Below are 57671 nucleotides of genomic sequence, written 5' to 3' on the forward strand. Positions count from 1 at the left end.
CCATGGATGAGCTTGGTCGCACCCGACGAGGTGCCGGAGGCGAAATCATTCATCTCGGCAAGCGCGACCGTATAACCACGGCCAACCGCATCGCGCGCAATGCCGCAGCCGTTGATCCCGCCCCCAATGACGAAAATATCGTTGATACGATCGCTCACACCCAATCTCCAAACCGTCGCCCAAATCAGGGCACTGCGAGTTCCGGTACCGGGGAGGCACCGGACGTTCTGTATCGCCCCCGAAGCCTCATGCAATCGCAATTCCGCCGCTGCCGCAGCAGCGGTTCATTACTTTGTCAGACCGACTATCGTGCACGTTACGGCGGCAAATTACGACGCGATTGAGACAATGATGTAAAGGGTGAAATCAGCGGCCAAGCGCCGCAACTGCGGCCTGTCGGACGGACGGGTGGCCCAGTCAGGCTGAAGAAAACGAAGGGCTGCCCGCATGTTGCGACGCGGTTGCCCTTCACGCCGACACGCGGCTTGGTTTGGCGATCATCGCGACCGCGCCCGATCCGGTCGCACGCACCGTCGATCGTCGGAAATACCTAGTCCCACTTCGGGCCCCAGTCTGGATCGACGACGCGATGATTGCGGTCGATGGTCTCGATATGGGAGATTTCCTTAGGTGAAAGCCTTATCGAGCTTGCCTTGAAGTTCGAGCGGATGCGCTCCGGCCGGCCCGATGTCGGGATGGTGCAATAGCCCTTGGCGAGTTCGAAGGCGATCGCCACTTGTTCCGGCGTCGCGTCGTGTTTTTCACCGATTGCGCGCAGCACCGGCTCGTCGGAAAGAATGCCACGGGCGATCGGCAGGTAGCAGGTGACGAGAATTTCCTTTTCCCGGCAGTAGTTTGCGAGCTTCTTGTTTTGCAGGACCGGGTTAAGTTCAAACTGGTTGTTGGCGATCCTGCCCTTGCCGAGCAGCGCTTCCGTCTCCTCCAGCAGGGCAATCGTGAAGTTCGAAACGCCGATCAGTTTCGTCAGGCCGCGGGCCTGCGCCTCGGCGATCTGAGTGATGTAGACTTCGAGCGGAATGCGGCCATTGGGCGATGGCCAGTGGATCAACGTCAGATCCACCTGATCGACTTTGAGCGCCTCCAGGCTCTTTTCCAGAGAAGGGACCAGTGCGCCAGGACCGAAATTATCGGTCGAAATTTTCGTCGTCAGAAAAACCTCGTCCCGGTTCAGGCCAGAGCGGCGCAGCGCTTCGCCGACTTCGAATTCGGTGTCATAGGTTTGCGCGGTATCGAGATGCCGGTAGCCGGTTTCGAGCGCGCAGAGGATCGCATCGATACCCTCCTTGCCGTTCCGCCCAAACGTGCCAAATCCCATCAAAGGAATAACATCATGTTTTTCCAAATCTATTTCCTCCAATTCGCCTCACTCCTCCAGCGGGCTCACGGAGCTTTGCAATAGGTTGAGGCTGTGTCCAGCGAAAAACGCCGACAGAATTTCGGGCAAATCCTGACGGCGGTTTAGAGAAAATACTGACGTGAATTTGGATCCTGATACAGCAGCTGGCCGAGGTCGGCTACTGTATCATCCTCGCGGTTTGGGCGGTCCGGAACACAAAATCATCTTAGAAAGCTTGGGCAAGCCGGCGCAATGGCGTCGCGCTTTCGGCAGCGGCTTCGACGAAATCGAGGCCGATATCGAGAACCGGGGCGCTGTGCGTGAGCCAGCCGACCGAGATCAGGTCGACGCCCGAGGCGGCAATGGCCGATGCGGTTGCCGGCGTCACGCGGCCGGAGGCTTCGGTGATGGCGCGACCGGCGACGATGCCAACGGCCTCGCGCAACTGATCGGGCGTCATATTGTCAAGGAGGACGGCATCGATCCCTTCGCCCATGGCCTCGTGCAACTGGTCGAGCGTGTCGACCTCGACTTCGATCTTGACCATATGGCCCACACCGGCCTTGGCGCGGCGGATTGCTTCTGCCACGCCACCGGCAATGGCGACGTGATTGTCCTTGATCAGCACCGCATCATTGAGCGCAAATCGGTGGTTCATACCGCCACCGGCCCGCACGGCATATTTTTCCAGCGCCCGAAGGCCGGGTGTCGTCTTGCGGGTGCAGACGACGGAGGCTTTCGTGTTGCGGATCGCCTCGACGATGCCAGATGTCACGGTGGCGATGCCCGAGAGATGACCGAGGAAATTCAGCGCCGTGCGCTCGGCCGTCAGAAGCCCGCGCGACGGGCCTTCGATGGTGGCGATCACGCTGCCCGGCTCTACAGCTGCACCGTCAGGCAGATGCCGCCTCATCGTGATGGCGGGATCGATGAGCTGGAAGGCAAGGTCTGCGGCGTCGAGACCAGCAATCACGCCCGGCTGGCGGGCGGCCATGACGACCGTCGAGCGATGCTCTTCCGGGATGACCGCTGCCGAGGTGATATCGCCGGCAAGGCCGAGATCCTCGGCAAGGGCGGCACGCACCAGCGGCTCGACAATGACGCGCGGAAGGGAAGCGAGGTTCATCTCAGGCACTCCTTGCAAGGGGATGGGAAGCGGTCGCCCGGGCAATCTCCAGGGCACTAGCCAGTGTCATCTTCCGTCGCACGACTTCGGCCCGCTTCAGCGGGAAATCGGTGCGGGCGTGCGCTCCGCGTGATTCCGCCCGAAGGCTGGCGAAGACGGCAATCAACAGCGCAACGATCGCCGGATCGGAAGACGGTCCATCGACTTCCACGAGCGGCAGCAGGCTTGCGACGGCGCCATGGATGGCGCCCGCATTGCGCAGCACGCCGAGATGGCGCGAGACGATCGGTCGGACGGGCGAAGGATCGGCCGCCGCCGGCAGCGTCCCTACGGATTCGGATATCGAGGGTTTTGCGTCTGGGGTCGCAAGAATGTCACGTGCTGCACGCATTCCCATGACGGCGGCTTCCAGCAGCGAATTGCTGGCGAGCCGGTTTGCGCCGTGCAGGCCGGTGGAGGCCGCCTCGCCGGCAACCCAGAGACCTGCAATGGAACTGCGGCCGGCAGCATCGGTCGCTACCCCGCCCATGTGATAATGGACGGCGGGGCGCACCGGGATCAGCTGACGCGAGGCATCGAGACCGGCTTCCCGGCACAGAGCGTCGATGACCGGAAAACGCGTGGCGAAACGATCGCCAAGAGCCGCGCGCGCGTCGAGGAACACCCTGCCGCCACGCGCCAGTTCGGCGGTGATGGCGCGGGCCACCACATCGCGCGGTGCCAATTCAGCGCCCGGCACGCCGGCCATGAAACGGTCGCAGCCCTCATTGACCAGTACTGCACCCTCCCCGCGGACGGCTTCGCTCACCAGCGCCAGTGGTCGGCGGCGGGAATCAAGAGCAGTCGGGTGGAACTGCACGAATTCCATGTCGGCAAGTTCGGCTCCGGCGCGCGCCGCAAGCATGATGCCCTGCCCGAAATTGCCGGTCGGATTGGTCGTCGCCTCATAGAGCCCGCCGATGCCGCCGGTCGCCAGCACGATCCGCCGCGTCGGAAGGATGACGGCGCCATTCTCGCTGGCGCAGACGAGGCCGTTGACACCGCTCTCATCCGTCAGGATACGGCGAGCCTCCAGCCCTTCGAGCACGGTGATGGAGGGTGTCGCGGTAACGGCTGCGACCAGTGCACGGACGATCGCCGCACCCGAGCCGTCGCCTTGCGCATGCACGATGCGGCGGCGGCTATGGGCGGCCTCAAGCCCCAGCGAAAAGCTGCCATCCGGCGTCTTGTCGAAGCGGACCCCTGCTCGCTCCAGCGCCGCGATCGCGGCCGGCGCCTCGGCGACGATACCGGCAGCGATGACGGGATCGCAAAGCCCGTCGCCGGCGGCGAGCGTATCGGCCAGATGCAGGTCGGCGCTGTCATCGGCGCCGAGACTGGCGGCAATGCCGCCCTGCGCCCAGGCGCTCGACGTTTCGGCGCCGAGGCCAGCGCGGGTGACGATGACAACGGGCTCGGGCGCAAGCGTCAGCGCAGTCATCAGTCCCGCAAGGCCGCTGCCGACGATGACGGTGCGGCCGATTAGTTGGTCAGCAATCTCGCTCATATTGCCAGCATCCTCTCGACAGCCCGGCGGGCAGCGACCGCGACTGCGGGATCGACGGTCACTTCGTGGCGGTTTTCTTCCAGTGCCGCGCGGATATTGGAAAGCGTGATGCGCTTCATGTGCGGGCAGAGATTGCAGGGGCGGATGAATTCGACATCGGGATGATGCACGGCGACATTATCGCTCATCGAGCATTCGGTGAGCAGCACGACGCGGGCCGGCTTCTTCTGACCGACATAATCCGACATGACGGCGGTGGAGCCGGCGAAGTCAGCCTCAGCAACGACATCCGGCGGGCATTCGGGATGGGCAAGCACCGTCACGCCGGGATGGTTTTCCCGCAGCTGGCGCACATCTTCGGCAGTAAAGAGCTCATGCACCTCGCAATGGCCATGCCAGGCGATAATCTCGACATTGGTTTCCTTGGCGACATTCTGAGCAAGATACTCGTCCGGGATCATTAGCACCCTGGGAACGCCGAGGGATTTAACCACCTGTTTGGCATTGCCCGAGGTGCAGCAGATATCGGAGGCGGCTTTGACGGCAGCCGACGTGTTGACATAGGTGATGATGGGCACGCCGGGATGAGCCTGGCGCAGCAGCGCGACATCCTCGGGCGTGATTGAGTCCGCCAGCGAACAGCCAGCACCCATGTCGGGGATCAGCACCGTCTTTTCCGGGTTCAGGAGCTTTGCCGTCTCGGCCATGAAATGCACGCCGGCCAGCACGATCACGTCGGCATCGACCTCGATGGCTTTTCGCGCCAGAGCCAGGCTGTCGCCGACGATATCGGCCACGCCATGGAAGATTTCCGGCGTCTGATAGTTATGTGCCAGGATGACGGCGTTGCGCTTGCGCTTCAACTCGAGGATCGCATCGACATCGTCCTGGAACATCATCCATTCGGCTTTGGGAATGACGCGGCTGACGCGATCATACAGGGAAGACGCGGATACAAGGTGGTTCATGGCCGGCTCCATCAATTATGCTCGATTTGAGCATATCCTGCGCACAGAGATATTCTCACTATGAGCATATGTCAATTGCGGGAGAGCGGTAATTTCGTTCCGGCGAGCGCGCGCTCTTCGAGAATGGTCTGGCGGAAGCGGAACAGCTTGGCCGGCCGGCCGCCGGTCTCGCTCGTCGCCTCGCCGGTTTCCTCCACCAGTTCCTGCTGTTCGATCAGACGGCGGAAGTTCTGCTTGTGCAGCGTCAGGCCGGCCAGAGCTTCGACGGCCCGTTGCAATTGCAGGAGCGTGAAGCTTTCGGGCATAAGTTCGAAGACGACCGGGCGGTATTTGATCTTGGCGCGAAGCCTTGCAATGCCGGTCGCGAGAATCCGTCGGTGGTCTGCAAACATCGGTCGGCCGAGATTGTCGTTCCTGCCGCAGCCGGCTTCCGTTACGAGGCCCGCCTCATAGAGCAGTTCGTAACGCTGCAATGTCAGGTCTTCGTTCCAGCCGCCGCCGTCGAGCCCGAAAGTGAAATCGGCGCGGCGGTGGCGATATTCGCGCCTGGTGGGATCGGCGTCGGCCCACAGGCGCAACCGTGCGATCAGTTCATCCATGATGGCTGGCCGCCCGTCGCGATGGTCTTCCCAGGGGAAATATTCATACCAGCCGTGCCAGCCCGGCCGGCCGGCGCCCGTCTGTTCGTAAACGAGGCCGAGATAGCTGATCGAGATGGTGCGCCCGCCCTGGATATCGTTGTTCCGGTCGCGGTCGGCAAATGTGTAGAGCTGCTCGAGAAAGCCGACGGGATGGGCGGTCTGTTCCTGGATCCATTCGCGCAGGCCCGATTGCAGCGTGCGATGGCCCATTTCGAAGGGGCCGGACGGAAGCGCATCGCCACTCTGGATCGTCATGACACGCGGTTCGTCACCCGTCACCGCGACGAGAACCGCGATCAATTCCGCATGTGCAAAGCCTATCGTCACCAGAGCCTGAGAATCTGTTCCTGATGGCTCTATTCTCTGACACAGGGCACAACCGATGCCAATGGCGGGTTCCTCTTCTCCCCAGCGACCGAGGGGCCTTCTACCCCTCCGCTTCCAGCCGATGTAGGAAATTGCGCAACTCGGCTTCGTCGATACCGACAAGATGACGCTTTTCCGGATAGGTTCCCGAGCGGATATCCTCGACAAATTCGCTGAAGGCCGCGATGCGCTCGCGCTGTAGCCGGTCATATTCGGCTGCGAAGTTGCGATAGATCTTGGCGTGGCGCGGCGTGTGGTCTCTGGTCGTGCCGAGCACGTCGTCGGCGAAGAGATATTGCGCATCGCAGCCGCGTCCGGCGCCCATGGAGATCATCAGTATCGAGGTCCGGTTGGAAATCGCTGCTGCGACATCGCCAGGAACGACCTCGATCTCGGCCGCGAAGGCGCCGGCATCCTGAAGCGCTTTCGTCTGGCGCCAGACATCGAAGGCGCTGGCAGCCGTCTTGCCGACGGCGCGAAAGCCGCCGGTCCAGGTTGCCTTGGAGGGGATCAGTCCAACATGGCCGCAGACGGGAATGCCCTCGTCGCGCATGCGTCGGATCGTCTGCAGGCTTGCGGCGCAATAGACGGCGTCGCCACCCGCCTTCAGCGCCTTGAAGGCCTCGCGTATATAGTCCTCGGCCGAGACATGGTCGCCATATTCGAGACCGGGAATGGCAAAGGGTGTGGGGGCCGCCTCGCGAAAGACTGGTCCCAGCAGGGCCGGCGGCACGGAGACCAGGTCGATGCCGGCTTTTTCCGCCGCTTCCGCCTCATCGAGCGAGGTGACGCGCAGCATTGTGAGCTGCCGTTTTCCCTTGAGCGCCAGGATGTCGGCGACCGTGGCGCGATTATGTTTTTTCATCGCAATATCCTTTGGGCCAGTATTCGTTAGGTCGGTATTCGGGGAAGCGAATCAGGCGGCGAGAAGCGTTTTCAGCTTGACGTTGTTGGCAGTCAGCGCAGCCGGATCGGGATGGGCGCGTGCGGCAATCAGCATTTCCGCCAGACGAATGTCGCGGGCGACCGCATTGCCAAGGCCGATGCCGCTTGCGGCAATCAGCCGGCCCTCGCCATCAAGATGGAAAAGGATGAAGGCGCCCTCGCCGAGATCGCGACGCAGGTGGGCGACCGCGCCATCGGCAAGCCCTGTTATCTGCAACGTCATCTCATATTGATCCGACCAGAACCACGGCACGGCGGACACCGGCTCATCGGCACCGAGCATGTTGGCGGCGGCAAGCGTGCCCTGCTCCTGCGCATTGCGCCAGGATTCCAGCCGCACGCGCCGGCCGGCGTAGATTGCCAGCGGAAAGGAGCAGCAGTCACCGGCAGCGAATATATCGGCGGCGGACGTGCGAAGCCGGTCATCGACGGCAATGCCATTGTCGATAACAAGTCCGGCCGCTTCGGCAAGCTCGGTATTCGGCCGGGCGCCGATGCCGACAAGCGCAAGGTCGGCCTCGATCATCTCGTCGTTAGAAAGCCGGATGACGGCCTTGCCGTCCCGCTCCGTGAGGGATTCGATGGAAACACCGCAGCGCAGATCGACACCCTCGGCGCGGTGGCGTTCAGCGACAAGATGGGCGACATCCTCGGGAACGCCGCGTTTCAGCACCCGCTCCAGCCCTTCGATGAGAACGACATCGGCGCCGAGCTGACGCGCGGTCGCCGCGACCTCCAGGCCGATGAAGCCGCCGCCGATGACGGCAAGCCGCTTGCCGGGCTGAAGCACGGCGCGCAGCGTTACCGCATCATGATGCGTGCGCAGGAGGCGGATATGGCTGCTCTCACCGGGCGCATTGGGAAAAGCGCGGGCGCTGGCGCCCGTCGCAAGCAGCAGCCGGTCGTACGCAAGGTGGCTTCCGTCTGACAGGGTGACGGTATGGGCCGCGGCATCGAGGCCGATTGCCGTCACACCGGTCAGCAGGCGGATGCTGCCGGCCTCATAGGTTTCCCGCGCGGCGATGAATTTCGGATCGACATTGCCGGCAAGGCCGGCTTTGGAGAGCGGCGGGCGCTCATAGGGGGCGTGCGGCTCGGAACCGACGAGCGTGATCTCACCGTCAAATCCCTTTTCCCGCAGCGCGAAGGCGGCGCGTGCCCCGCATTCCCCTGCCCCTAGGATGACAAAATGGGCCATGGCATCTAAACCGAAATGAAGACAGCACCGTCTTCGATCTTTACGGGATAAGTTTGCAGGTTGACGCAGACGGGAGCCCCCTTGGCTTCGCCGGTCTTGTAGTTGAAGCGGCCATTATGTTTCGGACATTCGATGATCTCGTCCATGACGAGCCCATCGGCTAGGTGGATGTGCTCGTGGGTGCAGAGCCCGTCAGTGGCGAAGAACTCGTCGTCCGGGCTGCGATAGACTGCGAAGGTCCGTCCGCCATGGTCGAAGCGGATGACGTCTTCCTCGTCGATCTCGTCAGTTGCACAAACCTGGATCCAATTTTCGCTCATGTTTTCCTCCCATGAACTCGTGTCTTATTGCGCGGCCGGTGCCAGTTCGTTGTGGAATTCTTCCCGGTAGGGCCGCGCCGTCGCGGGAAGTTCCCGCTTCAGGAAATAATCCTCATTGCGAAGCTGGCGCAGAAAGGCCGGGATCATTTCCCGGTAGCCGGACCAGATCGACGGATTGGGCGCCGGCAGGTCGTGCTTGATCATCGCATGCAGTTTCGGCAGCGCATGGTAGGGCACCATCGGGAACATGTGATGCTCGACGTGGTAGTTCATGTTCCAATAGATGAAGCGGCTGATCGGGTTCATGTAGACCGTGCGGCTGTTCAGCCGGTGGTCGATGACATTGTCTGCTAGCCCGCCATGCTGCAGCAGGCCGGTCAGCACATGATGCCAGGCGCCATAAAGGCGCGGCAGACCGATCAGTATCAGCGGCAGGATCGAGCCCAGGTAAAACGCAAGCGCAATGGTGACGACGTAGATCGCAAGCCAGATACGGGCAATGCGGATCGCCTTCGGCTGTTCCATCTCCGGGATGAAGGTCTTTTCCGCAGCACTGATGACGCCGCAAGCATTTCGGATCATATCGATGACTGCATGCCAGGCATCGAGTATACCGAAGAAATTCAGGATCAGCCGTAAGAGATCCGGCGGGCGCATGACGGCGATCTCAGGGTCGCGGCCGACGATGACGGTGTCGGTATGGTGGCGGGCATGGCTCCAGCGCCAGGTCACCGGATTACGCATGATCATGAAGCAGGCGATCTGGTAGACGACATCGTTCATCCAGCGCGTCTTGAAGGCGGTGCCGTGACCGCATTCGTGCCAGCGGCTGTCGGAGGCCGAGCCGTAGAGCACGCCATAGGCCAGGAAGAAGGGCACGGCGATCCAGGAGCCCCAGAAGAAAATGCCGAGCGCGGCAAAGACCACCATACTGCCGAGCCAGAGCGCGGTGTCACGGATCGCCTGGTCGTCGGAGCGCTGCATCAGCGCCTTCATTTCCTTGCGGGCAATATCGGTGTGATACCATTGCGCGGCTGCAAGGCCGGTTTCCACCGCCGTGCGTCCGCTCTCTCCCAGGAGGCTGTAATCGCGCTTGCCTGCCATGTCTTCCTCCCTGTCAGCTCTTGACCCAGAGAATAGGTTGACTTCGCAAAGCGCTCAATGCAGGCTTGATATATTCTATCAAAAGCCATCATAAGTGGCTTTCATTCGTGATTGAAAACTATCAGGAACAACCATGCGCCGCCCGACCATCTCCGATCTCGCCCAGGCTTCCGGCGTTAGCGTCGCGACTGTCGACCGTGTGCTGAACGGCCGCCACCGGGTACGTGAGGAAACGGCGCGCCGTGTCTATGATGCGGCCCAGTCGATCGGCTATCATGCGGTCGGTCTGATCCGCCAGCGCGTCTTCGAGGATCTGCCGCAACATCGCCTGGCCTTCCTGTTGCAGAAGCCGACGCAGCCCTTTTATCAGGCCTTCGCGCGTGAGATTGAAACCGCCGCCCGCAATGTCACGACTGCGCGGATCCAGACGCAGGTGGAATATCCATCCGCAGCGACACCCGCCGCCATCATCGAAAAGATCAAGCTGCTCGGCGCCCGAAACCAGGCGGTCGCGCTTGTCGGGCCGGATTATCCGGCCGTGACGGCAGCGGTCGAGGAATTGAAGGCGCGCGGCGTTCCGGTCTTCTCGCTGCTCTCGGATCTCGCGACCGGGGTGCGGGACGCCTATATCGGCGTCAACAACCGCAAGGTCGGTCGCACCGCCGCCTGGATGATCGCCAAAGCCGCCCGCCGGCCTGGCAAGGTCGCCTGTTTTGTCGGCAGTCACCGTTTTCATGGCCACGAGCTTCGCGAAATGGGCTTCCGCTCTTACTTTCGCGAGGAGGCGCCGGATTTCGAGGTGGTCGAAACGCTGATCAATCTGGAAACGCCTGAAATCACCCATGAGGCGACACTGACGCTTCTGCAGAAACATCCCGATCTCGTCGGCCTCTATGTCTGCGGCGGCGGCATGGAAGGAGCGATTTCGGCATTTCGCGAAGAAGGGATCGGCGGCCGCATCGTGCTTGTCGTCAACGAGCTCACCGCCGACAGCAAGGCCGGCCTTGCCGACGGCATCGTCACCATGGCGATCGGCACGCCGCTGCCGGCGCTGTGCAAGGAGGTGGTCTCGCTGATGACGGGCGCACTGGAAAATGGCGAGATCGCCATTCCCGGCCAGTCCTTCCTGCCCTTCGAGATTTTTCTGCCGGAGAATATCTAAAAATGATGGAATTCTATCATTCGCCCGGAAAATCTAGCAGCGATGATAGAGTTTGATAGTGTCCAGCCGATGGATTGGGCGGCGAATTCCAGTAGAGATTGGATTAGTCATTCATAATGCTTCTCACGCATGAGGGGCGAGGAGGAGATTTCGCATGGCATCCATCCGTTTCGCGCTGAACCATATGGCGGCACCTTCGCTGTCGATCGAGGATTTCTTTGCGCTTGCCGCCTCGCTCGGCATTGACGCGGTGGAGATCCGTAATGATCTCTCGGCCAATGCCATTCTCGATGGTACAAAGCCTGAAGCCATCAAGACGGCCGCCGACCGCCACGGCGTCGCGATCATCTCGATCAACGCGCTGCAGCGCTTCAACGAATGGAATGCGACGCGCGAGCGGGAAGCCCGCGAGTTGATCGATTATGCAAGGGCTGTCGGGTCGCAGGCGCTGGTACTGGTTCCCAAGAATGACGGTACGGGTCGCGTCGACGGCGAGCGCCAGGCCAATCTGCGCCAGTCGTTGACGGCACTCCGCCCCATGCTCGATGCCGCCGGCATTGTTGGCCTCGTCGAGCCGCTCGGCTTCGAAATCTGCTCGCTGCGCTCTAAGGCGGAAGCAGCCGATGTGATCGAGACACTCGGTGCGCAGCCGACCTTCCGGCTGGTGCACGACACGTTCCACCATCACCTCGCCGGCGAAACGCCCTTCTTCCCGCATCTGACCGGGCTCGTGCATATTTCCGGCGTCAGCGATCCTGCCGTTTCCGTCTCGGACATGCGCGATCCGCACCGTATTCTCGTCGATGCCGATGACCGGCTCGGTAATGCCGGCCAGATCCGCGCTTTGCTGCAGGCAAGCTACAAGGGCCCCTTCTCCTTCGAGCCCTTCGCATCCGAAGTCCATGTGCTGAAGGACCCCGGCGCCGCCTTGAAGGCGAGCATGGATTATATCGTCGCGAAGGTTTGAGAAGCCTATTCGCGTCCGCGGAAACGGCGCTGATAGGCGGGGTCGTAGAGCGAGCTTTCGCGGAAATCCTCTGATCCAAGCGAGCGGCCGACGAAGATGATGGCCGTGCGCTCGATCGGCTCGGCTGCCACCTTCGCCTCGATATCGGCAAGCGTGCCGCGCAGGATACGCTCGTCCGGCCAGCTGGCTTTCACCACGATGGCGACAGGGCAATCGGCGCCGTAAAGAGGCGTCAGTTCCGTCACGACCTCAGCCAGCGCATGGATGGCGAGATGGATTGCCAGCGTCGCCCCCGTCGCGCCGAATTTTTCGAGCGTTTCCTCATTCGGCATCGGCGAGGCGCGGCCGGAGACACGCGTCAGTACGAGGCTTTGCGCCACGGCCGGGATCGTCAATTCGCGGCCGAGAGCCGAGGCCGCCGCCGCAAAGGCTGGAACGCCCGGCGTCATCGTATAGGCGATGCCGTGTTTCTCCAGCCGGCGAATCTGCTCGGCGACCGCGCTCCAGACGGAGAGATCGCCCGAATGCAGTCGCGCCACGTCCTGTCCGGCATTGGCGGCATCAAGAAATTCGGCCTCGATCTCGTCAAGCGACAGCGGCGCGGTATCGACGATGCGCGCGCCCGGCGGGCAATATTGCAGGAGCTCGGGCGAGACGATGGAGCCGGCATAGAGGCAGACCGGGCATTTGCCGATCAGGTCGCGTCCGCGCACCGTGATGAGATCCGCTGCACCCGGGCCGGCGCCGATGAAATGAACCACCATTCTTCTATTCCTTGATCCAGCGCCACTGCGTGACGGGCATGGCCGGCCGCCAGCCGCTCATGCCGCCGACGGGGGCGGCGCGCGCGATTTCGATTTTCGTCAGGAAGCCGCCATGTGCCGCATATTCGGCCAAGAGCATCGCTTCCATTTCCAGCGTGACGGCATTGGCAACGAGCCGCCCTCCCCGCTTCAATGCTTTGATCGCCGCATCCATGATACCGGCCTCGCTGCCGCCGCCGCCGATGAAGATCGCGTCCGGTGCCGGAAGGCCGGCGAGTGCGGCGGGTGCGGTGCCTTCGACAAGGGCAAGCTGCGGCACGCCGAAGCTTGCGGCATTGCGGGCAATGCGGGCAGCCCGTTCCGGCGCCTGCTCGATGGCGATTGCTTTGAGCGACGGATCGGCCAGCATCCATTCGATGCCAACAGATCCGGAGCCGGCGCCGATATCCCAGAGAAGTTCGCCATGGCGCGGCGACAGCGCCGAGATCGTGACCGCGCGGATCTCCCGCTTGGTGATCTGTCCGTCATGTTCGAAGAGATCGTCGTCGAGACCCGGAGCATAGGGCAGGATGCGTGCCCCCGGCCCGGCCGCAATTTCGAGAGCGCAGACATTCAGTGGGTCGATCGTGTCGAGATCGAAGCCCGAGGCTGTCGCGCTGCGGATGCGCTCGCGTTCGCCGCCGAGGGCTTCCAGAACCGTCAGGTATGTTTCGGCAAAGCCGTTGGCGACAAGCAGTTCGGCCAGCGCCTGCGGCCCCTTCTCGTCCGAGGTCAGCGCCAGAATATGTCTGCCGGCATGCAGGTGCGGTCGGATGAGATCGAGCGGGCGTCCATGCAGCGATACGCAGGCCGTCTCTTGCAGCGGCCAGCCAAGCTGGGCCGCAGCCAGGCTGAATGCGGAGGGTGCGGGGATGGTGCGCATCTCGTGCGCCGCGATACGGCGCGACAGCGTCGCCCCGACGCCATAGAGGAAAGGATCGCCTGAAGCGAGCACAACGACGGGCATGCCGCGCCGAGCCTCGATCGCCTCGACCGATTTCTCGAACGGGCTCTGCCAGGCGAGACGCTCGCCAGTAATCAGTGTATCGGCAAGTTCAAGATGGCGCGCACCGCCGAAGACGGCGGGTGCGGCAGCAATCAGGCGCTTTGCCTCCTCGCCGAGCCCGTCTGGACCATCTTCGCCGATGCCGATAAGAGTGAGCCAGCGCGGGCCGGAGGGGGAAGTGTCAGACATGGAGAAGACCCGTATCCTGATCCTCGGCGGAACCAGCGAAGCGCGCAGGCTCGCCGAAGAACTTGCCACGCGGGAAGAGTTCGACATTCTCCTGTCGCTGGCGGGCCGCACGCAGGCTCCCGCCCAGCAACCGGTTCCCGTCCGCATCGGCGGCTTCGGTGGTGCGGAGGGGCTTGCGAACTTCCTGACGGGAGGAGGCTATCACCTGCTGGTCGATGCCACCCATCCCTTCGCCGAACGCATTTCGGCCAATGCCGCCATTGCTGCTCAACGCAGCGGTATCCGCGCGCTCGCGCTCGTTCGCCCTGAATGGGTGCCCGAACCGGGCGATCACTGGCATATCGTTGCGGATATTCCGGCGGCGATTGCGGCCCTTGGCCCCGCCCAGCGCCGCGTCTTTCTGGCGACCGGCCGTCAGGGCGCCCATCACGCCGAGGTCGCCCCACAGCATTTCTATCTGGTGCGCAGCGTCGATCCCGTCGATCCGCCACTTGCCCTTGCCGATGTCGACTATGTCCTCGACCGTGGCCCCTTCACGCTTGAAAGCGAAATCGACCTGATGCAACAGCACAATATCGACGCTGTCATCACCAAGAACAGCGGCGGCACGGCGGCCTATGCCAAGATCGAGGCCGCCCGCCTGCTCGGTATCAAGGTTGTCGTGATCGCCCGCGCGCCCGCTGCCATCATGACGTCGGTCGAAACGGTGGAAGCGGCGCTCGAAGCGATCGATCATCTCGTCTCCCCGGCCATGAAGCGCGGCGTATAGATCAGATCCGGCTGCCCTTCACGGGCAATCACCCGGGTCTCGGGTGAACCGATGATCACGCAGGTCGCCATGTCGGCAATGGCGGCATCGGCTCTTTCAAGCGGCTGCACGGTAATCCGCTCGTCGGGCCGTCCGGCCGCGCGGCCGAAGATGACGGGCGTGGTGGCCGGCAGATGCCGGCGCAGCAGTTCGAAGGCCTTGCCGAGCTGCCAGGGGCGCGCCTTGCTGATCGGATTATAGAGGGCAATGACGAAACCGGCTTGTGCCGCAAGCGCCAGACGGTTCTCGATGATGGCCCAGGGCTTCAGATTATCCGATAGCGACAGCGCGCAGAAATCATGCCCGAGTGGTGCACCGACGCGCGCGGCAACCGCCAGCATGGCGGTGATGCCGGGCAGAACGGTGAGATCGACGCCGCGCCATTCCGCCGGCCCCTTGTCGATCGCTTCGCAGACGGCAGCGGCCATCGCAAAGACGCCGGGGTCGCCGCCCGAGACGATGCAGACATTCGCACCCCTGGTGGCGAGCGTCAGAGCAGCCCCCGCCCGGTCCAGCTCCTCGCGATTGTCGGAAGCATGGCGGATCTGGTCGGTGCGCAGCGTCAGGCGGTCAAGATAGGGTCCGTAGCCGAAGAATTCAGTGGCCGTTTCAACGGCGGCCAGTGCTTCCGGGGTCATCTGCTCCGGATTGCCGGGACCGGTGCCGATCACGAATAGCTGCCCGCTCATCGGCGGGCCTCCCAGCCGGGCACCAGCACCAGCGAAAAATAGGGCGCATCGCCCTCGCCCCGTTCGGCAAGCTTGACCATTGCGGCATTTGCCATGGTGCCGCGTTCGACATAGAGCGCGTCGCCAAGACGTCCGGCCGCCTTCAGTGCGCGGCGGATCTTCGGCAGGTTGCGGCCCACTTTCATGATGACGGCAGCCTCGGTATCGGCGAGGCGGCGGGTGAGCTCTTGCTCGGCCATCGTGCCCGGCAGGACGGAGAGCACGTCGTCGCCCTGGACGATCGGCATGCCCGCCAGCGACCAGCAACCGGACATGGCGCTGATGCCGGGAATGACTTCAGTCGGATAGCGCTGCGACAGCCGCACATGCAGATGCATATAGGAGCCATAGAAGAGCGGATCGCCTTCGCTGAGGACGGCGACCGTGCGACCTGCCTCGAGATGAAGGGCAACGGCATCGGCGGATGTATTGTAGAAATCGGTGATGCGGCTCTGGTAGAGCGGATCGTCTTTGTCGAGCTCGGTCGTGACAGGATAATAGAGCGGCAGCAGCTCAATGCCGGGCTTCAGCAGATGTTCGACGATTGCCTTACCATTGCCGCTTCTGCCCTGCTTGGCGAAATAGGCAATCACGTCGGCACCGTCGATGGCGCGCACGGCCTTGACGGTCAGGAGCTCTGGATCGCCGGGTCCGGTGCCGACGCCGATCAGACGGCCGCTCATAGGCCGGGCCTCGAAAGCGCATTGATGGCGGCTGCCGTCATGGCGCTGCCGCCGAGCCGGCCGCGCACGATGGCATAGGGAACGCCATAGGAATTTTCCGCAAGCGCATCCTTGGATTCGGCAGCCCCGACAAAGCCGACCGGCATGCCGATGATCGCCGCCGGCTTCGGTGCGCCGTCGCGCAGAAGTTCGAGAAGATGGAAGAGGGCCGTCGGCGCATTGCCGATGGCAACCACGCTGCCGGCGAGCCGGTCGAGCCAGAGATGCATGGCGGCGGCCGAGCGGGTATTGCCGGTCTGATGGGCAAGCTCATGGGTGCGCGGATCGTGCAGGGTGCAAATCACTTCATTTCCGGCCGGCAGTCGGGCCCGCGTCACGCCATGCGACACCATCTCCGCATCGCAGAAGATCGGGGCGCCATCTTGCAATGCGATGCGCGCGGCATGGACGAAATCGGGTGAAAAGACGAAGTTCTGTGCGGCTTCGACCAACCCGCAGGCATGGATCATGCGGACAGCAATATCCGCTTCCTCTGGCGAAAAACGCGAGAGATCGGCTTCGCTGCGAATGATTGCGAAAGAGCGCTCGTAGATTGCGTCTCCGCTGCGGATATAATCGTAGTCTGGCATTGCTATTCCTGTTGCAGCGCCTCGGCGAGGCCTTTGGGCCCAAGCCTTTTCAGGCAATCGGCACTCGACTCGCAGGCGCCTCTTTTGTCTTCGATCAGCCGGGCGAGCCTCTCTATAGCGAAATCGATCCGTTCGCCAGCAATCCTTGCAGCCGGTCTGTCTGCCGCGAGCCCGTTGACGATGAAGTCGTAACCTTCGGCCGAACCAACAATCGCGAGATCGGCGCGCCGATGCGCGCAACCTTTCGCACAGCCGGAAAGGTGAAGCTTTAGCGAGCCGTCGAAGAGCGCGGGAATATGGTTGATCAACTGGTTGGCGAGAGCCCTGGTATCGTAGAAGGCCGAGGCACAGGCCCCTGCCCCGGCGCAGGCAGCGATCTGCTCGGTCGGCTCGTTCGCCGTGACGCTGAAGCCATGATCGACGGCTACTTTTTGAATAGTCGGCATTGCCGTCTTGGTGAGACCAATCACGAAGAAACCACGATCCGGAGCCAGCCGGATTTCCCTTGCGCTAGCGCTTTCGGCTGAAGTGAGAAAGGAGAGCAGATCGGCGGCCCTTGCCTGACCGAACTTCAGGCGCACCCCGAGTACCGTGCTGCCATTCCCCAGTCTCGTTATACCGACGAAGGACGATTTTCTTGGCGCTGGCCGGGTAGATCGGATGCTATCGATCTGCGGATAACGGGCGCGCAGTATTGCTGCGTCGATGTCGCGGGCGCGTGTCCGGCGGCCGCGCGCAATCAGCATCTGGAGCAGATCGCCGACCGCATTGACAGCGGCATCTGCACTACCGAGGGCCAGTGGCGTCGCGCCCCCATCATCGCCTGCGATTGAGACCAGCCATTGTCCGGCGGGCTGTGCGACGATGCGGATATCGGCAACGAGCCCGGAAAGTGAAAACTCACCGCCTCCATCGATCAGGATGGAGAGTTTCGGAGCAAGGTGCGGAGAGCTGAGAAGGTCGCCGAGCTTGCTGCGCAGTTCCGCTTCCATGTCCGCCGCATCGGCGATCTCGTCGGCATCGATGCCGTGCAGCGGCGACATTTCAATCGCCACGCCGTCAGGCACAATGATGCCGGCAGCATCGATCTCCGCCGCCAGCGGCCCGACGGAGCCGGTTTGAAGACCCCGGATCTGCAAATTGCCGCGGGCGGTGATTTCAAGAATACCGTTTCCATGTCGCGCCGCTGCCGAGGCCAACTGCCGGAACTGGGAGATCGTGAGTGCGCCGCCCGCTGGCCGCAGACGAACGAGCAGGCCATCGCCGGTTTGCATGGGGGCTGCGAGCGCCGGACAGGCGCCACGCTGCATGCCCGTTATATCAGGGCTTTCTGCTTCCAAGATCTTGCCGGCAGCGCTGCGCATTCAACCATCCTTTGGCCATGTCTTACATGATCGCGCCGGATGCAGCAAAGCGAGATCGGGTTGGATACGGGATGACTACTCTTCGAAGTCCCGTCCCTTGCGCAGGAGATAGATATCCATGATCCAGCCATGCCGCTCGCGCTCTTCGGCCCGGAGCCGGAGGATGTCGTCGGCCATATCGCCAAGCCGGCCCGAGCGGATCACTTCGTTCTCCGTGCCGAGATAGGCGCCCCAGAAGATTTCCGCATCGGGATCGTCGATCTTCGAGAAGGCCTGTTCGCCATCGAGCATGACGACGGTGCTCTCATGCGTCAGCCCCGTTTCAGTCAGCCGCCGGCCGGTGGTGATCTCGACCGGCTTGCCGACGAGATTGACAGGAATGCGATGGCTTGCCGCCAGCGCCTGGATGCTGGTGATGCCGGGAACGACATGATAGTCGAATGAACAGGCACCGGTGTTACGCACCCGTTCGATAATGCGGATCGTGCTATCATAGAGGCTCGGATCGCCCCAGACGAGGAAGGCGCCGGCACCGTTTTCCGGCAGGTCGCCGATCAGTCCTTCATAGATGTGGGCGATCGCAGCATGCCAGTCGTCTACGCTCTGGACGTAACTCCGGTCCTGGGTTGCGCGCTTTGGTACCTCGAATTCAACGATGCGCGCACCTTCGCGGGTCAAATATCGCTCGCAGATTTCCCTGCGAACCTCGGCAAGATCCGCCTTCGCGGCACCCTTGGTCGGGATGAATACGACGTCTGCCGCGTTCATGGCGTTGATCGCCTGGATGGTCAGATGCTCGGGATTGCCCGTTCCGATACCGATGATGTGGATATGCCGCACGCTTTCTGCCTCGCGATTTCCAGCGGTTTGTGCCGCCAAAGCAAGCCTTTGGCAAGGGCGGACCCATGAGTTGGCCGCGGCCAACTTTCTATCTGTGTGGTTAGCGAACCGTTTATTGTCGCTATCCCCGAATCATGTCATCTTCGATACGCTTTTTGACGCTATGTTGACAGAAAAGCGCTTTAAGAAGGGGCAAGTGTTTTGGACAACATTAGCGTATCGACGACGGACGTTCGCATCGAACGGCACGCCACGCAGCTCTCACGCCAGCTGAAGCTGCTGCGAGAAAGGCTCTTCCCGCCGCTTTCGCAAAAGACGCTCCGGACATTCACCTCAGGTGAGGCGGCGCAGATGATCGGCGTCTCCGATGGCTATCTTCGCCAGCTTTCCTTGGACGGCAAGGGCCCGCAGCCGGACGTCTCACAGAATGGCCGCCGCTCCTATACGCTCGGCCAGATCAACGAGTTGCGCCAACATATGGCGAAGATCAAACCGAAGGATGCGCTCTCCTACCTGCCTTGGCGCCGCGACAGCGAGAAGCTGCAGACGATCGCGATCACCAATTTCAAGGGCGGTTCGGCCAAGACGACGACGACGCTTTATCTGGCGCAGCATCTGGCACTGGAAGGTTATCGTGTTCTGGCGATCGATCTCGATCCGCAGGCCTCGCTTTCCTCCCTGCTCGGCGTCCAGCCGGAATTCGATCTCGGGGATGGCGACACGCTCTATGGTGCGATCCGCTACGATGCGCAACGGCGCCCGTTGAAGGATATTATCCGCAAGACCTATTTCGACGGTCTCGATATGGTCCCGGGCAATCTCGAACTGATGGAGTTCGAGCATGAAACGCCGCGTGCCTTGAATGATCGCCAGAAGCCGGAGGAGCTATTCTTTCGGCGCGTCGGTAATGCAATCGCCGAGGTTGAGGCGGATTACGATATCGTCGTCATCGACTGCCCGCCACAGCTCGGCTATCTCACGCTCGGCGCCGTCTGCGCCGCCACGTCGCTTCTCATCACCATCCATCCGCAGATGGTTGATGTCGCCTCTATGTCGCAATTCCTGTTGATGACGTCCGACCTCTTGTCGGTGGTGCGCAAGGCCGGCGGCGACCTGCAGCATGATTTCATCAAATATGTCGTCACCCGCCATGAGCCTTTTGACGCGCCGCAGTCGCAGATCGTGGCACTTTTGCGCAGCCTCTTCGGGGATGATGTGCTGACGGCGACCATCCTGAAATCGACGGCAATTGCCGATGCGGGCCTGACCAAGCAGACTCTCTATGAAATTGAAAAAGGCCAGGTTCGCCGCTCCACCTATGACCGGGCACTGGAATCGGTTAACGCCGCCAACGGCGAAATTATTACCAGCATCCATAAAGCATGGGGCCGCACATGAGCAGACGAGATCGACTGAAGGGATTGTTCACCGACACGGCGCAGGAGTTGGCCGCGGCCAACTTCGAGGAAACCGCTGCGCGCGGTGCAGCCGGTCCGGTGCGCACCATGGCCCTGACACTCGGCCGCATGGAGGAAGAGAGCAGGGCGATGGAGGAGGCCCTGCTGTCCGGCGAACATATCGTCGAACTCGACCCGGAGCTGATCGATTCTTCCTTCATCCGCGATCGCCTCGCTGATGAGCCTCTCGATCTGGAAGACGAACTCGTGCAGTCGATCGCCGAGAACGGCCAGGAAGTGCCGATCCTGGTGCGGCGCAATCCGCATCATGACGGGCGCTACCAGGTCGCCTATGGCCATCGACGCCTCCAGGCCGTCAAACTGCTCGGCCGTAAGGTGCAGGCGGTCATCCGCAAGCTCGACGATACAGATCTCGTCATCGCGCAGGGCATCGAAAACTCGGCGCGCCGCAATCTCTCCTATATTGAGCGCGCCGTCTTCGCGCTCAATCTCGAAATGAAGAAGTTCGATCGCCCTGTTATCATGAAGGCGCTCTCGACCGACAAGACGGAACTGTCGAAGCTCATCTCCGTGGCAAAGGCTATTCCTGCCGATATCATCCAGGCTGTCGGTGCCGCACCTGGTATCGGTCGTAGACGCTGGATGGCGCTTGCCCAAGACTGGACCGAAGCCGCGGTCGCGCGTCTGACCAAGCTGATTGGCTCTTCCACATTCAACGCTGTGGAGAGCGATCGCCGTTTCGAACTTCTTGTCGCCGAACTTTCCAAGAAGGAAGAGGTCAAGCCCGAGACTGTCGAGTATGACTGGAAGCCTGCAAGCGGGGGTAAGATCGCCGGCCGCATCAAGAGTTCCGGCACGTCCTTCACCATTGCCTTGAAGACCGGTGATGCGCCGGATTTCGGTGCCTATCTCTCAGGCCGCCTTGATGAGCTTTATGACGCCTACAAGACCGGGAAGTAGGCCCCAGAAGGAGCGTCGGATCGGAGCGGGCATCGCGGCAGGCATGCTGTCGATGCGCGACATCGACTGATAGGCAGGGCGATCGTTCCGCCATTGCCGTTTATCGATACAGGCAAGGATGATCCCATCCGAAAAACCGGGTGAAAACCTTGAGCTCACCAGCCTTGACGTTGTTTGCATGTTTTCATCATGCGATAACTGACGGAAGCAAATAAGGGTTTTGCTTCCCTTTGTGAGAATCCATTAAGCCTAACAATGCGCTACGATATAGACGCCGCAACGCTCCAGACGCTGCTTCCGGCCATCACCGGAGCCGAGGATGCATTGGCGCGGCTCGACGAGCGGGCGGCGCGTTCCGCGGTGGGGCAGGGCTTTGCCGAGCGCAGCCATTTCTTCGATGCAGCCGGTGCGCTGTGGGTGGCGGGCGAGCTTGTGCATGTCGAGGACCTCGTCCTGCACGATGCCCATATGGACAGCCGCGCGCCGAGCCACGAGCTGACGATCGCCCATTCTGTCCTGCGCACACGGCGGCGGATCGAGACGGCCGATTCCGGCTGGGCGCTCGGGCCGACAGGCCTTGGCGTGCTGACCGCCAGTACACTGGAAGAGGAGGGGACGGCGTCAGAGGCGGCAGGTCTTGCATCTATCGGGCGCGAACCTGACAATGAGGACGACGAGGCGCCGCTTGCCGCCGAAATCGCCGAGCTCGATGCCCTGCTCGCCCGCTCGCAACAACTTCTCGACCGTCATGCCGGAAAGCCTGTTGTGGAAGAGCCGGAGGGGGCCGCGTCCTCGCAGCGCGATGTCGATCCGCTCGGCCTGTTCGGCGACGACGAATGGAACGAGGAGGAACGGCTTCGGGAATGGCGTGGTCTGATCCCGCTCGTCGAGGAGCTGCCACCCAGCCTGGCCGCAGCCATCCTCTTCGACGCCTGGGAACGGATCGAGCCGCTGCGTCGCCAACATTGGCTGGGCGGCCTGCTGGTTGCCAGCAGCCTGCGTGTCAGAGGCAAGGTCGCCTCGCATCTCTTTTCTTTTCACACCGGGCTGAAGCAGATCCGCCACGAGCGCCGGCGCTCGCGTGATCGCGTCACACGCCTACAGGCCTTTCTCGATGGGATGCGGGAGAGCGCGATCACCGGCCTCAAGGAGATCGATCGCCTATCGCTGGCGCGCACGCAGATGGAGCTGCGCTTTCGCGGCCGGCGCTCCAACAGCAGCCTGCCGCAGCTTGCCGATTTCATTCTGTCGCGGCCGATGGTGTCAGCCGCCATGATCGCTCGTGAGCTTGGCGTCACGCAACGTGGTGCATTGAACCTGATCAATGAGATCGGCATTCGCGAGATCACCGGTCGCGGCCGTTACCGGGCCTGGGGCATCATCTGAAGCCCACGAGCCGTTGCCACAAACGAAAACGGCCGGGCATCAAGCCCGGCCGTTTCTTTAGGGTGAGCACCCGATCCGTCATCCTGTCACAGATTTCGAACCGGGCGCTCTGCGCTTCCATTGCCCCCAGAAGCGCGGTCCTTATTCCCGCTCGCCCGTGAAGCTGAGCAGAAGCTGGAAGATGTTGACGAAGTTCAGGTAGAGCGAGAGCGCGCCGAAGACGGCCAGCTTCTGGTTCGATTCCTGATCGTAGTTTTCCGAATACTGTTCCTTGATGTTCTGCGTGTCGTAGGCGGTCAGGCCGACGAAGACGACGATGCCGATCACCGAGATGGCGAACTGCAGGGCGGACGAGCCAAGGAAGATGTTGACGATGCCGGCGATGATGATGCCGAACAGGCCCATCATCAGAAACGAACCCATCTTCGAAAGGTCACGTTTCGTCGTGTAGCCGTAGAGGCTGATCGTGCCGAACATGGCAGCGGTGATGAAGAAGGTCTGCGCGATGCTCGTCTTGGTGAAGACCAGGAAGACGGAGGCGAGCGACAGGCCCATCACGGCGCAGAAGGCCCAGAAGGTCATCTGTGCGGTGCTTGACGACATCGACTGGATGCGGAACGAGAAGAAGAACACGAAGGCGAGCGGCGCCAGCATCACCACCCACTTGAGCGGCGTCTGGAAGATCGGCACGTAGAGCGCCGGGGTCGAGCCGACGATGAAGGCAACGATGCCGGTGATGACCAGGCCGAGCGCCATGTAGTTGTAGACGCGCAGCATGTGCTGGCGCAGACCTTCGTCGAAAAGGGTCTGTGTTTGGGCGCCGGAGCCGTAACCATAACGGGGATTGATCGGGTTCATGACTGATCTCCTCGGTTGAACTAGTAGAGCGAGCGGGCAAGCTGTTCGGCTGCCTGATCGAGATTGGTGCCGCTGTTGTCGGCGATCAGCGCATAAGCGACGTCGCCGATCTGCCAGTAGGCGGCTTCTGTCTTTTCAAGGGCAACATGGCTGACCGGCTTCACCTCGAAGGCGCCCGGCCGGACGGCAAAGAGCGACAGGCGCTTGCCGTCGGTCTCCTCGATTGCCATTTCGACGCTCGGGCCAAAATCCGACGGGAAGATTTGCACATCGGCAACCTTCCAGTCCTTTGGCAGTTCGGGCATCACGATTGCGGTCGCAGCGCGGATTTCCTCGGCGCTATAGGCCGGCGCCGTCTGCGACGGGATGGTTTCACGAAGCGCTGCCGTGCGATAGGCGCGCACCGCATCCTCGACATAGGCCGGTGCCGGAACAGAAGCTGCGACTTCCGTTGCCGTAAAGGCGCCGAAGGAATTATGCGCCACCCAGCCGGCGGCAAGCAGAACACCGACAGCAGCGATGCGCTGCACCGAATGCAGGATGCGACCATAGGAAAGACCGCGTTCCAGCTTTCGGGCGGCATCGCGCGTTTCGGGGCGGCCAAAGGCGCTTTCGCCGGCCAGCGCCAGGCGCAATTCGCCCTTCATGCTGAGATCGGCCATGACCTTGGCGGCGATCGCCGGATTCTCCGACAGATAGGATTCCACCTGGATACGCCGTGCGACATCGAGCTCGCCGTCGACATAGGCGTCGAGATCGGCATCGATGATTGGATCAATCGCCTTCATTGCCGTTCCCTCCAACTAATTTCAGATGCGCAATGCGCGGCATCTTCTCTTCGAACTCGCGCAACTGGGCGCGGGCGCGGGAAATCCGCGACATCAGCGTGCCGACAGGAATGCCGAGCGCATTGGCCGCTTCCTGATAGGACAGGTCCTCGATCGCTACGAGATGCAGCGCTTCACGCTGTTCTTCCGGCAGATCGAAAAAGGCGTTGCGCACCTGCTGCAGGCGCACCGCATGCTCCTGTCCGGCCGGCAGCGACTGCTCCGCCTCGACCGCCGCCTCGTCATGGCGGCGCGTCAGCGAGCGGGTCTGCCGCACGCGATCGATATGCGCATTATGCAGAATGGAAAGCAGCCAGGTGCGCAGGTTTCCGCCGCTGCGGAAGCTCTTGCGCTTCTCGAAGGCCCGAACCAGTGCATCATGCACCAGATCCTCCGCCTCGTCCGAATTGCGCACCAGCGAGCGCGCATAGCGACGAAGCGCTGCGAGCTGACCGAGGACATCGAAGGGGCGTTCTTTCCGTTCCATGATTGAGTATACGAAAGCATCGCAGATTTTATTCCGAAACGATGCAGATTTTTTTATATCGGCCGGAAAGGAAGTGCTGGTTTTCGGGCAACGCCAAAAACCTCCGCCATTTGCCACGGCGGAGGTGGTGTCTCGCAGCCTTACTACAAAGGATCAACCCTTGGGCATGATACCGTGGTCAGCCCTCGGGCATGATCCCCGGCTGGTCGGAAGGGAATTTCGCAATGTCCTGGACGCTGACATTGAGATGTTGGGCAACGAGGGCGGCCGGCGTATGCGTGAGCCACGAGGAGAGCCCGACTTCCTGATATTCGGCGACCTTGAAGACGGCGACGAATTGCAGATCGGTCTTGCCGGTGTTTTCGATGATATGGCCCTGGCTGCGTTTGACATAACCAATATCGCCGGGTCGGAAATCGGCGGTCTGGCTGCGCGGGCCGGCATCGAACACCGTCATGCGGCCTTCGCCCTTGATCCAGTACTGCCATTCGTCGGCATTCGGATGCCAGTGCATTTCACGCACGCCACCCGGCTTGATCGTCTCGATCGCTGCAGCGATCGTCTTGGAGACCTTGAAGATGCTGCTGTCGGCAAGCTGGATCGTGCCCGACGCATTCTGCTTCAGCGGTGCCGATGCCGTCAGCCGGTAGGTGAAAGGGTAGGGCGGCAGGCCCGCAGAAGCGACAGCTTCCTGGTCGGCCGAAAGCGGACCCGGCTCCTTGCCCTGGAAGATCCAGAGATCCTGCAATGGGATGTTCTTGAAAGTGTCCTGCGGCACGCCGAAGTTCTTGGCAAGCAGCTCCGGCGATGTATGCGCCAGCCAGTCGGTCAGGAGCAACGTGCCGTATTCGGATTGGTCGCCCTCGTCGAAGACGAGGACGAATTCGCAGCCCTCGGGCCCGAGGCCCTGCAGCGAATGCGGGAAACCGGCTGGAAAATACCAGAGATCGCCAGCCTCGACGTCTTGCACATAGGCGCGGCCCTGCGGATCAAGCACGGTCACCCGGCAGCTGCCATTGGTCATGATCGCCCATTCGGAGGCCCGGTGCCAGTGCATCTCGCGGATGCCGCCGGGGCCAAGTCGCATGTTGACGCCGGAGACCGCTTCGGAAATAGCAAAATCGGCCTTCGTCACCTGCCGCGCCCATCCGCCGTTCTGGATGCGCTTGGGTGCATTGTTGAACGATCCCCAGAAGAGCTGCATGTCGCCAACATCGGTTGCCGGCGGACTGCCGAACGAAGGAAACTGGTCGTTGATGGCTGGGTTCTTCGGGCCGGGATCGGAAAGGCCGGCTGGATTGGCGTTGATCGCACCCTCGGCCGGCTGGTCGGGATTGCCGAAACTCGCTGCGTGCGCCGCACCCGCCGCAAGTGCCGTTCCGCCCATCGCTCCGAGGGCAAGGACCGTGCGTCTAGAAAGAGGTTCCATGGTTTTACTCCTTTCGTGTCGATTGGGAGGGTTATTCCGCCGGGGCATCTTCGCGGGCGATGGCGGGCCGTTTTCGGCTGACGAATTCGCTCAGCTTTTCCAGGTAGAGGTAGACGACCGGGGTGGTGTAGAGCGTCATCACCTGGCTGATGAGCAGACCGCCGACCATGGCGTAGCCGAGTGGCTGGCGCAGCTCCGAGCCGGTGCCGTGGCCGAGCATCAGCGGCAGGCCGGCAAGAAGTGCCGCCGCTGTCGTCATGATGATCGGGCGGAAGCGCAGGAGACAGGCCTGGCGGATTGCGTCTTCTGGCGACAGTCCCTGCTCGCGCTGGGCGGCGATGGCGAAGTCGACGATCATGATGCCGTTCTTCTTGACGATGCCGATCAGCAGGATCACGCCGATCAGCGCGATCACGGTAAAGTCGAAGCCGAAGGCCCAGAGCATGGCGAGAGCACCGAGGCCCGCGGAGGGGAGCGTCGACAGGATCGTCAGCGGGTGGAAATAGCTCTCGTAGAGTACGCCGAGGATCAGATAGATCACGGCAATCGCTGCAAGCACCAGCAGCGGTTCGCTTGAGAGCGAGCTCTGATAGGCCTGAGCATTGCCCTGGAACGTGCCGATGACGGTTGCCGGCTTGCCGAGATCGGCCTCAGCCTTGCTGATCGCGGCAACCGCCTGGCTGAGCGCGGTCCCCTTTGCAAGGTTGAAGGAGAGTGTAACGGCCGGAAACTGGCTCTGGTGGTTGACGGCGAGCACGGCCGTCGGCTCCGTCGTCTGCTTGACGAGCTCGCTCAAGGGAACCTGCTCGCCGGTCAGCGGCGATTTGATATAGAGACCGTTGATCGCCAGCGGTGAATTCTGGAACTGTGGCGCAAGCTCGAGAACCACATGGTAGCTGTTCAGGTCGGTGAAATACTGGGTGACCTGGCGCTGGCCGAAAGCATCGTTAAGCGTATCGTCGATCATTTGCGGCGCAATGCCGAAGCGCGATGCCTGGTCACGGTCGATCGTAAGCGTCACGGTAGCGCCGCTATTCTGCTGGTCGGTGGCGACATCGGTCAGCTCCGGCAGCGTCTTGAATGTGGCGAGCAGCTTGGCTGCCCAGTCGTCCAACTCGTCGGCATTGCCGTCCTGCAGCGTATATTGGAACTGCGTAGCCGAGGCGCGTCCGCCGACATTGATATCCTGCGCCGGCTGCAGGAAGAGTTCTGCACCCTGCATCTGCGCGAGTTTCGGACGAAGCCGGTTGATGATTTCGCTTGCCGAGGCATCGCGCTGGTCTTCAGGCTTCAGCGTGATGAACATGCGGCCGTTATTGACGGTCTGGCCCGCTCCGCTGCCGACGGCCATGCCGACGGTCGCAACCCCGGGATCGCTGGCAACGATATTGCCTGCCTCGAGCTGGTGGCGCGACATTTCAGCGAAGGAAATATCCTGCGCGGCTTCGAGTGTACCGGTGATCAGGCCGGTGTCCTGGATTGGGAAGAAGCCCTTGGGAATATTGACGAACAGGAAGCCGGTTGCCGCAAGCGAAGCGATGAAGACTGTCATGGTCAGCCGGTGATGGCGCAGCGCGATATCGAGCGTGTAGCGGTAGGCGGCAAGAAGCCCGTCGAACGCCTTCTCGCTCATTGCATAAAGCCTGCCATGGTTGGCGTCTTTTTCCGGCTTCAGGAAGCGTGAGCTCATCATCGGTGTGATGGTCAGCGAGACGATTGCCGAGACGACGATCGTCATCGTCACTGTGATTGCGAACTCCCGGAATAGCCGGCCGACAATGCCGCCCATCAGGAGCAGCGGAATGAAGACGGCGACGAGCGAGATACTGATCGAAATGATGGTGAAGCCGATTTCGCGCGCGCCGTCGATTGCCGCTTGTTTCGGCGTTTTGTCCATCTCCATATGGCGATGGATGTTCTCGACCATCACGATCGCATCGTCGACGACGAAACCGACGGCGATACTCAAGCCCATCAGCGAGAGATTATCGAGGCTGAAGCCAGCGACATACATCAGCGCCAATGTGGCCAGGAGCGCCAGCGGCACGGTGACACTCGGGATCACCGTCACCCAGACATTGCGCAGGAAGACGAAGATCACCATGACCACAAGGGCTATGGTAATGACAAGCGTCGTTTCGACATCCGCCACCGAGGCGCGGATCGTGGTCGTCCGGTCGCTGAGGATGGAGAGGTGGAGGGCGGCCGGTGCGATCGCTTGCAGCTGCGGCAGGGCAGCGCGGATCGCACCGACCGTATCGATGATGTTGGCGCCCGGGAGCTTGAAGATCGGCAGGAGGATCGCCCGCTTGCCATCAGCCCAGGCCGCCAGCTGATCGTTCTCCGGTCCGTCGATCGCCTGGCCGATATCGCTGATGTGGACCGGAGCGCCGTCGCGATAAGCGACGATCGAATCGTTCCAGGGGGCGGCCTTCAGGAGTTGGTCATTGTCATAGATCGTGTAGGTATGCTCTCCACCCTGCACACTGCCTTTCGGTGAGTTGCTGGTGATGGATGTCACGGCGCTGCGGATATCCTCAAGCGAAAGTCCCATCTCGGCGATCTTGCCGGGATCGATCTGCAGGCGTACGGCTGGCTTCTGCTGTCCGAAGATCAGAACCTGCGAAACGCCGTCGATCTGGCTGACATGCTGGGCGAGCACGCTTTCGGCAAAATCGTCGACTTGCGTCAGCGGCAGCGTATCCGAAGTGAGCGCAAGAACCATGACCGGCGGATCGGCGGGATTGACCTTGCGATAGGTTGGCGGCGAAGGCAGGTCCGTCGGCAATTGACCTCCGGCTGCGTTGATTGCGGTCTGCACGTCCTGGGCGGCGCTATCAACGTCCCGCGACAGATCGAATTGCAGAGTGATCGCGCTCGAGCCGAGCGTACTCGTCGAGGTCATCTGGGTGACGCCGGGGATCTGCCCGAACTGCCGCTCCAGCGGCTGGGTTACCGCCGATGCCATCGTCTTCGGATCGGCGCCGGGGAGCTGTGTCGAGACCTGGATCGTCGGAAAATCGACCTGCGGCAGGGGTGCCACCGGCAGGAGAGGGTAAGCGACGATACCGATGCCGAAGAGGCCTGCCATCATTAGCGAGGCGGCGATCGGCCGCTCGATAAACCAGGAGGAGATGGACATGGCCTATTCCTTGCTGGCGGCTGGGGAAGCGGCCGCCTGTTGAACCGTAACATGGGTGCCGACATCCAGGCGATACTGGCCCGATGTAACGACCTGTTCATTGCCGGTAAGGCCCTTTTCGATGACGGCGTGGCCGCTCTCGATCGGGCCGGGTGTGACCTTGCGCACGGAAGCCGTGCCGGCAGCATCGATGATGTAGACGAAGAAGCCGTCTTCTCCGCGCTCAAGCGCTGCGGAGGGAATGGTCACGGCCTTTTGGAGCGTCTGCTGCTTGACCCTCAGCGTCACGAATTGACCAGGCCACAGCGCATCGTCCTTGTTCTCAAAAATCGATTTGATGCGGATCGTGCCGCTTGCCTGATCGATTTCGTTGTCGATGAGCGAAAGCGTGCCTGACGCAAGCTGCTGCGACTGGTCCATCGACATCGCCGTCACTTCGACCGGGCCGGCCTTCAGCGCGTTGCGCACTGCGTCGAGATCGTCCTCACGCAGTGTGGAGACAACCGTGATTGGCTGTGTCTGGGTGATGGTGACGATCGGGGTCGTATCGGTCGTGTGGACCTCGTTGCCGGCGTCGATTTTGCGGATACCTGTGCGGCCGTCGATTGGTGAGCGGATTTGCGTGTAGGAGAGCGAGATGTCAGCGGCCTCCTTGGCAGCCTGATCCTGCACAAGTTGTGCCTGTGCACTTGCCACCATGCTTTGCTGCTGTTCAACGGTTTCCTGCGTGACGATCTGCTGCTGGCCCAATTTCTGGTCCTTGCCGAGCAGATATTGGGCGTTGGCGAGATCGGCCTGGTCCTGCTTGATCTTTGCGGCAGCCTGATCGTCGGCCGCCTGGAAAGGGCGAGGGTCGATGACGGCGAGCACGTCGCCCTTCTTGACGGCCTGTCCCTCGACAAACATCACGCTCTGGAGCTCTCCGTCGACACGCGTCGTGATGTTGACCGTATAGTTCGCCTGCACTGTGCCGAGACCGTCAAGATAGACAGGTACGTTGGTAACGGTAGGTGTGGCGACCTCGACCGGCACAGCCGGCGCGCCAGGCTCCGGGGCCGCAATGGTCGGCTCCGTCCCTGCAAACCAGAAGGCTGCGGCCGATCCGCCCGCAACGGCGAGAATGGCGATGGCAGCGAGGATCGCCGGTTTCCGGCGACGACGGGGTTCAGTCACGATGCGGATGGATGTCACGGCCGGCTCCATGGGTTAAAGGTCGAACGACGCTGCAACGGCCACCGGCATGGGCGGCCTCTTAATCTGTTTCCTGAATTGAAGGGCTGGTACCCAGGCCAGGTGTCAGGCTACCGATTATCTGCGGCCCCACCGGCGCTTCTGTGTCCTGCTGGATCAATTCGATGCGAGAAGGCTACGTCCGGGCGAGCATTGGCGCATCTATACGCAGGTCTAGTTACCGTTCCCCATAGGTATACGCTCCCGCATCCATGTGGCGGCGGCACGCAGAAGGACCGGCGCGAAAAGCATTCGCACCGGCTCACTGCACCTATTCGAAGGAACATCGAGCGTCGCCCGGTCAGCCGGCTGTGGCCGGATTCACGGCGGCCGCGGGCGGATTCTTGCGGAAATCGGGATGCAGCGGTCCGAAGGGCATGGCGCCCATGCAGGCCACAAGCGCAAGGCCGGCGATCGCAGAACAGAAGGACAGGACGAAGATATCGGCATAGGCAAGTACGTTTGCCTGCGCATGGATATCCGCCGCAACCGCTGAGAGGGCTTCAAGACTCCCGCGATGGCTTGTCCCAAACAGCGTCTCCAGCTTTGCCACTACGCCGTGAAGATTGCTCGACGATCCCGAGATCGGCCCCGTCAGGATATTGGAATGGTACTGCTCGCGTTGTCGGAACCAGGTGTTCAAGAGGCTCAGGGCCAGTTCGACGCTACCGAGCCGGATCACCTGGATATAGGCGGATACCGCCGTCGAGCGTTTCGGGTCGGAATTTGCGATCAGGTAGACGACCGTCGCGAAGAAGGCGAAGGATTGCCCCGCCGTATGGAGGAGCACGGCCGGCAGGAAGTTAAACGGCGCCCATGTAACGGAGAGGTTCGATCCCCAGAGAGAGCCGAGCGCCATCGCCGCTAGTCCCATCATGATGCAAAGGCGCGCATCGATCCGGCGCAGCAGGAAGATCGCAAATGCGATGAACAGAAAGACCGGGATGACCGCGCCGAAGATATAGAGTTCAGATATGGCGATCGGCCGCAATCCGACGACCGTCTGCAGGAAGCCCGGAATGGAAATCGAGGCGCCGGAACTCGCAAAGGTAAAGGCGATGATGATCGCATAGCCGATGCCGATATTGCGCGACAGGATCACGCTCGCATGCGCCCAGGGATTGGCGACGACACTCTCATTGATGAGGAAGCCGATGAAGAGAATCGTGCCGCCTGCCAGCAGCGAGGTGACGATGCCGGAATTGAACCAGTCCAGCCTGTTACCCTGATCGAGACCGACATAAATCATCGTCATCGAGCATCCGAGCAGCATCATGCCGCCCCAGTCGGCATCCTTGAGTAGGCTCGAATTGATCTCTTCTTTGGGAGCACCGATGATGAGGAGAAGGGCGATGATCGGCGTGACGATCACATCCTGCCAATAGGCCCACTGCCAGCCGAGATAATCATCATAGATGCCGACGAGCACGAAGCCGAGATTCTGCGATAACGGAACGCGAAGCGCGTAGATCGAAAGGCCGATGAGCCAGTACTTCATGTCAAGATTGCGGAAGATCACCATGATGGTGGCCGGAATGAAGACGCCGAGCAGAAGGGCTCGCGCCGCATGCAGCGCAAAGAGTGCGCCGCCGTCATGGACCATGGGAATAATGAGCGAAATGCAGGCATAGACCAATGTCGTCGGGATCATCACCCGGCGCACACCGAAAACGGTGACGATCCAGGCGACCGCCGATGAAACAAGGATCTGCGGTGCGTTGGCGACGGTGCTGAGCCATGAGGCTTCGTCGAAGCCAAGCGAATAGGCGCCACGGATATCGGGCAGGCCGACGGCAAAGACGCGCGTATCGAAGCCGACTACGAAGGAGGCGAGCAACAGGGCTGCGACGATGAGAAACGGATGGCTGGTCGTCGTGCCGCTGGTCAGCGGACCAAAGGCGCGCGGAGCCGCGCTCATTGGTCCAGGTCCGGCTTGGTATCCACCCTGACGACGGCCGACATTCCGGGCTTCAGCCGATCAACCAGCGGCTGGCCTGGATCAAAGACGATCTTGACCGGGATGCGCTGGACGACTTTGGTATAGTTTCCGGTCGCATTGTCGGGCGGCAGCAGCGCGAAGATCGAGCCGCTTGCCGGAGACAGGCCGATGACCTTGGCATGCAGCGACTGGCCGGGGAAAGTGTCGATGGTAATGTCCGCAGATCGGCCCGGCGTGATCCGGGAAAGCTGTGTCTCCTTGAAATTCGCGGTAATATAGACGCTCGGAAGCGGAACTTCCGACACGAGGCTGGTGCCGGCCGCGACGAAATCGCCTTCATGGACGAGCCTGCGGCCGATGACGCCATCGAAAGGCGCGTAGATGCGGGCATAGCCCTGGTGGATCAGGGCGGTATCGAGCGATGCCTGGGCGGCATTCACCTGCGCCTGCAGCAGCGGAGACTGCCCGTTCAGAACGTTCAACTGGGCCTTTTGCTGCTCGATCGAGGCTGCCGTCGATTTGACCGAAGCCTCAGCCTGCAGATAGGCGGTCTGCGCCTGCTGCAGCAACTGTTGCGAGGTTGCGCCGCCAAGGCTGGTCTGGCGGTGGAACTCCTGTTCGGTCTGGGTCTGCTGTGCCAGGGCCGATGCGTTCTGCGCTTCAGCCACCTGCACGACGGCCTTTTGCAATTCGACCTGGTTCGCGAGATTGGCAAGCGACGCATTTGCAGCTTCAAGATTGGCCTTCGAGACGGCGACCGCCGCATCATATTCCCGCGGATCGATTTCGGCGAGCAGCTGGCCCTTCGTCACCGCCTGATAGTCGGTGACGGGGGTGCTCTGGACGATGCCGCTGATCTGGGCGCTCAGCGTCGAGACATCGGCGCTGACCACAGCATCGTCCGTTGATTGATGCGATGCGCCCGCCACCCAACGGTTCCAGTCGACGGTCACGATGGCCACTCCGGCGCCCACGAGCGTGATGGCGAGAAGGGGAATGGCAAGCCGTCTCAACGACACCACGGCTCCCGGGGAGGGCGCCGCCGCCGCGGGAGCTTCCGGCGGCGGCGAGCGCACGGGCTCGGACGGGCTGAGGCTGGTGATGGTGATCTGCTTGGCCACGCGCGCCTCACTTCTTGCTGCGGTCAGCGGAAATCTTTGCGCGGACGCGAACCGGGGCCGGGACGAAGGAGACGTGGCCGGTGCCATGGACCTGCAGCCAGTAGCCAAGCGCCATGAAAACCGCGCCGCCGATGAGGTTGCCGAGCGTGACCCAGACGAGATTATGGATGGCGGCGGCAAGCGTGATGTTTGCGGGATGCTCGCCCATCAGCGCCATCGAGAAGGTGAACATGTTGGCGACGCTGTGTTCGTAGCCGGCGGCCACGAAGATGGTGATCGGCCAGAAGATCAGCATGACCTTGGCAGCGGCATTTTCCGTGCGTCCAGCCATCCAGATGGCGAGGCAAACAAGCCAGTTGCAGAGAATACCGCGGGCAAGAAGCTCCAGCGATCCCGCCGACATCTTGGCCGCGACAATCGAAAAGAACGCCTGGCTTCCGTCGCCGAGAAGCACACCGCCGCCGGCCAGATGGAAGAGGCCCGCGAGCACCACGGCACCGATCAGGTTGCCGATCCAGGCCGCGACCCAGACAAGCAGCATATCGGCAACACGGCTGCGCCGCGTCAACACGGCAAGCGGCATATACATCGCCGTTCCTGTGAAGAGCTCGCTGCCGGCAAAGACGACGATTGTCAGGGCAGAGGAGAAGACCACCCCCATGACGAGATGCGCCCACGCCGGATCGGCATGAGCGCCGGCGGTAAACATAATGATATCGCCGAAACCGATATAGGCGCCGGCCATGGCCGCCCCGATCAGGAAGGCAGGAAGGTGGCTACGGACCTCTTCGGCTTTCTCTTCGCCGGACTGGGCAAAGTGATCAATCGAATCCTGATACATGACAGTACCTCGTCTCTCTGATGATCGAACCGGGCTTCGTCCCGGACGCTCGAGAAGTTAGTCGCGCAAGCCGCATTGCTGAATCATACCTACGTCTAGGCTGCCTCCGGGCAGGCCCGGACATGTGTTGTCATGCTCGCATGCTGCTTCGGTCGCGACGGAAAATCGCGCAATGCTGAAAAAAAGAGGCCGCCTCCGGATACGGAAGGCGGCCATTTGCGGATCCTCGGGCAATCCGTGGCTTCGGGCGGAGGGGAGGGACACCGGGAAGCCCTAACCGAGATTTCTATCGCCTGTCAGGAGGAGGCTTCAGGCGATGGGAAGGAAGATACGCCCATCTCGAAGCGGGCGGAACTAAACTTACGTATTGGCCCGCCTAGACCAGCGCGCGATTTCATCCGGTCCGGCCGCACCCCTATTCTTTTCATCGATCGGCGAGCCCTCGTCGACGATGTCAGGCAGCATCCGCTGTCAGCTCCCATGAACTGCGCTGCCGATAGTAACCTTCAACTTCCAACAGGATCCATCATGAAAACCAGTGTTCTTTCTCTCCTCGCAGCCGGCATGCTGGCCGCCCCTGTCGTTGCAAACGCCGCCCAGGCCGATGTCGGCAAGCTGGATTGCGACGTTTCCAAGGGCATCGGTGTTATCGTCGGCTCCAAACAGGATGTAGACTGCACCTACACGCCGAGCGCTTCCGGCGACTCCAGCCAGCACTATGTCGGCACGATCACCGATTTCGGCCTTGATGTCGGTACCGTCGAAAAGGGCCGGATGGTCTGGCTCGTCTTCAACGCCACGCGTGAACCGGTTGCCGGCCTAGAGGGCAATTATGCCGGTGTCACGGCCGATGCCAGCGTCGGCATTGGTGGCGGCGCCAATGTGCTGGTCGGCGGAACGAGCAAGACCGTCTCGCTGCAGCCGGTTTCGCTCGAAGGCGATGTCGGCGTCAATCTGGCCGTCGGTGTCACGGCCCTGAAGCTGCAGCTCGCAGAGTGAGCGGGATCGGGTCGATTTGTCACTGCGTAAGAGCCACCAGAGCGCTTGTGTCGAGATCAAACCTTTCCAAGACCTCAGCTAAGCCGGAGCTTGGCAAATCGTAGACGAGGACTCCGGATGTCTTTCATGCGGTTTCGACTTCGACCGCATGAAAGCCCCACAATTCTACTAGCAGAAATGCGAGTTGGCGCAGCCAATACCTTTGCGCATCATCGCGACCGTTCCGAAGGAGCGGAGCTAAGAGCGATACCCGTCGCCGTCTTGTTCAGGCGTAAGAGTGTCTCCGCTTTCGACGAACCTATAGGTTTCGTTCGCAAGAGGCTTTTACGTGGCCATATCACATTTCTCCGTCAGAATCGTCGCCCGCGGCTCTGGACGCAGCGCGGTGCAGCTGGCGGCCTATTGCCATTGCGCCAGAATGGAATTCGAACGGGAAGCGCGAACTATCGACTACACGCGCAAGAAGGGGCTTTTGCACGAGGAGTTTTCCATTCCTTCGGATGCGCCGCAGTGGCTGCAGTCGATGATTGCCGATCGTTCCGTCGCCAGCGCATCCGAGTCCTTCTGGAACAAGGTGGAGTCTTCCTCGAAGCGCGCCAATGCGCAGCTTGCCAAGGAGGTCACAATCGGCCTGCCGATCGAACTTTCTGCCGAGCAGAATATCGCCCTGATGCGCGACTTCGTGGCGACCCATGTCACGGCGAAGGGCATGGTGGCCGACTGGGTCTATCACGATGCCCCCGGCAATCCGCATGTGCATCTGATGATGACGCTGCGGCCGCTGACCGAGGATGGTTTCGGCCCCAAGATCGTCGCTGTGCTCGGTCCTGACGGTCAACCGATCCGCTATGGTGCAGGCAAAATCGTCTATGAGCGCTGGACAGGCGGCATTGACGAGTTCAACGCTTTTCGCGACGGCTGGTTTGCCTGCCAGAACCGGCATCTGGCGCTTGCTGGTCTCGACGTCAGGGTCGATGGGCGCTCCTTCGAAAAGCAGGGGATCGAGCTGGCGCCAACCGCCCATCTTGGCGTTGCCACGAAGGCGCTCGTACAAAAGGCCTCGAATTCCGGTCAAGCCGTTGTGCTCGACCGGCTGGAATTGCAGGAGGAACGGCGCGCAGAGAATGCTCGTCGTATCCGTCGCAATCCCGATATCGTTCTTGACCTGGTTATCCGCGAGAAGAGCGTTTTCGACGAACGTGATGTGGGCAAGGTGCTGCATCGCTATATCGATGATGCCAAGGTGTTCCGAAGCCTGATGGCGCAAATCCTGCAGAGTCGTCAGATATTGATGCTCGAAGGTGAGCGAACAGAGTTTGCGACTGGCCTTCGCGCGCCGGCGAAGTACACGACCCGCGAGATGATCCGCCTCGAAGCCGAGATGGCGAACCGGGCGATCTGGCTGTCGCAGCGCTCATCGCATGGTGTCAGACAAAGAGTTCTCGAGGCGACGCTTTTGCGCCATCCGCGTCTTTCGGATGAGCAGAAGGTGGCGATCGAGCATGTCGCCGGCGGCGAGCGGATCGCAACCGTGATCGGCCGTGCCGGCGCCGGCAAGACGACGATGATGAAGGCGGCCCGCGAGGCTTGGGAGGCGGGAGGTTATCGCGTTATCGGCGCAGCACTTGCCGGCAAGGCGGCAGAGGGACTGGAGAAGGAAGCGGGCATCGTCTCTCGCACCCTGTCGTCCTGGGAACAGCGCTGGAGCAGGGGCCGAGACCCGCTCGATGACAAGACGGTCTTCGTGCTCGACGAGGCCGGCATGGTGTCGTCTCGACAGATGGCATTCTTCGTTGAAGCCGTGACAAGGGCTGGCGCCAAGCTCGTGCTTGTCGGCGATCCCGAGCAGCTCCAGCCGATCGAAGCGGGCGCCGCCTTCCGGGCGATCACCGACCGCATCGGCTATGCCGAACTCGACACGATCTATAGGCAGCGCGAGCAGTGGATGCGCGATGCCTCGCTCGACCTTGCCCGCGGCAAGGTCGGTAGGGCCGTCGACGCCTATAGAACCAACGGCAAGGTCATGGGCTCGCAATTGAAGGCGCAAGCCGTCACCAGTCTGATCGCGGACTGGGACCACGATTACGATCCGGCCAAGACCTCGCTGATCCTGGCGCATCTGCGTCGCGACGTGCGCGCCTTGAACGAGAAGGCACGCGCCAGGCTGGTCGAGCGCGGTATCGTGGAACAGGGCTTCGTCTTTGCGACGACCGAGGGCAAACGCCAATTTGCAGCCGGTGACCAGATCGTCTTCCTGAAGAACGAGGCTTCGCTCGGCGTCAAGAACGGCATGTTGGGCAAGGTGGTCGAGGCTGCATCCGGCCGCATCCTCGTCCAGATCGGTGCGGGCGATGACAGCCGGCAGGTGGTCGTGGAGCAGCGCTTCTACGGGCATGTCGATCACGGTTATGCCACGACGATCCACAAGAGCCAGGGCGCGACCGTCGACCAGGTCAAGGTTCTGGCCTCGCTGTCTCTCGACCGGCACCTGACCTATGTGGCGATGACGCGCCATCGCGAGGATCTTGCCGTCTACTACGGACGCCGGTCCTTCGAAAAGACGGGTGGTCTCATACCAATCCTGTCGCGCAGGAATTCCAAGGAAACGACGCTCGACTACGAGGGCGGCCCATTCTATCGGCAGGCACTTCATTTTGCCGAAAGTCGCGGTCTGCACCTCGTTCGGGTCGCGCGCACGCTGGTCGCGCATCGGCTGGAATGGATGGTCAGGCAGAAGCAGACGCTCATGAGCCTCGCCAACCGTCTGGCCACCGTCGGCGAAAGGCTCGGTGTCGCAAGAACCGCATCGACGGCTCACCTTGTCAGCGCAGGCAAGACAGCAAAGCCGATGGTATCCGGCGTCACGATCTTCCCTCAGTCGATGGCACAGGCCATAGAGGCCAGGCTCGGCGCCGATCCCGGCCTCCTGAAGGAGTGGGAGGACGTCTCGTTGCGGTTTCGTCTCGTCTATGCGCAGCCGGAGGCGGCATTCAAGGCGGTCAATGTCGACGCGATGGTCCAGGATGCAAGGGTGGCTGCGAATACAATATTGAAGATCGCGAACACGCCGGAGATATATGGCGCTCTCAGTGGCAAGACAGGCTTATTGGCCGGTAAGAGCGACAAGCGTGATCGGGAAACTGCTCTTCTCAATGTTCCCGCTCTTTGTCGCTCTCTGGAGCGCTTTCTGAAGATACGCGTTCAGACCGTGCAAAGGGCTGAGATGGCAGAGTACGCTCGACGCCAGAACTTGTCGGTTGAAATCCCAGATCTGTCGCAAAATGCCAAGGCTGTTCTCGAACGCGTTCGCGATGCGATCAATCGAAACGATCATCCGGCTGGCCTCGAATATGCGCTGGCCGACAGAGCCGTAAAGGCAGAGCTCGAGGGGTTCGCACGCGCCGTTTCTCAGCGGTTTGGAGAGCGCACTTTTCTCGGAATAGCGGCGAAGGATGCTGACGGCGAAGTGTTCAAGATCCTTGCCGCCGGAATGAGCACTGCGCAAAAGCTCGAGATCGAGGCTGCCTGGGCCTCGATGCGGACCGTCCAACAAGTGTCTGCGCATGAGCGTTCTGTCGTGGCACTCAAGCAGGCGGAGGCAATAAGACAGACGAAGAGCCAAGGACTATCCCTGAAATAGCCTATTGATGGATGCAGTCCGCAATGCCAATCCATGGCAATCTCGCCCAGCTCAACTGATACCTCGACCACCACCACCATAGCGATTGACCGATATTTTATCGTCCCGGCCGCACCAACGACCGCGCGATATCGATAATGTCGTCACGTGAGGCGGTCGGATCCTCCCTGTTCCACGCGACGCCGAGACCGATCTTGAAGTCGACGCCTTTGACTTTCTTCAACTCAAAACCGCGGTTCGGCAGATCCTGCGTCCATTCCGGCACGAAGCCGATGCCAAGCCCGGCAGAGACCAGTGACACCAGCGAGAACGTGTCATCACACGTGTAGGCGACATTGTCGGTCAGATCGTGCTCCTCGAACTTTTCCGCGAAATAGCGCTCGCTGTAGGAGAGGTTCTGGCGGGAAAACGAGATGATCTTCTCGGAGCGCAGATCCTCGATGTCGATCTCGCTCTTCAGCGACAGCGGACTGTCCCTGGCAACAGCCAGAAGATAACGTTCATGCGCGATCGAGAAGAAGCGTAAGGAGCCGATATTCTCCACCGGCCTGATGAAGCCGAGATTGATGCGGCCTGCCTCGAGATGGCGGATGATGTCATCGGTGGTGCCGCTTTCGATATGCAGGCGGATATCGGGATATTTGCGGGCAATGCGCGCAAGGAACGCCGGCAGCACGCCGATGGTGGCGGGATAGACCGTGCCGATCGCAATCCTGCGCGTCGTCTTGCCGCCAACCGACCGGGCGATCTCGGTCGAAAGATCCACCTCACTGAGGATCCTGATCGACCGCTCGTAGAAGGCCGCCCCTGCCCTTGTCAGTTCCACCCGCCGTGTCGTGCGGATGAACAGCTGCACGCCGAGTTCCTTCTCGAGCGCCATCACCTGGTTCGACAAAGCCGGCTGGGCGATATGCACCTTGGCCGCCGCCCTGCCGAAATGCAGCTCTTCGGCCACCGCGACGAAGTAGGATAGCTGGCGTAATTCCATTACCGACACCCTCCCGTGAAGACGCTTTCAAGCAATCATCACGATTTAATTAGGGACTATCAGTCCGTCGATTGTCAAGCCCCAGATATGCGTTTCTCATGGAATGGGTGTTCGAGAGACAATCGGCTGGAATCTCAGACGTCTGCGTGTAGCCAAGGGGCTTTCGCAGGAACGCCTTGCTTTGGAGTCTGAGATTGATCGCTCTTACGTCGGGCGTGTGGAGCGAGGGAGGGAGAACGTTACCGTTTCGACTTTAGAGGCTTTTGCGCGAGTCCTGGAGGTGGACGTCTCAGCGCTGTTCGCCCCAATCGATCCCGGTGCGCAAAAGCCGACGGCGCTTCGATCCGGCAGAAAACGAAAGCGATCATGAATTTCGATAAGCATCTGTCGCCCACGCCCAGGAAGTCTGGACGCGAGATCACCGACCGATTTTGAAGCCGCGTAGCTTTGGGGCGCGCTGCAGATGGCAGCATCAGAAAACCCGCGTAGCAATCGGTCGCGTATCAATATAGGCAACAAAAATTATCGTTTTCCACGTTTGCACAGCTGATCAATTGTCGACAGATCGCGTTCGGCGGTTGTTTATGACAGTTCCATGACAGAGTATGTGCCCCGCTGATTTGCAAGGGGAACATAGAATATGAAAGAGAAGAAGCGGGTCTACGAGGCTCTCGTAGACGGCGCAATGGATGGACTTGTAGGCAATGCGCTTTATGATTTTGTCCGCAAGCGCTGCCCGAAAGCCTCCAGCAAGAAGATCGTTCGTGCCTCGTTGCTGGCGCTCAGCGATCCTCATCTAAAGGACCGCAATATCCTGGATGTCATCTATGCGCTGGCAATTAAGCACCGGCTGGACGACACCTCCGTCGAGGACGAGCATGACGAGGAGGCCGAGGAACAGAAGAGGCCCTCCGACGCGGCCATCAAGGACCAACCGCCGCTTTCCTGATTGCGAGGACGAGAAATTCCCGGGATCCAAAGGGCACCGACGTCATTAGGCGGCGCTGTCGGAGAGCTCTTTGAGGATCGGGCAGTCGGGGCGGTCATTGCCGTGGCAGGCATGAACGAGATGCTCGAGCGTATGTCGCAACTCCGTTAGCTCGCGGATCTTCCGATCGATTTCCGAAAGCTTTGCCTCGGCGATCCCCTTGACGTCGGCGCTTGCGCGGCTCTTGTCCTCGTAGAGCGCCAGCAGTTGACGGCACTCCTCGACTGAAAAGCCGAGGCCGCGCGAACGCTGCAGAAAGCGCAGCTTGTGTACGTCCGAGGCCGCATAATCGCGGTAGCCGTTTCCGCCCCGGTCAGGGCGGATCAAGCCGATATCCTCATAATAGCGGATAGTCTTTGAAGGCAGACCGGACCGTTCCGAAGCTTCGCCGATATTCATCGCTTGATACCTTTACAGCTTTTCGACCCTCAGCCTCAGTGCATTGCCAATGACGGAGACAGAGGAGAGGCTCATGGCGGCCGCTGCAATCATCGGCGAGAGCAACAGGCCGAAGATCGGATAGAGCACACCGGCTGCCACGGGAATGCCGAGCGCATTGTAGCCGAAGGCGAAGCCGAGGTTCTGGCGGATGTTGCGCATCGTCGCCTCAGCCAGCCGTCTTGCGCGGACGATCCCGTTGAGATCGCCCTTCACCAATGTAATGCCGGCGCTTTCCATCGCAACATCGGCGCCGGTGCCCATGGCGATGCCGACATCGGCGGCCGCCAGCGCGGGTGCATCATTGACTCCATCACCAGCCATGGCAATGACGACGCCTCTTGCCCTCAGTTCATCAACGAGCGCCTTCTTGTCCTCGGGCAGAACATCGGCGCGGACCTCGTCGATCCCGAGGCTTTTCGCCACGGCACGGGCCGTGCGCTCATTGTCGCCGGTCGCCATGATGATCTTCAGGCCGCTGTCATGCAGCGCCTTGATGGCAGCCGCCGTGGTTGGTTTGATGCGGTCGGCGACCGCGACGAGGCCGGCCAAACTACCGTCGATGACGACGAACATGACGGTCTTGCCTTCGCCGCGGAGCGCTTCGGTCTGGTCCAAAAGCGCTGCCGGATCGATGCCGAGATCGGCGAGCAGGGCCGCATTGCCGAGGGCGACGGACGCGCTGCCGACCGTGCCCTTTACGCCCTTACCGGTCTTTGCCTCGAAACCTGTGACCTCGTGAAAGGTGAGGCCGCGTTCTTCGGCCCCTGAGACGATGGCTTCTGCAAGCGGATGTTCAGAGCCACGTTCCAGGCTCGCGGCAAGCGCCAGCAGATGTTTTTCATCAATGCTGCCCAAAGCCACAACGTCCGTCAGTTTGGGTTTGCCCTCGGTCAGCGTGCCGGTCTTGTCGACGATCAATGTGTCGACCTTGGAAAAACGCTCAAGCGCTTCTGCATCCTTGATCAGGACGCCTTCCTGCGCGCCGCGTCCGGTGGCGATCATGATCGACATCGGCGTTGCGAGGCCGAGTGCGCAGGGGCAGGCGATGATCAGGACGGCGACGGCGGCGAGCAGCCCATTGGCCAGCCGCGGCTCCGGCCCGACAAAGGACCAGACGAGGAAGGCTGCGATGGCGGCGGCAACGACGGCCGGAACGAAGATCGCCGAAACACGGTCGACGGCGCCCTGAATCGGCGCGCGCGAACGCTGCGCCTTGGCCACCATATCGACGATGCGTGAGAGTGTGGTATCTGCACCGACCTTTTCGGCAGTCATGATCAATGCGCCGTTCTTGTTCATCGTGCCGCCGGTCAGTGCGTCGCCCTTGGCCTTTTCAACCGGAAGCGGTTCACCCGTGATCATCGATTCATCCAGCGTCGACTGCCCTTCGGTGACGGAGCCATCGACCGGTATACGTTCGCCGGGGCGCACGCGCAGCCGGTCGCCGGTCTGGATCTCATCGACAGGCACGTCGCGCTCACTTCCGTCGGCGTCGATACGGCGCGCAGTCTTCGGCGCAAGATCAAGCAAGGCGCGAATTGCAGAGCCGGTGCGTTCACGGGCCTTCAATTCCAGTACTTGCCCGACGAAGACGAGCGCCACGATGACGGCAGCCGCCTCGAAATAAACGGGGACGGAGCCGCTATGACCGCGGAAACTGTGTGGGAAGAGGTCCGGCGCCAAAGTCGCCACGACGCTGTAGAGATAGGCCGTGCCGACGCCGAGGCCGATCAGCGTCCACATATTGGGGCTGCGATTGACAACCGATGCCCATGCCCTGCGGAAGAAGGGAAGGGCTGCCCAGAGGACGACGGGTGTCGCCAGCAACAGTTCGACATAGCTCGCCAAGGGCTCGCCAAGCGCTTCGCGCGGCCAAGACAGACCAAGCATCGGGCCCATGGTAAGGATCAGGAGCGGAATTGAAAGAACAGCACTGACCCACAGACGCCGGATAAAATCCACGAGTTCCGGATTTGGACCTTCATCTTCGGGCGGAATGCCCATCGGTTCCAGCGCCATGCCGCATTTCGGGCAGTCGCCGGGATGGTCGCTGACGATTTCGGGGTGCATCGGGCAAGTATAGAGCGTGCCCTTCGGCATGGCGGCTACCGTTGGCTTTTTGCCATGGCGATAGGATTCGGGATCAGCCTCGAACTTCGCCTTGCAGCCTGCCGAGCAGAAATAGAATTTTTCGCCCTCGTGCTTTAGGAAGTGTTTCGCGTTCGAGCGGTTGACGGTCATGCCACAAACCGGGTCCTTGGCGGTCAGATAATCCTGCGGTGCCGCCTCGAATTTCTGGCGGCAGCTATCGCTGCAGAAGTGATAGGTGTGACCTTCATAATCGAGGGAAGGTTTTCCGGCGTTCGGATCGACCGTCATGCCGCAGACGGCATCGCGCACCACCACTTCAGCCTTTTTGTCGTGGCCGCAACCACATTGCGTACCGTTGGCATGATGGTGATGGTCGTGGCCATGCCCATGATGATCGTGGTCGTGGTGATGGTCGTGCTTGTTATCCATAAAACTGCGCCTTTCATGCCTTTCTGGCATCCGGACAGCTTTATGAACCTTCCAGCAACTGGAAGGTCAACGTCTTTTTTCGCCCGCGCAGATTTTTTCGAGATTGCCGTTAGGCCGGCACGATCAGAGCCGCCGGCTGGTCTCCGAGAAGGGTGGCAAGCGAGATCTTGTTTCCCGGCTCCAGCATCTTGCCGGTCAAGAGATCGGCCTTTAGACCGTGCATGGGCGAGGGCACTGATATTGCCGTATCCTCCCAGAATTCCGGTCCGGCAAAGAGCACGCCGGGATCGAGCCAGCCGAACATCAGTCGCGGCACGACCGTGATGGCGAAGTTCTCCTGATGCAGACGGGCAAAGGCGACGACATGATCACTCCTGATACCGTTGACGGCAACCGGCAGGTAATCGCCTTCTGTGAAAAGCCGGGCGCGCTCCATCCGGAGCCCCAGGCCGATCTGGATGATGCGCTGTTTCAATGCCGCCGCCTGCAGCCGCGCGAGCGCACCGCCTTCGGCAAGCCAGCCGCTCAATGTCTCGAAATCCGGCAGGCGCCTGTTATCGGGATCGACGAAACTGAAATCAAAACCCTCTGCTCCCTGATAGATGTCGGGAATGCCCGGTGCCGTCAGTTTGATCAGCGTCTGCGATAGGCTGTTGACGTAGCCGGCTTCGATGAAGGGCTGCAGGACGCGAGCGAAGTCCTCGGTGAATGCGTCACTATCGGTTGAGAGGAGCGCGGCCGTATAGGTGCGCACCGCCTCTTCATAGTCACTGTTCGGCGCCGTCCAAGTCGTGCGCAGCTTGGCTTCGCGAATGGCCTTTTCCGCAAAAGCGGTGAAGCGGTCGCGTAGCGCATCGGCATGATGGCGGTCGAAATCCTCGGGCCAGGCGCCGGCAAGCGCCTGGTAGAGCATCCATTCCAGATTGGGCTCGGGTGCTGCGCCATCCGCAAGTTCGGTGCGGTGGCTCTCATTCAGTCTTCGCCAATGTTCGACGGCGTCGGCAAAGACGCCGGCGCCTTCGCTCACAGCATAAAGCCGCGCCCGCGCATCCTCGCCGCGCTTTGTGTCATGCGTCGATGTTGCCGAAAGACCTGTGGGCTGGGAGCGCGTGCGCGCTTGCATGAATTGGTGAAACGCGTCGATGCCGCCTCGCACGTGATCCGGCTCGCCGCCGACCTCGTTTACCGCCAGCAGCCGATTGTAGCGATAGAAGAGCGTATCCTCCATTGCCTTTGCCATGACGGGGCCGGAGAGCTGCTGGAAGCGGAGGCGGAATTCGCGAGCAGCCTCGTTGTCGACCGTGCCTTCGAGGATGGCCGCGATGCTCTGCAGTGGCTGCGCATAGTCCAGATGTCCGGCGGCCGCCATCTCGGCTTTTTTCAGGAGATCCGCATCCCGCGCATCGAGCGGGCCATCGGCCCCATAGGTGCGATAGACGGAAAAGGCGATCAGAAGCTCGCAGATCGCCCCAGTAATTTCCTCCGTCGACAGTTCGGGAAAGAGGCCGGCTGCAATGCGTGCGAGGCGGGCCACCTCGCCGGCGAAATTCCGTTCAACCATCAGCCGCTTGGCCGTCCGCCGCCCGGCTTCAAAATCGCCATTGCCATCCGCCAGTCGGCGATAGGCGTCATCGAGCTTCTGTAAACCATTGCCCTCCACGAAAAGCCCGCTCAAGGCGGCAATGAACTCGTAGCCCGTCGTTCCCTGCACCGGCCAGTCGGCGGACAATTCCTCACCTGCGCCGAGGATCCTTTCGACGACGATATAGGTGTCCGTGCCGACCGCTTCCCGCAGGCGGTCAAGATAGGCTCTCGGTTCCGCGAGCCCGTCGACATGGTCAATGCGCAGGCCCTGCACCTGGCCCTGACGCACGAGATCGAGTACCAGCCGGTGGCTCTCTTCGAAGACCCCGATATCCTCGACCCGCAGGCCGACTAGCCCCGTCACCTCGAAAAACCGCCGATAGCTCAGATGCTCCGAAGCCTCCTGCCAGCGCTGAAGCTGCCAGTGCTGTCTCCCGTGCAGCCGTGTCATAAAAGCATGGTCCTTCGAAAGCTCTGCAAGCTTTCCACTCAGGCTTGTGAGATCGCCGGCCTCGAAGATCATATCGCGCAGGCCGCGATGCAGGTCACCGCCGTCGACAGAGGCCGTCAGTTCCGTCATCCTGGCGAGAACCGGATCATCCAGTTCCGCCGAGAGCAGAGGGTAGCTTTCCATGCTCAGCGGAAAGAGGGTTTCAAAATAACCGATCGCCAGATTACCATGCGGCTCGTCGATGGTGATCGTCAGCTCGCCGGCAGCGACGCTCTCATCGAAGCTCTTACCGAGCTGGGGCAGGGTCAGCCGTTCGCGCCAGTCTATGTCGAAATAGTCTGCAAACGGGCTCTGCTTGCCGAATTCCAGGACACTCCGCCACCAGGCATTCTCCAGTGAAGCGGCCATATGGTTCGGCACGATGTCCAGGATCAGGCCCATTCCTGCTTCTGACAGCGTCTCCGTCAGGCGATCGAAGCCCGCCCTTCCTCCAAGTGCTGGATCGATCTCGTTGGCGTCGGTCACGTCGTAACCATGCGTCGATCCCTTGGTGGCAGTGAAGACCGGCGAGGCATAGAGGTGGCTGATGCCGAGCGACTTCAGATAGGGCACGAGCCCGCATGCGTGATCGAATGTCATGCCGTTGCGGAACTGGACCCGGTAGGTCGCGGAGGGGAGCGTCATGGGGTCATTTTGCCGTTTGGAGGAGACATCTTCCAACGGTTGTGAAGCGCTTTTGTTCCCGTCAGTCGACGAAGACGCCGACGCTTGCTGCCCGGCCCATGGAATCAATCACGGTCAGCTTGGAATAACCGCCGCCATCAGGCATCCAGCTTTGCGTGCGCCTACGGGAAAGATCGGGCAGCGGCTTGCCGTTGGCAAGCCAGCGGAAAGGCGCGCGGCCGCCCTGCAGTTTTAGCATCAGCGGCGTAAGATCGCCCGCCTTTGCCCCAAGATCGACATGGGCGCCCTCCGGCGGATAGACGATCTGGGGTGACGGCTCGCGGCCGGACGCGACGAGCAGCCCGTTGGCATTGACGGCAAAACGCCGCTGGCTGATCGGCAGGTCGGTCTGGGCGATGCGCACGGCCCCTGCCGGCGGGCGCGGCAGGGGTGTGGTGGCGATGCCGGATTTCGCAAGCGCCTCAAAGAGGATGGGTGCGGCCGTGCCATAACCCGTCAAACCGGGTACGGCGCTGTTATCAGGCCGTCCGACCCACACACCAAGAACATAGCGTCCGTCATAACCGACCGACCAGGCATCGCGATAGCCATAGCTCGTGCCAGTCTTGTAGGCGATGCCGCGTTGCGGCGCGCCGGCCGGCGGTATGACGCCCGAGAGTATGTCGGCCACATTCCAGACAGCGACCGGCTCCAGCAAGGGCTCGCCGTCGATCGTGCCTGGCGCATTCGTTACACCGTCGCCAATCCTGACCGGCTGGCCGCGATTGGCAAGCGCTGTATAGAGCTGCACGAGATCCTTCAGCGTGATGCCGACGCCGCCAAGGCCAATCGCCAGACCAGGCGTCTCGTTCGGCGGCAGGACGGGGCGCACTTCGGCGCGGCGGAAACGCACCATAAGGCGAGACGGGCCGACCGCATCGAGCAGCTTGACGGCCGGCACGTTGAGGGAGAGCTGCAGGGCCTCGCGCACGGTCACGTCGCCCTGGTAGCTCATGTCGAAATTGCGCGGCCGGTAGCCGAAGAAATCGGCCGGCCGGTCCTCGATGATGGTCTCCTGGCTGACCAGTCCCTGCTCGAAGGCAAGGCCATAGATGAAGGGTTTGAGCGTTGAGCCAGGCGATCGGTTGATACGCGTCATGTCGATCCAGCCGGAGCGGCTTGCATCGAAATAATCAGCTGAGCCCACCTCGCCGACGATCTCGCCGGTCTCGGCGTCCGCCATCACCATGGCGAGCGACAGTTTTGGTCCGAGTTTCATCGTCGCGGCACGCGCGACGGATTCGAGACCCGTCTGGACCTGCTTCTTCAGCGTCGTCTGGTGCTGGATCGCTTTCGGATCCTTGCGCAGTGCAGCTTCCGCAACATGGGCGGCAAGGGCTGGAAGCTGCAGCCTGCGGGCGGGAATGGCGACACCCTCGGCGCGCTCGGCCTCGCCATCGCCGACCACCTCGGCCACGGCTATACGGTCGAGCACGCGCTTGCGCGCTGCTTCCGCAGCTTTCAGGTTCCGGTCCGGGCGACGCTTTTCGGGCAATTGCGGCAGCGCGACGAGCAGGGCGGCTTCAGCCACCGTCAGCCGCTTCGGCTCCTTGCCGAAATAGGCAAGGCTTGCGGCGCGCACGCCTTCCAGATTGCCGCCATAGGGCGCATGGGTGAGATAGAGATTGAGGATCTCACCCTTCGAAAGCCGCCGCTCGATCTGCACGGCGCGCATGATCTGCAGGAGCTTTGCCGAAAACGAGCGGCTTTCACGCGGCTCGATCAGCCTTGCCACCTGCATGGAGAGCGTCGAGGCGCCGGACACAATCCGGCCGTTGCTGACAAATTGCAGTGCCGCGCGCCCGAGCGCCCAGACATCGATGCCGGAATGCTCGTAGAAACGCTGATCCTCATAGGCGACCAGCATGCGGATGAATTGCGGATCGACGTCGGAAACGTCGGTCTTCAGCCGCCAGCGCCCCTCCGGCGTCGCAAAGGCGCGCAGCAATTGCCCGTCGGCATCCAGCACTTCGGGCGAGACGGCTTCGGCCTGTTCAAGCGGCGGGGGAAAGGCGCGGTCCGCTGCTTGGAGCGCGAAGAGACCTGCGCCGGCAATGATGATGCCGGCCGCTGTCCCGATCGCAAACTTCTGCCACCGCCTCATTGTTGAGCCGCAACGACCTCCATCTTGCCGGTCGCCGTGCGGGCGGACATATCGGGACGGTACATGTCCTCGACCGTCGCTGCCGGATGATCGTAGGCGCCGGGTGTTACGGCACGCACGACATAGGCGACGTTGAAGTCACGGGCTGAATTTTCGTCGCGGTTGAAGGCGGCGACGAAGCGGTCGTAGCGGAATTCCGTATGGGCGGCGGACATCTCGCCAACCCAGTCGAAATTCGTCATCTGGGCGCTGTCGACAAGGCTTGGATTGTCGATCTCGAAGCCGGCCGGCAGGAGATCGGTGATGACGATGCGCGAGGCCCAGTCGTTCTGCTCGGTCACATGCAGCACCACGACGTAACGCTCGTTCTGCTGCGCCTCGCTGACATTCGCCTCCTCGCCATCGAGCGTGTAGTAGGTCCGCTCGATGGTAAAGCCGTTGCCGCCTGCCGGCAGCGGCTTGACAGGGGCGGCGACCGTGGTGACGACGGCCGAGACCGTGTCGCTTGTGGCGCTCGTCAATGTCAGCGGATGGTCGATCAGCGCATCGCCGGTCATCTTCGCCATATAGGCGCCGGTCCGCTCAGCCCCGTTGACGTTGACCTTCAGATCATCGTCGCCGTTCTGCAGGGCACGCGCCGCCAGCAGCATCCAGGCCTGTTCCTGGGTGCTTGTATATTTGCTGCGATCCCACTCCCGCGCGACTGCCTTGGCGAGCTCCGGAATGACGGGCGGAACCGGACGGCTTTCGGCGGCAAGCGCCAGGATCGCCGCGCCATCGCGCAGCACCGAGCCATAATCGGTGCGCGAGAAGTTCACGCGGGTCACCATCGACTGTTTCGACATTTGCAACGCATCGACGAAAATGTTCTTCGAGCGCGTTGCATCGCCATAGAGCGCCAGCGCCGCAGCGATATGGGCCTTGGCAAGCGGCGTCGGGAAGTCGTTGATCATCGTGTCGGCATAGTAACGCAGGTCGCTGACAGCAGCCTTCTTGTTGCGGGCAAGCACGTAGAGGGCGTAGGCGATCTCATCGCCCTTGCCTTTCACGTCCGTCGTGTAGGAGAGCGAGTTCTGCAGGTTCTCCAGCGCCTGCACCAGGGCGCGATCCGGCACGTCGTACTTCTGCTCGCGCGCCCGCGTCAGGAAATCCGTGACATAGGAGTCGAGCCAGAGATCGCCGGAATCCGGTCCCCACAGACCGAAGCTTCCCGCATAGGCCTGGTAGGACAGCACACGGTAGATCGCATCCTGCACGCGCTTGTGGATGTCATCATCCGTCGCATCCATACCGGCCTGTTTGGCGACCTCGGCCAGATAGAGCAGCGGCAGCGCGCGGCTCGTCGTCTGTTCGGCGCAGCCGAACGGATAGCGGTCGAGGGTCATCAGCAGAGCGGGAATGTCGAAGGCAGCCGAGCGGGTGACGTTGACGCTGATCGAGGCACCCGGAAGCACGCTGTCGGCCAGAAGGTTCTTGTCGATGGTCAGGCTCTTGCCAGGTGCAAGCGCAATGACGCGCCGTTCGGTCACGGGTAGCGAGGACGGCCGTACCGGCACATCGACCACCTGGTCGAGCGAAAGCCCCTGATCATTCGACAGGTTGATTGCCACGCTGCCATCGCCCGGCTCGCCGCCGACAAGCGTCAGCGTCAGGTCGGATTTGGCGCCGGCCTCAAGCTTCAGCACCTGTTCGGCAGGCCCGTCGATGCTGAGCGCGCTGTTGCCGGTGAGCGTCAGCTTGTAGTCGCCGGCCGGTGCATCGGTATTGGCGATGTCGAGGCGCAGATTGGCCTTGTCCCCGGGTGCGAGGAATTTCGGCAGGCTTGCGGTGACGACGACAGGATCGCGGATGATGACGTCCTTGGCGCTGTGACCAACGCCGGTTTTCGTCCAGGCGAGCGCCATCACGCGGGCGGTCCCGTTGAACTGCGGAATGTCGAAGCTGACTTTTGCCTTGCCTTCGGCATCGAGCTTCACCGGACCGGAGAAGAAGGCGACGAGCTTCTGCGTCGGCGGGCTTGCCTGCAGCGCGATCGCCCCGCCATCGCCACCTGTGCGCAGCTTGCCGGTCGCGCCCAGCGAACCATCGATCAGCCGGCCGTAAAGGTCGCGGATTTCGAGGCCGAGCTGGCGCTGGCCGAAATACCAGTCCTCAGGGTTCGGCGGCTCGTAGCGGGTCAGGTTCAGGATGCCGACATCGACGGCGGCAACCGTAATATAAGCCTCTTCATTCGCGCCGGCGCCGGCGACCTGCAGGCCGATATCAAGCGGTCCGCGCGGCAGCATCTTCTCAGGCGTATCGATCTTGACCTGTAGTGCACGCTCAGCGGGATCGACCTTCAGCCATTTGATGCCGATCGAGCGGGCCGGCATATGGGTGTCGAGCGAATCGCCCGGCCGGAAGAGGGTCGCGGTCACATAGGCGCCGGCACCCCAGTCCGCGGTGACGGGAATATCGACCTCGCCGCCGGTTTCGCCCATGGTGGCGTTCTCAACGGCAATCAGCTTTTCCGTGCCGGCCGTGATCATCAACTCGCCGCCATAACGCAACGTGACCTTCAGCTTGGCCGTCTCGCCGACATGATAGCTGTCCTTGTCGAGAGCGATCTCCAGGCCGTCAGGCGTTTCCGTCGAAGTCGAGGCGACGAACCAGCCGGCATCGAACTCGACGCTGGAGGTCGGACCGTCGGCGTCAGGGCTTTCGACCTCGAGCCGGTAACGGCCCCAGTTGACCGGTGCCTGGATCTTGCCGCCATTGGCAGCTGTCGCGTCCACCGAGCCGGAGGCGACCTCTTCAGGTGTATAGGTTGGTTCATATTTCCAGGCTGTGCCTTCGCGATACCACTGATAGTCGCGGCGCAGCTTGTAAAATTTCCAGCGCAGGCCCTTCATCTCCTGCTTCTGGCTCTGCGTATCGAGGCCGATGACCGTGAAATTTGCGAGCGCATTCTCCGGCAGATCGCCGTCGAATTCCGGCTTGATGCCGATTGCGGTCGCGTCGGTCTTGACCGGGATCTCCAGCGAGCGCTCGATGGCGCGACCACCCGGCTCCTGCATGCGCAGATAGACGGTGGCATTCAAAAGCTGGGTCGTGGCCGGCAGTTCGCCGATCGTCAGATCCGTCGAGGCTTCGCCATTCTCGTCGAGCGCCGGCAGGCCGTCGATCGGCTGGCGCGAATCCTCGCTCGCCTCTTCGTCGGCAAGGCCGAACTGATAGCCGGGATAGGCGGCATTTTCGCGCGTCGGCTTGACGACGACGTCGCCCTCAATCGTCAGGCCAGCCGCTGGCGCGCCATAGAGATATTTGCCGGAAATATTGATCGTCGCGGCCGTATCCGTGCCGATCTCCTTGGAGTCGGTCTTGAGCTCCATGTCGGTACGGTCAGGCACGAAATCGTCGACGAGGAAGGTCTTGGTGGCGATCGCCGAGCCCTTGGGGTCGGTATAGACGTTCATCGTCCAGGTGCCGCGCATGGCGTTTTCCTGGGTTTGCAGGTCCACCACATAGCCACCGAGATTGCTCGTCTGGCTGACGATGCGCCGGTCTTCTACACCATCCGGCCGTGAGAAGATGAAGGTCAACGGCAGGTTCTCGATCGCCTTGCCGTCCGTATCGCGGGCAAGGGCTGCGGCATGGACGATTTCGCCGGCGCGGTAGATGCCGCGCTCGGTGAAGGGCAGCACGTCGATGGCGCCCGGCGCGGCGCGTCCGGTCACGCCACGGTCGGAAAGATCGAAGCCGGCGCGCGTCATGTCGAGGAAGACATAGTCGGACGTACCGTTTTTGGCGCTGATGACGGCAGGCGTGAGCGCTGCGGTGCCGCGCATCAGACCGGCCGTGAAGGTGGCGCGGCCGTTCTGATCGGTGGTCGCAGTGCCGAGCACTTCATTGTTCTTCGCAAGCAGCTGCAATTCGACGCCGGCCATCGGCTTGGCAGACGCAAGCGAGCGGGCAAAGACGTTCAGCCCGTCCGTGCCGGCATAGGTAGTGATGCCGATATCGGAGATGAGGAACCATTGTGTGGCCTGCGAATCCCAATCCTGCGCGGGGCCGGTCGATGGGGTTGCGACCATCACATAGATGCCGGGCTTGCGCTCGGGCAGCGCCTCGTCGACCGGGAAGCTGGTGACGACATCCTTGTTGAGTTCGTTCGCGATCTCGATCGACCCCTGCCAGACGAGTTCGCCGCTCTGGTCCTGGATATTCTGGGCGCTATAGCCGTCGAGCTGCGTCAGGAATTGCGAGTTCGTCAGAAGCGGTGCAATGCCGCGATCGCCGATCCGGTAGAGCTTCAGATTGGCAGACGCCATGTTGACGGAGACGATCGGGATACCGCGGCGCGCCGTCGACGGCAGCACGAAGCTGTCGCCGGTGAAACGCACCATCTGGCTGCGGTCCTTGATGTAGACGTCGATCGTGACAGGCGCTTCCAGAACCTCGTCGACCGAGGAGGGCAGGCCGGTGCGGAAGCCGATCTTGTAGGTCTCGCCGTGGGTGAGGCCCTCGACACAGATCTGCTTGTCCTTGGCTTCCATCGCCTTGGGCGCAGCGCCGTTCAGCGTCACGAAGGGCGCATAGTCGACCGTCTTGACCAGCGCTTCGGAGAAGGTGACGCAGGCGCGCGGTGTGGCGCTATCGGCATCGACCGTATGTTCGGTGATGCGGAAGCCCTGCGTCTGCTTGAGCTGCAGGTAGTCCGCTTGCACATCCTTGGCGCTGACGAGCGCAAGGCTTGCTTTGTAGCTATTCAGCGCATCGCGATAGTTGGCATTCCTTTCCAGGGCCTTGGCAAGCACGGCCAGCGCATCGGCGCGCTTGTTGGTGGTGCGCGTCAGCTGGTAGCCGTTCAGTGCGTCGATCACCGCCTGACCGAAGATGCCGCTGTCAGGCGCGCCGAGCGAGGTGGCGGCACGCGCCGTCTCGATCCAGAGATCGCCATCATCAGGGGTGATCGACAGTGCACCATGGAAGGCCTTCAGCGCATCGGAAAGATTGCCGCCGGTCAGATCCAGGCGCGCGCTTGCCGTCAGGCTGTCGACGCCCTGGCCCTGCTGGTCGTCGGCAAGCGCCAGATCGTTGCGGAAATTTCGAGCCTGCTGGACAAGATCGTCGGAGAGGAAGGGCAGGCGGGGGGCAGCGCCAATATCCGGCTCTTTCGGGGCGCTCGCTGCCGTCGTTTCGACGATCCTGCCGGCAATCGCACCGGGGAAGGCATTCATCGTCTTGAAATCGGATTTCAGGAAGCACCACTTCACCTTGGGATTATAGGTGAAGGCCTTGCAAGTCTTGTCGCCGATGCAGGCGGCCTTGCACTGATCGAGCGAGAGGTTCTGCTCGGTGCGCAGGTCAAAGCCGAAATAATCCGCGTCCTTGACGGTGACGATGTCGCGCTTGGCGTCGGCGGCAAAAGCCGACTGGCCTGCAAAAATCATAGATGCGACGATGACGGAAAAAGCGAAGAACGAGCGCACAGACATTGGTTCCCCCCGGATGCTGGCTCTGAGCCGGCCGGCACTGTCCCCACTCGCCAGGGAATTGTCAACTCACCTTGCCGCCTGCTCCGGTTTTGCACATTCGCTTTCGTGCAATCGTCACATCGGTGTGAGTGAACAGCTTGTGATTTGCGGCTTTTTCGTCGATCGGCGAGGATTTGGCTATGTCGTTCCCGGAGGTAGCCCCCATGCCCATATCCACATCAGGCAAGGTCCTTGCCGCGCTTTTTGCAACCGCCGCCCTCTCGCTCGGCCTCGGTTCCGTCGCCACGAAGGCAGCAGAAGATGCCGTCGTCATTCCAGCCCCTGCCATCGACGAGCCGGGTAAGTCCGGCACGGAGACAGCCGTCTTCGCCGGCGGCTGTTTCTGGGGTGTCCAGGGCGTCTTCCAGCATGTGAAGGGGGTCAAAAGCGCCATTTCCGGCTATGCTGGCGGTGAAGCTGCAACCGCCCAGTACGAAATGGTCAGCTCCGGTACGACGGGCCATGCCGAATCCGTCAAGGTGACCTTCGATCCGAGAGAGGTCAGCTACGGCAAGCTCCTGCAGGTCTTCTTCTCTGTCGCGCACAACCCGACGCAGCTCAATTTCCAGGGACCGGACGAAGGCACCCAATACCGCTCGGCGCTGTTCATCTCCGACCCGCAACAGCGCAAGGTCGCCGAAGCCTATATCGCCCAGCTCGACAAGGCGCATGTCTTCAAACAGCCGATCGTCACCAAGGTCACCGACTATACCGGCTTCTACCCGGCCGAGCAGTATCACCAGGATTTCCTGACGCTCAATCCGACCTACCCCTATATCGTCTATAACGATCTGCCGAAGATCGAAAACCTGAAGCAAATCTTCCCGGCTGACTACAGCAAGGATCCGGTTCTGGTGCTGAAGGCCAAGGGCTGAGAAGCCTCCAAAATCAGAATTTCAGAAGGCGGCCAGGGAGGCCGCCTTTTTACGATCTGAATAGTTTGTTAGGGATTTATCAATATTAACAAAAGTTTAATTGAGAAATACCGCGTTTCATGCCGGAACATATCGTCGCATCGCCCGTTTAAGCTGCAAGTCTCGTCGAAGCGGTCTGTCTTCAACGAAGCGGAGTCTCCTAAAGTAACGCGTAAAGGGGATCTGTCATGGCCACGAATGTCATGCGTAGCTGGCAACGGGAACATCTCATGGAACAGCGAGTGCTGATTGTCGAAGACGAGCTGCTGATCGCCCTCGATCTCGAAATGACGATCGAGAACATGGGCGTGCATGTCGCGGGCCTCGCTTCGGATCGCGAGGGGGCCTTCAGGCTCGCTCCGCTCGCCGACATCGCCTTCGTCGATGTCAATCTCTCAGATGGTGCGACTGGCCCTGAGATCGGCCGGCAGCTCGCAGAAGACCATGGCATTTCCGTCGTCTTCATGACTGCTAATCCCGAAGTAGTTGCAGACGGCGTGCGCGGCGCGCTCGGCGTGGTGCAAAAACCGGTCATGCCACGGGTGGTCGAACAGCTCCTAAAATACGTGGCAGCCCGCCGGGCCGGGATGCTAGCAGTTGTGCCGCCACAGATGCTGGTGTTCGCATAAACCCGCACCCACCGTCACATCTGACATCAATGCAGCAAGACGACACCCATGCAACTAGCTGCGACTTGCGGGATTAGTCTGTTCGCGGAAACACTATAGGCTGTAAAACGATTGCAAAAATGAGCGTCCATCCCAACGCCACGATACGTTGGACGAGGCGCCGAACCTGTTTTAGTGGGATTCGTGGTCAAGGCTTCTTTCCAGAGGACGCCTGGCCAGCGCATCAATACCCAAACGGCCGGTGGCCGTCCGCGCCAAGTCTCTTAGGCAAGGGCCGGCGCGCTGGCTAGCAGATATTCAGCGAATAGCCGCGTTCGTTTCCCGTTTGCAAATCTGGGGCATTTGTTCTGGTGGAGCTTTCCAAAACCAGAATTACATTAGGTATGACTTACGTACCTGGGCCGGAGACTTGCGATCCTTGCGAGAATGCTCTCCAAAGTAGATGCGTATTCCAGAGTGCCACTGCTGAACTCGTTTCGATACCTGCGCGATCGTTTTTTCAAGATCCAAGGCCCGCAGATAGCTTGATCGACCCATATTACTGTGGATTGTGGATAGAACTAAAACCGATCGAAATGACATGCGACATTGACAATGGGCGCTGGGTCGTGGATGGGGACCATTGTTTGGACACTTTTTGATGGTCGCAGGACTTCCCAGAAATTGTGCTAAGCGAGGCTGACCTGCCTTTTTGCTGGCAACCTGCTCTGCTCCACTGGATGGCGATGTGCCACGCGGAAGCGCATGCGATTGAACAGGCGGATTTTATGCGGAGTAGGTATGACGGTTAATGTGGTGCAAATTAACTCCGGCGACCTAATTGGACGGCGGTTTAATGGCTTCGATCTAAAACCTTATCTAGAACTCAACGGTGTAGAAACAACTCAGCTCGTTTATTGGAACAAGCAGTCGGATGCCGATTTCGTTTCCAAAGCGTTCGATTATCCCGGCAGCAGAATCCTCACACGGGGTTTTACGATAATTGAGAACCAGATATCGCAGCACGCGCGCCTGCATCCTCATTCGTGGACGCTAACCAATCACAGTAAGGTTAAGCAAGCTGATTTAATGCATCTGCATATTATTCATGACGGTTACTTCAGCCTTTCCGCGCTTCCCTATGTGACTCGGCGAAAGCCGACTGTTTGGACGTGGCACGACCCGTGGCCTATGACCGGGCATTGTATTTACCCCCTTCAGTGTTCTAGGTGGCAAATTGGGTGTGGCTCTTGTCCCGACTTAGCTCTGCCTTTTCCTATGAAAACGGATAGGACCGCGGAGCAATATGCGTGGAAAGATCGCATCTATAAAAAAACAAAGGCAGAGATTGTTGTGGCGTCTGAGTGGATGCGGGAAATGGCGTCAAAATCGCCACTTGCTGAGCATTTTAATCTCAACTTAATTCCGTTTGGCCTCGACTTGAGTGTTTACTCTCCAAGAGACAAGGCAGATGCGAGAGCGCGCCTCGGAGTTTTTCCCGATCGGCCGGTCATCTTCATTCGCGCATCGTCAACGCCCTATAAGGGACTAAAGCAATTTTTGCGCGCGCTGCATTTGCTAAATCCAACTTTGAGATTGTGCATTATTTCAATGCAAGAGACCGGTCATTTTGACGACTTTATCGGCCGGCATCAGATTATCGAATTTGGTTGGACAAATGATGAGAAGCTATTGCTCGACGCTTACGCGGCGTGTGACTTCTTCGTTATGCCGTCTCAAGCCGAAGCATTCGGGATGATGGCGATCGAGGCTATGGCGTGCGCGAGACCTGTACTTTCGGTTGTCG

Annotated in this window: 45 protein-coding genes (1 of these 45 running past the window's edge); 13 read left to right on the plus strand and 32 right to left on the minus strand. The window is 61.3% G+C overall.

Annotated features, from left to right (window positions below; all coding sequences use genetic code 11):
- The 10 genes from AC1DM5_RS26545 to AC1DM5_RS26590 all read right to left on the minus strand — a co-directional run.
- Nucleotides 1–158, minus strand: a 158-nt coding sequence (locus AC1DM5_RS26545) for an FAD-dependent oxidoreductase (protein ID WP_477976171.1), incomplete at its 3' end; no start/stop codon positions are given.
- A gap of 392 nt (nucleotides 159–550) precedes the next feature.
- Complete coding sequence (locus AC1DM5_RS26550; protein ID WP_477820450.1) at nucleotides 551–1363, minus strand: aldo/keto reductase; 813 nt, start codon at nucleotides 1361–1363, stop codon at nucleotides 551–553.
- Nucleotides 1364–1583: 220 nt separating this feature from the next.
- Nucleotides 1584–2483: a carboxylating nicotinate-nucleotide diphosphorylase gene (gene nadC / locus AC1DM5_RS26555; RefSeq protein WP_477820449.1), complete on the minus strand. Its 900-nt coding sequence runs from the start codon at nucleotides 2481–2483 to the stop codon at nucleotides 1584–1586.
- 1 nt (nucleotide 2484) lies between these two features.
- Nucleotides 2485–4029: an L-aspartate oxidase gene (locus tag AC1DM5_RS26560; protein ID WP_477820448.1), complete on the minus strand. Its 1545-nt coding sequence runs from the start codon at nucleotides 4027–4029 to the stop codon at nucleotides 2485–2487.
- On the minus strand, nucleotides 4026–4997 hold the full coding sequence (gene nadA / locus AC1DM5_RS26565; RefSeq protein WP_477976000.1) for a quinolinate synthase NadA: 972 nt from the start codon (nucleotides 4995–4997) through the stop codon (nucleotides 4026–4028). Before nadA ends, AC1DM5_RS26560 begins: the two co-directional genes overlap by 4 nt.
- Nucleotides 4998–5068: 71 nt before the next feature.
- Entirely contained in the window at nucleotides 5069–5965 is an 897-nt protein-coding gene (locus tag AC1DM5_RS26570; protein ID WP_477976002.1) for an NUDIX hydrolase, read from the minus strand.
- A 100-nt stretch (nucleotides 5966–6065) separates the two neighbouring features.
- On the minus strand, nucleotides 6066–6869 hold the full coding sequence (locus AC1DM5_RS26575; protein WP_477820445.1) for a 3-methyl-2-oxobutanoate hydroxymethyltransferase: 804 nt from the start codon (nucleotides 6867–6869) through the stop codon (nucleotides 6066–6068).
- Nucleotides 6870–6920: 51 nt separating this feature from the next.
- Nucleotides 6921–8147, minus strand: a complete 1227-nt coding sequence (locus AC1DM5_RS26580) for an NAD(P)/FAD-dependent oxidoreductase (RefSeq protein WP_477820444.1) — start codon at nucleotides 8145–8147, stop codon at nucleotides 6921–6923.
- Nucleotides 8148–8152: 5 nt separating this feature from the next.
- Nucleotides 8153–8467, minus strand: a complete 315-nt coding sequence (locus tag AC1DM5_RS26585; RefSeq protein ID WP_477820443.1) for a MocE family 2Fe-2S type ferredoxin — start codon at nucleotides 8465–8467, stop codon at nucleotides 8153–8155.
- A 24-nt stretch (nucleotides 8468–8491) separates the two neighbouring features.
- Nucleotides 8492–9571: a fatty acid desaturase family protein gene (locus AC1DM5_RS26590; protein ID WP_477976004.1), complete on the minus strand. Its 1080-nt coding sequence runs from the start codon at nucleotides 9569–9571 to the stop codon at nucleotides 8492–8494.
- A 133-nt stretch (nucleotides 9572–9704) separates the two neighbouring features.
- Here AC1DM5_RS26590 and AC1DM5_RS26595 point away from each other — a divergent pair, with 133 nt between their 5' ends.
- Both AC1DM5_RS26595 and AC1DM5_RS26600 read left to right on the plus strand, forming a co-directional pair.
- The gene (locus AC1DM5_RS26595) at nucleotides 9705–10733 is read left to right on the plus strand and encodes a LacI family DNA-binding transcriptional regulator (protein ID WP_477820441.1); all 1029 of its coding nucleotides are present in this window, start codon (nucleotides 9705–9707) and stop codon (nucleotides 10731–10733) included.
- A gap of 154 nt (nucleotides 10734–10887) precedes the next feature.
- Nucleotides 10888–11700: a TIM barrel protein gene (locus tag AC1DM5_RS26600; protein ID WP_477820440.1), complete on the plus strand. Its 813-nt coding sequence runs from the start codon at nucleotides 10888–10890 to the stop codon at nucleotides 11698–11700.
- A gap of 5 nt (nucleotides 11701–11705) precedes the next feature.
- On the opposite strand, the gene cobM is transcribed toward AC1DM5_RS26600, so the two are convergent.
- Together cobM and cbiE are read right to left on the minus strand one after the other, a co-directional pair.
- Nucleotides 11706–12464 (minus strand): precorrin-4 C(11)-methyltransferase, encoded by a 759-nt coding sequence (gene cobM / locus AC1DM5_RS26605; RefSeq protein ID WP_477820439.1) that lies wholly within the window; start codon nucleotides 12462–12464, stop codon nucleotides 11706–11708.
- 4 nt (nucleotides 12465–12468) lie between these two features.
- Complete coding sequence (gene cbiE, locus AC1DM5_RS26610; protein ID WP_477976006.1) at nucleotides 12469–13698, minus strand: precorrin-6y C5,15-methyltransferase (decarboxylating) subunit CbiE; 1230 nt, start codon at nucleotides 13696–13698, stop codon at nucleotides 12469–12471.
- Between cbiE and AC1DM5_RS26615 the strand changes: the two genes are divergently transcribed.
- Nucleotides 13697–14467 (plus strand): cobalt-precorrin-6A reductase, encoded by a 771-nt coding sequence (locus tag AC1DM5_RS26615; protein ID WP_477820437.1) that lies wholly within the window; start codon nucleotides 13697–13699, stop codon nucleotides 14465–14467. The genes cbiE and AC1DM5_RS26615 overlap by 2 nt on opposite strands.
- Here the strand turns inward: AC1DM5_RS26615 and AC1DM5_RS26620 are convergent.
- The 5 genes from AC1DM5_RS26620 to cobF all read right to left on the minus strand — a co-directional run bounded on the left by AC1DM5_RS26620 (nucleotide 14431) and on the right by cobF (nucleotide 18750).
- Nucleotides 14431–15195, minus strand: coding sequence for a precorrin-3B C(17)-methyltransferase (locus AC1DM5_RS26620; protein WP_477820436.1), 765 nt, complete (start codon nucleotides 15193–15195; stop codon nucleotides 14431–14433). The two genes, AC1DM5_RS26615 and AC1DM5_RS26620, sit on opposite strands and share 37 nt — an antisense overlap.
- Complete coding sequence (locus AC1DM5_RS26625; RefSeq protein WP_477820435.1) at nucleotides 15192–15917, minus strand: precorrin-2 C(20)-methyltransferase; 726 nt, start codon at nucleotides 15915–15917, stop codon at nucleotides 15192–15194. Before AC1DM5_RS26625 ends, AC1DM5_RS26620 begins: the two co-directional genes overlap by 4 nt.
- A complete protein-coding gene (locus AC1DM5_RS26630; protein WP_477820434.1) occupies nucleotides 15914–16546 on the minus strand; it encodes a precorrin-8X methylmutase in 633 nt (210 codons plus the stop codon). The genes AC1DM5_RS26625 and AC1DM5_RS26630 overlap by 4 nt, the downstream gene beginning before the upstream one ends.
- Before the next feature lie 2 nt (nucleotides 16547–16548).
- Nucleotides 16549–17910, minus strand: coding sequence for a precorrin-3B synthase (gene cobG, locus AC1DM5_RS26635; RefSeq protein WP_477820433.1), 1362 nt, complete (start codon nucleotides 17908–17910; stop codon nucleotides 16549–16551).
- Nucleotides 17911–17985: 75 nt separating this feature from the next.
- Nucleotides 17986–18750: a precorrin-6A synthase (deacetylating) gene (gene cobF / locus AC1DM5_RS26640; RefSeq protein WP_477976008.1), complete on the minus strand. Its 765-nt coding sequence runs from the start codon at nucleotides 18748–18750 to the stop codon at nucleotides 17986–17988.
- A 201-nt stretch (nucleotides 18751–18951) separates the two neighbouring features.
- Here cobF and repA point away from each other — a divergent pair, with 201 nt between their 5' ends.
- From repA to AC1DM5_RS26655, 3 genes are all read left to right on the plus strand, one after another.
- Nucleotides 18952–20148, plus strand: a complete 1197-nt coding sequence (gene repA / locus AC1DM5_RS26645) for a plasmid partitioning protein RepA (RefSeq protein ID WP_477820431.1) — start codon at nucleotides 18952–18954, stop codon at nucleotides 20146–20148.
- A complete protein-coding gene (gene repB, locus AC1DM5_RS26650) occupies nucleotides 20145–21128 on the plus strand; it encodes a plasmid partitioning protein RepB (protein ID WP_477976010.1) in 984 nt (327 codons plus the stop codon). The genes repA and repB overlap by 4 nt, the downstream gene beginning before the upstream one ends.
- Before the next feature lie 255 nt (nucleotides 21129–21383).
- Nucleotides 21384–22514 carry an RHE_PE00001 family protein gene (locus AC1DM5_RS26655; protein WP_477820429.1) on the plus strand — a complete coding sequence of 377 codons (1131 nt, stop codon included), beginning with the start codon at nucleotides 21384–21386 and terminating at the stop codon, nucleotides 22512–22514.
- 141 nt (nucleotides 22515–22655) lie between these two features.
- Here AC1DM5_RS26655 and AC1DM5_RS26660 read toward each other — a convergent pair whose 3' ends face one another.
- From AC1DM5_RS26660 to AC1DM5_RS26700, 9 genes are all read right to left on the minus strand, one after another.
- A complete protein-coding gene (locus AC1DM5_RS26660; RefSeq protein WP_477820428.1) occupies nucleotides 22656–23372 on the minus strand; it encodes a Bax inhibitor-1/YccA family protein in 717 nt (238 codons plus the stop codon).
- Between the two features lie 20 nt (nucleotides 23373–23392).
- Complete coding sequence (locus tag AC1DM5_RS26665; protein WP_477820427.1) at nucleotides 23393–24160, minus strand: anti-sigma factor family protein; 768 nt, start codon at nucleotides 24158–24160, stop codon at nucleotides 23393–23395.
- Nucleotides 24147–24686: a sigma-70 family RNA polymerase sigma factor gene (locus AC1DM5_RS26670; RefSeq protein WP_477976012.1), complete on the minus strand. Its 540-nt coding sequence runs from the start codon at nucleotides 24684–24686 to the stop codon at nucleotides 24147–24149. Before AC1DM5_RS26670 ends, AC1DM5_RS26665 begins: the two co-directional genes overlap by 14 nt.
- A 178-nt stretch (nucleotides 24687–24864) precedes the next feature.
- Nucleotides 24865–26115 (minus strand): oxalate decarboxylase family bicupin, encoded by a 1251-nt coding sequence (locus AC1DM5_RS26675; RefSeq protein WP_477820425.1) that lies wholly within the window; start codon nucleotides 26113–26115, stop codon nucleotides 24865–24867.
- A gap of 31 nt (nucleotides 26116–26146) precedes the next feature.
- Nucleotides 26147–29257 carry an efflux RND transporter permease subunit gene (locus AC1DM5_RS26680; RefSeq protein ID WP_477976014.1) on the minus strand — a complete coding sequence of 1037 codons (3111 nt, stop codon included), beginning with the start codon at nucleotides 29255–29257 and terminating at the stop codon, nucleotides 26147–26149.
- 3 nt (nucleotides 29258–29260) lie between these two features.
- Entirely contained in the window at nucleotides 29261–30448 is a 1188-nt protein-coding gene (locus tag AC1DM5_RS26685) for an efflux RND transporter periplasmic adaptor subunit (protein WP_477976016.1), read from the minus strand.
- Between the two features lie 340 nt (nucleotides 30449–30788).
- Nucleotides 30789–32405 carry an MFS transporter gene (locus tag AC1DM5_RS26690; protein WP_477976018.1) on the minus strand — a complete coding sequence of 539 codons (1617 nt, stop codon included), beginning with the start codon at nucleotides 32403–32405 and terminating at the stop codon, nucleotides 30789–30791.
- Nucleotides 32402–33547, minus strand: coding sequence for an HlyD family secretion protein (locus AC1DM5_RS26695; RefSeq protein WP_477976020.1), 1146 nt, complete (start codon nucleotides 33545–33547; stop codon nucleotides 32402–32404). Before AC1DM5_RS26695 ends, AC1DM5_RS26690 begins: the two co-directional genes overlap by 4 nt.
- A 7-nt stretch (nucleotides 33548–33554) precedes the next feature.
- The gene (locus tag AC1DM5_RS26700) at nucleotides 33555–34388 is read right to left on the minus strand and encodes a formate/nitrite transporter family protein (protein ID WP_477976022.1); all 834 of its coding nucleotides are present in this window, start codon (nucleotides 34386–34388) and stop codon (nucleotides 33555–33557) included.
- Between the two features lie 528 nt (nucleotides 34389–34916).
- On the opposite strand from AC1DM5_RS26700, the gene AC1DM5_RS26705 reads away from it, so the two are divergent.
- Nucleotides 34917–35387, plus strand: a complete 471-nt coding sequence (locus AC1DM5_RS26705; protein WP_477976024.1) for a DUF992 domain-containing protein — start codon at nucleotides 34917–34919, stop codon at nucleotides 35385–35387.
- Nucleotides 35388–35715: 328 nt separating this feature from the next.
- A complete protein-coding gene (traA, locus tag AC1DM5_RS26710; protein ID WP_477976026.1) occupies nucleotides 35716–39027 on the plus strand; it encodes a Ti-type conjugative transfer relaxase TraA in 3312 nt (1103 codons plus the stop codon).
- A gap of 97 nt (nucleotides 39028–39124) precedes the next feature.
- Here the strand turns inward: traA and AC1DM5_RS26715 are convergent, their stop codons facing one another.
- Entirely contained in the window at nucleotides 39125–40015 is an 891-nt protein-coding gene (locus AC1DM5_RS26715) for a LysR family transcriptional regulator (RefSeq protein WP_477976028.1), read from the minus strand.
- Between the two features lie 103 nt (nucleotides 40016–40118).
- On the opposite strand from AC1DM5_RS26715, the gene AC1DM5_RS26720 reads away from it, so the two are divergent.
- A complete protein-coding gene (locus tag AC1DM5_RS26720; RefSeq protein ID WP_477976030.1) occupies nucleotides 40119–40385 on the plus strand; it encodes a helix-turn-helix domain-containing protein in 267 nt (88 codons plus the stop codon).
- Between the two features lie 270 nt (nucleotides 40386–40655).
- On the plus strand, nucleotides 40656–40964 hold the full coding sequence (locus AC1DM5_RS26725) for a hypothetical protein (RefSeq protein WP_477976032.1): 309 nt from the start codon (nucleotides 40656–40658) through the stop codon (nucleotides 40962–40964).
- A 45-nt stretch (nucleotides 40965–41009) separates the two neighbouring features.
- Here AC1DM5_RS26725 and cueR read toward each other — a convergent pair whose 3' ends face one another.
- The 5 genes from cueR to AC1DM5_RS26750 form a co-directional block, all read right to left on the minus strand.
- A complete protein-coding gene (gene cueR, locus AC1DM5_RS26730) occupies nucleotides 41010–41402 on the minus strand; it encodes a Cu(I)-responsive transcriptional regulator (RefSeq protein WP_439017322.1) in 393 nt (130 codons plus the stop codon).
- Nucleotides 41403–41414: 12 nt separating this feature from the next.
- Nucleotides 41415–43964: a heavy metal translocating P-type ATPase gene (locus AC1DM5_RS26735; protein ID WP_477976034.1), complete on the minus strand. Its 2550-nt coding sequence runs from the start codon at nucleotides 43962–43964 to the stop codon at nucleotides 41415–41417.
- Between the two features lie 109 nt (nucleotides 43965–44073).
- On the minus strand, nucleotides 44074–46683 hold the full coding sequence (gene treY, locus AC1DM5_RS26740) for a malto-oligosyltrehalose synthase (protein WP_477976036.1): 2610 nt from the start codon (nucleotides 46681–46683) through the stop codon (nucleotides 44074–44076).
- Nucleotides 46684–46744: 61 nt separating this feature from the next.
- Complete coding sequence (pbpC, locus tag AC1DM5_RS26745; RefSeq protein WP_477976038.1) at nucleotides 46745–48826, minus strand: penicillin-binding protein 1C; 2082 nt, start codon at nucleotides 48824–48826, stop codon at nucleotides 46745–46747.
- The gene (locus tag AC1DM5_RS26750) at nucleotides 48823–54303 is read right to left on the minus strand and encodes an alpha-2-macroglobulin family protein (protein WP_477976040.1); all 5481 of its coding nucleotides are present in this window, start codon (nucleotides 54301–54303) and stop codon (nucleotides 48823–48825) included. The genes pbpC and AC1DM5_RS26750 overlap by 4 nt, the downstream gene beginning before the upstream one ends.
- A 203-nt stretch (nucleotides 54304–54506) precedes the next feature.
- On the opposite strand from AC1DM5_RS26750, the gene msrA reads away from it, so the two are divergent.
- From msrA to AC1DM5_RS26765, 3 genes are all read left to right on the plus strand, one after another.
- Nucleotides 54507–55217 (plus strand): peptide-methionine (S)-S-oxide reductase MsrA, encoded by a 711-nt coding sequence (msrA, locus tag AC1DM5_RS26755; protein WP_477976042.1) that lies wholly within the window; start codon nucleotides 54507–54509, stop codon nucleotides 55215–55217.
- A gap of 227 nt (nucleotides 55218–55444) precedes the next feature.
- The gene (locus tag AC1DM5_RS26760) at nucleotides 55445–55885 is read left to right on the plus strand and encodes a response regulator (protein ID WP_477976044.1); all 441 of its coding nucleotides are present in this window, start codon (nucleotides 55445–55447) and stop codon (nucleotides 55883–55885) included.
- Between the two features lie 780 nt (nucleotides 55886–56665).
- Nucleotides 56666–57671 carry the 5' portion of a glycosyltransferase family 4 protein gene (locus AC1DM5_RS26765; protein ID WP_477976046.1) on the plus strand. 236 nt of this gene lie beyond the right edge of the window, so 1006 of the gene's 1242 nt are visible here — the first part of the coding sequence; the start codon lies at nucleotides 56666–56668; the stop codon falls past the right edge of the window.

Source organism: Rhizobium sp. 01T437, assembly GCF_056398505.1.

Coding starts and splice junctions, on each gene's coding strand:
- cobG (WP_477820433.1), bottom strand. CDS start 17,910: ATGCGCAGCGCTGCCGGCAAGATCTTGGAAGCAGAAAGCCCTGATATA.
- AC1DM5_RS26690 (WP_477976018.1), bottom strand. CDS start 32,405: ATGAGCGCGGCTCCGCGCGCCTTTGGTCCGCTGACCAGCGGCACGACG.
- nadA (WP_477976000.1), bottom strand. CDS start 4,997: ATGAACCACCTTGTATCCGCGTCTTCCCTGTATGATCGCGTCAGCCGC.
- AC1DM5_RS26680 (WP_477976014.1), bottom strand. CDS start 29,257: ATGTCCATCTCCTCCTGGTTTATCGAGCGGCCGATCGCCGCCTCGCTA.
- AC1DM5_RS26715 (WP_477976028.1), bottom strand. CDS start 40,015: ATGGAATTACGCCAGCTATCCTACTTCGTCGCGGTGGCCGAAGAGCTG.
- AC1DM5_RS26700 (WP_477976022.1), bottom strand. CDS start 34,388: ATGTATCAGGATTCGATTGATCACTTTGCCCAGTCCGGCGAAGAGAAA.
- pbpC (WP_477976038.1), bottom strand. CDS start 48,826: ATGAGGCGGTGGCAGAAGTTTGCGATCGGGACAGCGGCCGGCATCATC.
- nadC (WP_477820449.1), bottom strand. CDS start 2,483: ATGAACCTCGCTTCCCTTCCGCGCGTCATTGTCGAGCCGCTGGTGCGT.
- AC1DM5_RS26735 (WP_477976034.1), bottom strand. CDS start 43,964: ATGGATAACAAGCACGACCATCACCACGACCACGATCATCATGGGCAT.
- AC1DM5_RS26705 (WP_477976024.1), top strand. CDS start 34,917: ATGAAAACCAGTGTTCTTTCTCTCCTCGCAGCCGGCATGCTGGCCGCC.
- AC1DM5_RS26560 (WP_477820448.1), bottom strand. CDS start 4,029: ATGAGCGAGATTGCTGACCAACTAATCGGCCGCACCGTCATCGTCGGC.
- AC1DM5_RS26580 (WP_477820444.1), bottom strand. CDS start 8,147: ATGGCCCATTTTGTCATCCTAGGGGCAGGGGAATGCGGGGCACGCGCC.
- AC1DM5_RS26655 (WP_477820429.1), top strand. CDS start 21,384: ATGCGCTACGATATAGACGCCGCAACGCTCCAGACGCTGCTTCCGGCC.
- AC1DM5_RS26630 (WP_477820434.1), bottom strand. CDS start 16,546: ATGCCAGACTACGATTATATCCGCAGCGGAGACGCAATCTACGAGCGC.
- AC1DM5_RS26720 (WP_477976030.1), top strand. CDS start 40,119: ATGGGTGTTCGAGAGACAATCGGCTGGAATCTCAGACGTCTGCGTGTA.
- treY (WP_477976036.1), bottom strand. CDS start 46,683: ATGACGCTCCCCTCCGCGACCTACCGGGTCCAGTTCCGCAACGGCATG.
- cbiE (WP_477976006.1), bottom strand. CDS start 13,698: ATGTCTGACACTTCCCCCTCCGGCCCGCGCTGGCTCACTCTTATCGGC.
- AC1DM5_RS26660 (WP_477820428.1), bottom strand. CDS start 23,372: ATGAACCCGATCAATCCCCGTTATGGTTACGGCTCCGGCGCCCAAACA.
- AC1DM5_RS26590 (WP_477976004.1), bottom strand. CDS start 9,571: ATGGCAGGCAAGCGCGATTACAGCCTCCTGGGAGAGAGCGGACGCACG.
- AC1DM5_RS26620 (WP_477820436.1), bottom strand. CDS start 15,195: ATGAGCGGGCAGCTATTCGTGATCGGCACCGGTCCCGGCAATCCGGAG.
- AC1DM5_RS26665 (WP_477820427.1), bottom strand. CDS start 24,160: ATGAAGGCGATTGATCCAATCATCGATGCCGATCTCGACGCCTATGTC.
- AC1DM5_RS26615 (WP_477820437.1), top strand. CDS start 13,697: ATGGAGAAGACCCGTATCCTGATCCTCGGCGGAACCAGCGAAGCGCGC.
- cueR (WP_439017322.1), bottom strand. CDS start 41,402: ATGAATATCGGCGAAGCTTCGGAACGGTCCGGTCTGCCTTCAAAGACT.
- AC1DM5_RS26575 (WP_477820445.1), bottom strand. CDS start 6,869: ATGAAAAAACATAATCGCGCCACGGTCGCCGACATCCTGGCGCTCAAG.
- AC1DM5_RS26750 (WP_477976040.1), bottom strand. CDS start 54,303: ATGTCTGTGCGCTCGTTCTTCGCTTTTTCCGTCATCGTCGCATCTATG.
- repB (WP_477976010.1), top strand. CDS start 20,145: ATGAGCAGACGAGATCGACTGAAGGGATTGTTCACCGACACGGCGCAG.
- AC1DM5_RS26595 (WP_477820441.1), top strand. CDS start 9,705: ATGCGCCGCCCGACCATCTCCGATCTCGCCCAGGCTTCCGGCGTTAGC.
- AC1DM5_RS26675 (WP_477820425.1), bottom strand. CDS start 26,115: ATGGAACCTCTTTCTAGACGCACGGTCCTTGCCCTCGGAGCGATGGGC.
- AC1DM5_RS26725 (WP_477976032.1), top strand. CDS start 40,656: ATGAAAGAGAAGAAGCGGGTCTACGAGGCTCTCGTAGACGGCGCAATG.
- AC1DM5_RS26585 (WP_477820443.1), bottom strand. CDS start 8,467: ATGAGCGAAAATTGGATCCAGGTTTGTGCAACTGACGAGATCGACGAG.
- AC1DM5_RS26600 (WP_477820440.1), top strand. CDS start 10,888: ATGGCATCCATCCGTTTCGCGCTGAACCATATGGCGGCACCTTCGCTG.
- AC1DM5_RS26760 (WP_477976044.1), top strand. CDS start 55,445: ATGGCCACGAATGTCATGCGTAGCTGGCAACGGGAACATCTCATGGAA.
- AC1DM5_RS26670 (WP_477976012.1), bottom strand. CDS start 24,686: ATGGAACGGAAAGAACGCCCCTTCGATGTCCTCGGTCAGCTCGCAGCG.
- msrA (WP_477976042.1), top strand. CDS start 54,507: ATGCCCATATCCACATCAGGCAAGGTCCTTGCCGCGCTTTTTGCAACC.
- cobM (WP_477820439.1), bottom strand. CDS start 12,464: ATGGTGGTTCATTTCATCGGCGCCGGCCCGGGTGCAGCGGATCTCATC.
- AC1DM5_RS26625 (WP_477820435.1), bottom strand. CDS start 15,917: ATGAGCGGCCGTCTGATCGGCGTCGGCACCGGACCCGGCGATCCAGAG.